The organism is Mycobacterium sp. (assembly GCF_049802695.1).
Taxonomy (GTDB): Bacteria; Actinomycetota; Actinomycetes; order Mycobacteriales; family Mycobacteriaceae; genus Mycobacterium.
The window spans coordinates 1-44,703 of record NZ_JBARMY010000049.1 but is presented as its reverse complement, the minus strand read 5'-3'; the positions used below and the strand labels follow the sequence as shown (position 1 = coordinate 44,703).

Annotated in this window: 39 protein-coding genes; 19 read left to right on the top strand and 20 right to left on the bottom strand. The window is 65.4% G+C overall.

Features of this window, described 5'->3' with window-relative positions; genetic code table 11:
* From WA317_RS02035 to WA317_RS02020, 4 genes are all read right to left on the bottom strand, one after another.
* A partial coding sequence (locus WA317_RS02035; protein WP_425171448.1) for a DUF222 domain-containing protein occupies positions 1-300 on the bottom strand: 300 nt, incomplete at its 3' end.
* A 90-nt stretch (positions 301-390) separates the two neighbouring features.
* The gene (locus WA317_RS02030) at positions 391-1,134 is read right to left on the bottom strand and encodes an alpha/beta fold hydrolase (protein ID WP_425171453.1); all 744 of its coding nucleotides are present in this window, start codon (positions 1,132-1,134) and stop codon (positions 391-393) included.
* Complete coding sequence (locus WA317_RS02025; protein WP_425171447.1) at positions 1,118-2,275, bottom strand: Zn-dependent alcohol dehydrogenase; 1,158 nt, start codon at positions 2,273-2,275, stop codon at positions 1,118-1,120. Before WA317_RS02025 ends, WA317_RS02030 begins: the two co-directional genes overlap by 17 nt.
* Before the next feature lie 10 nt (positions 2,276-2,285).
* Entirely contained in the window at positions 2,286-3,506 is a 1,221-nt protein-coding gene (locus tag WA317_RS02020; RefSeq protein WP_425171446.1) for a cytochrome P450, read from the bottom strand.
* 173 nt (positions 3,507-3,679) lie between these two features.
* Between WA317_RS02020 and WA317_RS02015 the strand changes: the two genes are divergently transcribed.
* From WA317_RS02015 to WA317_RS01995, 5 genes are read left to right on the top strand one after another with little or no spacing between them, the layout of a single operon-like run.
* Entirely contained in the window at positions 3,680-4,039 is a 360-nt protein-coding gene (locus tag WA317_RS02015) for a Rieske (2Fe-2S) protein (protein WP_425171445.1), read from the top strand.
* Positions 4,036-5,130, top strand: coding sequence for an amidohydrolase family protein (locus WA317_RS02010; protein WP_425171444.1), 1,095 nt, complete (start codon positions 4,036-4,038; stop codon positions 5,128-5,130). Before WA317_RS02015 ends, WA317_RS02010 begins: the two co-directional genes overlap by 4 nt.
* Positions 5,127-6,302, top strand: a complete 1,176-nt coding sequence (locus WA317_RS02005) for an amidohydrolase family protein (protein WP_425171443.1) — start codon at positions 5,127-5,129, stop codon at positions 6,300-6,302. Before WA317_RS02010 ends, WA317_RS02005 begins: the two co-directional genes overlap by 4 nt.
* 16 nt (positions 6,303-6,318) lie before the next feature.
* Positions 6,319-7,452 (top strand): acyl-CoA dehydrogenase family protein, encoded by a 1,134-nt coding sequence (locus tag WA317_RS02000; protein ID WP_425171442.1) that lies wholly within the window; start codon positions 6,319-6,321, stop codon positions 7,450-7,452.
* Complete coding sequence (locus WA317_RS01995) at positions 7,449-8,690, top strand: acyl-CoA dehydrogenase family protein (RefSeq protein WP_425171441.1); 1,242 nt, start codon at positions 7,449-7,451, stop codon at positions 8,688-8,690. The genes WA317_RS02000 and WA317_RS01995 overlap by 4 nt, the downstream gene beginning before the upstream one ends.
* Position 8,691: 1 nt before the next feature.
* On the opposite strand, the gene WA317_RS01990 is transcribed toward WA317_RS01995, so the two are convergent.
* The 3 genes from WA317_RS01990 to WA317_RS01980 are packed head-to-tail and all read right to left on the bottom strand — an operon-like array spanning position 8,692 to position 12,228.
* Positions 8,692-9,912 carry a CaiB/BaiF CoA transferase family protein gene (locus tag WA317_RS01990; protein WP_425171440.1) on the bottom strand — a complete coding sequence of 407 codons (1,221 nt, stop codon included), beginning with the start codon at positions 9,910-9,912 and terminating at the stop codon, positions 8,692-8,694.
* A gap of 25 nt (positions 9,913-9,937) precedes the next feature.
* Positions 9,938-11,074 carry an acyl-CoA dehydrogenase family protein gene (locus WA317_RS01985; protein WP_425171439.1) on the bottom strand — a complete coding sequence of 379 codons (1,137 nt, stop codon included), beginning with the start codon at positions 11,072-11,074 and terminating at the stop codon, positions 9,938-9,940.
* Positions 11,071-12,228 (bottom strand): acyl-CoA dehydrogenase family protein, encoded by a 1,158-nt coding sequence (locus WA317_RS01980; protein ID WP_425171438.1) that lies wholly within the window; start codon positions 12,226-12,228, stop codon positions 11,071-11,073. Before WA317_RS01980 ends, WA317_RS01985 begins: the two co-directional genes overlap by 4 nt.
* Before the next feature lie 286 nt (positions 12,229-12,514).
* Here WA317_RS01980 and WA317_RS01975 point away from each other — a divergent pair, with 286 nt between their 5' ends.
* From WA317_RS01975 to WA317_RS01965, 3 genes are all read left to right on the top strand, one after another.
* Positions 12,515-13,378, top strand: a complete 864-nt coding sequence (locus WA317_RS01975) for a mycofactocin-coupled SDR family oxidoreductase (protein WP_425171437.1) — start codon at positions 12,515-12,517, stop codon at positions 13,376-13,378.
* A gap of 69 nt (positions 13,379-13,447) precedes the next feature.
* The gene (locus WA317_RS01970) at positions 13,448-14,323 is read left to right on the top strand and encodes an enoyl-CoA hydratase-related protein (protein ID WP_425171436.1); all 876 of its coding nucleotides are present in this window, start codon (positions 13,448-13,450) and stop codon (positions 14,321-14,323) included.
* Positions 14,324-14,331: 8 nt separating this feature from the next.
* Positions 14,332-15,876 carry an acyl-CoA synthetase gene (locus tag WA317_RS01965; RefSeq protein ID WP_425171435.1) on the top strand — a complete coding sequence of 515 codons (1,545 nt, stop codon included), beginning with the start codon at positions 14,332-14,334 and terminating at the stop codon, positions 15,874-15,876.
* Here WA317_RS01965 and WA317_RS01960 read toward each other — a convergent pair.
* The 8 genes from WA317_RS01960 to WA317_RS01925 all read right to left on the bottom strand — a co-directional run bounded on the left by WA317_RS01960 (position 15,862) and on the right by WA317_RS01925 (position 25,029).
* Positions 15,862-16,713 carry an enoyl-CoA hydratase/isomerase family protein gene (locus WA317_RS01960; RefSeq protein ID WP_425171434.1) on the bottom strand — a complete coding sequence of 284 codons (852 nt, stop codon included), beginning with the start codon at positions 16,711-16,713 and terminating at the stop codon, positions 15,862-15,864. The two genes, WA317_RS01965 and WA317_RS01960, sit on opposite strands and share 15 nt — an antisense overlap.
* A 5-nt stretch (positions 16,714-16,718) precedes the next feature.
* Positions 16,719-17,912, bottom strand: a complete 1,194-nt coding sequence (locus WA317_RS01955; protein WP_425171433.1) for an amidohydrolase family protein — start codon at positions 17,910-17,912, stop codon at positions 16,719-16,721.
* 85 nt (positions 17,913-17,997) lie between these two features.
* On the bottom strand, positions 17,998-19,020 hold the full coding sequence (locus WA317_RS01950) for a hotdog fold thioesterase (protein WP_425171432.1): 1,023 nt from the start codon (positions 19,018-19,020) through the stop codon (positions 17,998-18,000).
* 208 nt (positions 19,021-19,228) lie between these two features.
* A complete protein-coding gene (locus tag WA317_RS01945; protein WP_425171431.1) occupies positions 19,229-20,731 on the bottom strand; it encodes a class I adenylate-forming enzyme family protein in 1,503 nt (500 codons plus the stop codon).
* Entirely contained in the window at positions 20,728-21,669 is a 942-nt protein-coding gene (locus WA317_RS01940; RefSeq protein ID WP_425171430.1) for an acyl-CoA dehydrogenase family protein, read from the bottom strand. Before WA317_RS01940 ends, WA317_RS01945 begins: the two co-directional genes overlap by 4 nt.
* Positions 21,666-22,826 (bottom strand): acyl-CoA dehydrogenase family protein, encoded by a 1,161-nt coding sequence (locus tag WA317_RS01935; RefSeq protein WP_425171429.1) that lies wholly within the window; start codon positions 22,824-22,826, stop codon positions 21,666-21,668. The genes WA317_RS01940 and WA317_RS01935 overlap by 4 nt, the downstream gene beginning before the upstream one ends.
* Positions 22,823-23,923 (bottom strand): acyl-CoA dehydrogenase family protein, encoded by a 1,101-nt coding sequence (locus WA317_RS01930; protein ID WP_425171452.1) that lies wholly within the window; start codon positions 23,921-23,923, stop codon positions 22,823-22,825. The genes WA317_RS01935 and WA317_RS01930 overlap by 4 nt, the downstream gene beginning before the upstream one ends.
* 23 nt (positions 23,924-23,946) lie before the next feature.
* Entirely contained in the window at positions 23,947-25,029 is a 1,083-nt protein-coding gene (locus WA317_RS01925) for an acyl-CoA dehydrogenase family protein (RefSeq protein ID WP_425171428.1), read from the bottom strand.
* Between the two features lie 89 nt (positions 25,030-25,118).
* On the opposite strand from WA317_RS01925, the gene WA317_RS01920 reads away from it, so the two are divergent.
* Positions 25,119-25,979 (top strand): LLM class flavin-dependent oxidoreductase, encoded by an 861-nt coding sequence (locus WA317_RS01920; protein WP_425171427.1) that lies wholly within the window; start codon positions 25,119-25,121, stop codon positions 25,977-25,979.
* On the opposite strand, the gene WA317_RS01915 is transcribed toward WA317_RS01920, so the two are convergent.
* Both WA317_RS01915 and WA317_RS01910 read right to left on the bottom strand, forming a co-directional pair.
* Positions 25,976-26,692, bottom strand: a complete 717-nt coding sequence (locus WA317_RS01915) for an SDR family oxidoreductase (RefSeq protein WP_425171426.1) — start codon at positions 26,690-26,692, stop codon at positions 25,976-25,978. The two genes, WA317_RS01920 and WA317_RS01915, sit on opposite strands and share 4 nt — an antisense overlap.
* A gap of 46 nt (positions 26,693-26,738) precedes the next feature.
* Entirely contained in the window at positions 26,739-27,560 is an 822-nt protein-coding gene (locus WA317_RS01910) for a FadR/GntR family transcriptional regulator (protein WP_425171425.1), read from the bottom strand.
* A gap of 104 nt (positions 27,561-27,664) precedes the next feature.
* On the opposite strand from WA317_RS01910, the gene WA317_RS01905 reads away from it, so the two are divergent.
* The gene (locus WA317_RS01905; protein WP_425171424.1) at positions 27,665-30,052 is read left to right on the top strand and encodes a CoA transferase; all 2,388 of its coding nucleotides are present in this window, start codon (positions 27,665-27,667) and stop codon (positions 30,050-30,052) included.
* Between the two features lie 22 nt (positions 30,053-30,074).
* Positions 30,075-30,266 carry a ferredoxin gene (locus WA317_RS01900; RefSeq protein WP_425171423.1) on the top strand — a complete coding sequence of 64 codons (192 nt, stop codon included), beginning with the start codon at positions 30,075-30,077 and terminating at the stop codon, positions 30,264-30,266.
* Positions 30,267-30,277: 11 nt separating this feature from the next.
* On the opposite strand, the gene WA317_RS01895 is transcribed toward WA317_RS01900, so the two are convergent.
* Positions 30,278-31,513, bottom strand: a complete 1,236-nt coding sequence (locus tag WA317_RS01895; protein WP_425171422.1) for a cytochrome P450 — start codon at positions 31,511-31,513, stop codon at positions 30,278-30,280.
* A gap of 166 nt (positions 31,514-31,679) precedes the next feature.
* Between WA317_RS01895 and WA317_RS01890 the strand changes: the two genes are divergently transcribed.
* From WA317_RS01890 to WA317_RS01870, 5 genes are all read left to right on the top strand, one after another.
* Complete coding sequence (locus WA317_RS01890; RefSeq protein WP_425171421.1) at positions 31,680-32,795, top strand: aromatic ring-hydroxylating oxygenase subunit alpha; 1,116 nt, start codon at positions 31,680-31,682, stop codon at positions 32,793-32,795.
* Positions 32,796-32,816: 21 nt separating this feature from the next.
* Positions 32,817-34,442 (top strand): AMP-binding protein, encoded by a 1,626-nt coding sequence (locus WA317_RS01885; protein ID WP_425171420.1) that lies wholly within the window; start codon positions 32,817-32,819, stop codon positions 34,440-34,442.
* A gap of 18 nt (positions 34,443-34,460) precedes the next feature.
* Positions 34,461-34,886: a nuclear transport factor 2 family protein gene (locus WA317_RS01880; protein WP_425171419.1), complete on the top strand. Its 426-nt coding sequence runs from the start codon at positions 34,461-34,463 to the stop codon at positions 34,884-34,886.
* Positions 34,887-34,952: 66 nt separating this feature from the next.
* Positions 34,953-35,423 (top strand): FAS1-like dehydratase domain-containing protein, encoded by a 471-nt coding sequence (locus tag WA317_RS01875; protein WP_425171451.1) that lies wholly within the window; start codon positions 34,953-34,955, stop codon positions 35,421-35,423.
* Positions 35,420-35,863 (top strand): hypothetical protein, encoded by a 444-nt coding sequence (locus WA317_RS01870; RefSeq protein ID WP_425171418.1) that lies wholly within the window; start codon positions 35,420-35,422, stop codon positions 35,861-35,863. The genes WA317_RS01875 and WA317_RS01870 overlap by 4 nt, the downstream gene beginning before the upstream one ends.
* Positions 35,864-35,921: 58 nt before the next feature.
* Here the strand turns inward: WA317_RS01870 and WA317_RS01865 are convergent, their stop codons facing one another.
* The gene (locus WA317_RS01865) at positions 35,922-37,394 is read right to left on the bottom strand and encodes an aldehyde dehydrogenase (protein ID WP_425171417.1); all 1,473 of its coding nucleotides are present in this window, start codon (positions 37,392-37,394) and stop codon (positions 35,922-35,924) included.
* 193 nt (positions 37,395-37,587) lie between these two features.
* Here WA317_RS01865 and WA317_RS01860 point away from each other — a divergent pair, with 193 nt between their 5' ends.
* On the top strand, positions 37,588-38,880 hold the full coding sequence (locus WA317_RS01860) for a lipocalin-like domain-containing protein (protein ID WP_425171450.1): 1,293 nt from the start codon (positions 37,588-37,590) through the stop codon (positions 38,878-38,880).
* 53 nt (positions 38,881-38,933) lie between these two features.
* Here the strand turns inward: WA317_RS01860 and WA317_RS01855 are convergent, their stop codons facing one another.
* Positions 38,934-40,082 (bottom strand): aromatic ring-hydroxylating oxygenase subunit alpha, encoded by a 1,149-nt coding sequence (locus WA317_RS01855; RefSeq protein WP_425171416.1) that lies wholly within the window; start codon positions 40,080-40,082, stop codon positions 38,934-38,936.
* A gap of 212 nt (positions 40,083-40,294) precedes the next feature.
* On the opposite strand from WA317_RS01855, the gene WA317_RS01850 reads away from it, so the two are divergent.
* Both WA317_RS01850 and WA317_RS01845 read left to right on the top strand, forming a co-directional pair.
* Complete coding sequence (locus tag WA317_RS01850) at positions 40,295-41,017, top strand: DUF1906 domain-containing protein (RefSeq protein ID WP_425171415.1); 723 nt, start codon at positions 40,295-40,297, stop codon at positions 41,015-41,017.
* A gap of 597 nt (positions 41,018-41,614) precedes the next feature.
* The coding region (locus tag WA317_RS01845; RefSeq protein WP_425171449.1) for a fatty acid synthase subunit beta domain-containing protein at positions 41,615-44,703 on the top strand (3,089 nt) is incomplete at its 3' end.

Genomic DNA, 44,703 nt, shown 5'->3' with positions numbered 1-44,703 from the left:
ACCGAGATCGGCGGCGTCCTCGATGCGCCGGTGCGCTTCGCTGCGCGCAATACCCAACCGGTCGGCCAACACGTGGGAGAGCTTGCCGCCGATCTCCGCCGCGCTGGCCTGCTCGCGCACGCCGTTGATCAACGCGTGCCGCACCACCGGCAGCCGCCGGCAGTCGTGCTCGAGGCGCTCCAACAACGCCAATCGTTCCGGTGTGGTCAGCGCCTCGAACGACAAATCAGCCAAGCCCGACACCGCGTCGCCAAACGCGTCGAACGCGGCGACGACCTCCTCACGACTGCTGACTGCCATACCCGAAATGTTATCGGCGACCACCGACAAAAAACCCCTGAAACCGATGTGACACAAGTGATTCGAGCGAGAGCGGCGGTCTGCGGTCAGTCAACGGCAACGTTCGATGAGCAACTCGGCAAGCAGGCGAGGTTCGCTGATCATCAGATCGTGGCAGGTGTCGATCGGTATCAACGTCTGCACACCACCAAGCGCTGCAATGCTGCGGTACTGGACGCGCTGGAACAGCGCGTGGTCGCGCAGCGTCAAGATCCACGTTCGCGGAACATCTTGCGGAAGGCCACTGCGATCGACCGGCTCGGTGATGATGGTAGCGGCCTCCGCATGCATCCTCGACAGCGTGAGTCGGCGTTGCTCGCGCGACATCCCGTTGCAAAACAGCAAGGCGCTCAGCCAATCCGGCGTTGTCTTGGGTGGCTTGTTGAGTCGGACCGCTCGGCGCACATACCAGGCCAGCGGCCCGATCAGCGCATCGACGACCGCCTCGCCCTGCGTCGGCAAACAGGACGCCGCCAAGATCATCTCGCGAACCCGGCCGGAGCCCAGCGCGGTCACCACGCCAGGCACCGTCAAGCCCGCCAGGGAGTGACCGACAATGACCACGTCCCTGAGGCCGGCCGCCTCGATTTGGTCCGTCGCCGATTGCACGCAGTCGGCGATGGTTACCGCAGTCAGGTCACCGCGGGTGACACCGTGACCGGGCATGTCCACGGCCAGCACGCGCAATTGCGGCGCCTGTCGCTGTAATTCGACAACGGTCGGTTCCCAACAGTCCGCCGAGTGCTCACCGCCGTGAACGAGAACCAGAGCCGGACAGTCAGCTGATGGCGAAATCGATGACTCCTCGGACGATCTCACCGTTGAGAAGGTCGGCGTACGCATCGTTGATGTCCTCGAGTTGATACCGCCGAGTGATCATCTCGTCGAGCAGTAGCTGGCCGGTTTGGTAGAGCTTGGCGAGTCGGGTGATATCGGCCTTGGGGTTGCACGAGCCGAAGACGGTACCGGCTAGAGTCTTATTCATCAGAATGAAATCCTGCAGATCGAATTTTATCGATCGGGTTGTCTGCGCGGTCATGCCGGTCAGCACACAGGTGCCGCCTTTACGGGTCAGGCGCAGCGCGGCGCGGACGTCTTCGGAGCCGATCAGTGACGGCGAGACGACGACGGCATCGGCCATCACGCCGTAGGTCAGGTCTCGGACCAAATTTAATGCGTCGGCCACGGACGCGCTGGCGTGCGTGGCGCCGAACCGCAAGGCCGACTTCTGCTTGAATTCCACTGGATCGACGGCCACGATCTGCGCCGCACCGTTGATCCGGGCGCCCTGAATCGCGCCGGTGCCGATCCCTCCCGCTCCGACGACGACAACGGTGTCGCCGCCCCGGACGCCGGCCCGAATAGCCGTCGAACCGTAGCCGGTAGGTATCGCGCAGGACAGCAGCGCACTCGGCACCAGCGGCAGGTGCGGATCGATTTTGACCAGCGAATTGACCGACACCACGGTGTGTTCGGCGAATGCGCCGATCTTCGAGATATGTCCGAGCGGCTCGCCGCCGGCGGTGTGGTGGCGGAAGGTGCCGTCGGTCGGCATCCCCGGAGTCATGGTGCCGATACCGGCGTCACAAAGGTACTCCATCCCCGTTGCGCACCAACGGCATTGGCCGCATACGGCCACGAAGGACATCACCACATGGTCACCCGGCACGAACTCGGTGACACCGTCACCGACTTCACGGACGATGCCGGCACCTTCGTGCCCACCGATGGTCGGGAACATCGTGGGCAGGCCCATCGACCGCAGCACCTCGTTCGGTGCCGATATGTCGCCCTTGAGGATGTGGTCGTCGCTGTGGCATAACCCGGCGGCCGCCAATTCGACCAGAACTTCGCCGGCACGCGGTGGGTCGAGCTCGAATTCCTCTACCGACCACGGGCCGCCGACGTCGTGCAGGATCGCGCCCCGGCTCTTCATGACCGGCTCCTCACTCGGCCGGTGTGAAGGTCACCGGTAGTTTATTGGGCGACCGGAAGGTCACCCCGACGATCCGTGCATCTTCGTCCGGGACCAGCGCCAGATTAGCGGCGCGGTCGAGCAGACTGTTCAGCATGACCCGGGTTTCCAGACGGGCCAGATGCATGCCCAGGCACATGTGAATGCCGCCGGCGAAAGCGATGTGCGCCTGACGTGGCCGGCGGAGGTCGAAGGCGTTGGGGTTGGCCCAACGGCTTTCGTCACGGTTGGCGGATCCGATGCACAAGTCGACCTGAGCGCCGGCGGGAATGGTGCGATCCCCGACTTCGACGTCTTCGGTGGTGCTGCGCATCACCATGGTGAGCGGCGATTCGAAGCGGATACCTTCTTCGATGGCGGCGGGGATGAGTGTCCGGTCCGCCAAAACCATCGCCAACTGCTCGGGGTGAGTCAGCAGAAGGTACAGCAGATTGCCCGACGAGCGATAAGTGGTTTCCAACCCGGCCGGCAGAAGCAGCCGCAGGAACGCGATGATGGCGTCGTCGGTCAGCTTCTGTCCGTCAATTTCGGCAGCGACGAGATCGCCGATGATGTCGTTGGTGCGTTCCCGGCGCCGCTGCTCGACCTGATTGAGGAAGTAGCCGTGCAGCTCCGCAGCGGCGTTGAGACCCGCCACGATGTCAGTGGGAATCGAGATCAGGTCGAGCGACAGCCGTCGGAACAAGTCCAGATCCTCCCGGGGGAGTCCCAGCAGGGTGGCGATGATCCGGGTCGGAAACTCGAACGTCAGCGCCTTCACCAGGTCCGCGTGCCCGTCGTTTTTGAACTCGTCGACGAGTTGGTCGCAAATGGGGCCGATGACCGACGGTTCCCAGCGTTGCAGCGCGCTCGCGCGGAAAGCCTTGGCCACCAGGCCGCGATGGTCATGATGTTCTTTACCGCCCATCGCCAAGATGGTGTGCCCCATGACCAAACCGATCGTTTTGTCATAAGCGGCCGAGGTGAAGACCCGGTCGTCGCGGAAGGCCTGACAAACTCCGTCGTAGCCGAACAAAACCCATTCGTCGTCCGGCTTCAGCGCCGGGGGCAACAGTTCGTTGTCCATCAGGGGCCCGTGGAAGACCGGTTCGGTGCGCCGCTTGTATTCGAAGAAGGGGTAGGGGCTGGTTTCACCAGTCGCGTCGAGGGTGATGGATTGGTTGTGCGGGTCGGCGCCGATCGTCACCAGCATCCCTCCTGATCAACTGAGAGACACCCGCGCCGGCTTGGCCAGCATGCCCCTCAGCAGAGTTCCGGAATTGAACTTTGTAATCATAATATAAATAGCAAGTAAGCCCAATCGCAGTAGCCGCGCGGCCGAAAGCCCGCGACAATGGACCCGTAGACCGGTGGCAGGAGGTAGCGATGCCGGAGCGCAGATTCGTGTGCCTTCTCGATGACCTGCCGCCGGGCGAAATGAAGCTCGTGGACGCGGGGCAGTTCGGTATCGGTGTGTACAACATCGGTGGCTCGCTGCACGCCATTGTCAACTACTGCTCGCATGAGGGGGCGCCGTTGTGTCTGGGCCACGTCGGCGGAACCACCGAACCCGACTCGGGCCAGCCCGGCGGGGTGCGCCGTACACGTGAGGGTCAGGTCGTTCGGTGCCCTTGGCACAATTGGGAATTCGACATCACTACCGGACAGAATGTCGCCGATCCGCGACGGCGCGTCCGTACCTACCAAGTCGACGTTGCCGATGGGGAGGTTTACCTGAGCGCATGAGCGACACAGCTGTGGCCGGCCCGGTCATCGACACGTGCGTGCAACCGCATTTCCGCAACAACGCCGAGATCCGGAAATACCTCCCTGCCGCGTATCAGCTGCGGTCCATCCCCGACGTCGAGCGGCAGTGGTACCAGGCGCCCGGCGGCGACTACCACGAGGACCTCTACGGCGACCACTATCCCGGCTCTGACCGCGAGACCGTCACCCGCCACCTATTCGACGACGCCGGCGTGGCTTTCGCCATCCTCAATCCGTTGACTCGAGGCAACATCGCCGACTACTTACTCAACAGTAGAATCTGCGCTGCGGTGAACGACTGGCAGCTCGACCAGTGGTTGGAGCCCGATGCCACCGACCGATTCCGCGGCACCATTCGCATCAACCCGGAAGATCCCAGAGGTGCGGTCGCGGAGATCGAGCGGCTCGCCGCACATCCGAAGCTGGTTCAGGTCGGTGTTCCGATGCAATCCCGCGAGCCGTACGGCAAACCGCTGTTCGAGCCCATCTGGGAGGCGGCGGCCGCGCACCGGTTGCCGGTGGCGGTGCACATCAATGGCGGCAACGGCGTCGACTATCCACCGACATTCGCCGGGCACGCGCACACCTATCCCGGGTATGCGGCCTTCATGCCGCTGAATTACTTCGTGCATCTCGCCACGCTGATCGTCGAAGGCGTCTTCGGCCGGCATCCCGATCTGAGGTTCGTCTTCGCCGACGGTGGATATGACATCCTCACCCCACTGATGTGGCGGTTGGACACGTTCTGGTTGTCGATGCGCGACCAAACCCCCTGGGTGAACCGGTATCCCAGCGAGTACCTGCGCCGGCATGTACGGTTCTGCTCGTCGGCGCTCGATGGGCCGACCGACCCTGTCCAGATGCGACGCTGGATGGACTTCACGTCGTCGCCCGGAACCACGAAGGCCGACCTGCTGATGTTCGGTTCGAGCTATCCGCACTGGTCCATGTCGTCGCCAGAGGTGATGGCTACCGGCCTTGACGGCGGCCAACGCGAAAAAGTGTTGTGGCGCAATGCCAGTGCACTCTACGGACTGACGGTACCGGCGACAGAAAGCAGCGTGTCATGACCACGATCGAACGGACTCACAGTCATCCCGTGCTCGATGACGGCCGAAACCAGGTGGCGGTGAGCATCGTCGACACCGACGTCCACCCGATGCCCGTCTCGGCCGACGTGCTGAAGTCGTATGCACCCGCAGCGTGGGTGGACAAGATCTGGCCCAACCACAACGCGGTGACACCGATCCCGCATTTCTACGACACACCGGATTCATACCAGACGATGTCATTGCGTGTCGACGCGACGCCACCGGGCGGCGGATTCGCCGGAACCGACCCGGACTTCGCCGCGAAACAGTTACTGGTCGACGCCGGTGTCGGCATTGCGACGCTGGAGCCGATGTGCGATGCGCAGTTGCCCGACGCCGAGCATGTGCTGAAGTCGACCTACAACGACTGGCTGGCTGACGTCTGGCTCGACAAGTTCAACGCGCACGGTCGCTGGCGCGGGTCGATCAGCGTGAGCGCCCAGACGCCCGAGCAGGCTGCGCGCGAAGTCGACCGCTGGGCAGGGCATCCGGACATGGTTCAGGTGCTGATGACCCCGCAGACCCGTGGAATCCCGTTCGGCAGCCCGCATTTCGATCCTCTTTACGCGGCCGCGTCGCGCAGCGGCTTCCCGGTCGCCACGCATCTGATGGGGCAGACACCGTTCGAGCTGATTCCGCTCTACCCGGTGGGCAATCCGGCACACTGGCACGACTTCTTCGCCTCGTGGCCACTGCTGTATGTGTCGCACTTGATGAGCCTGGTGTTCGACGGCGCGTTCGACCGGCACCCCGACCTGCGGGTGGTTTTCATCGAGGGCGGTTTCACCTGGGCGATGCCGGTGATGTCGCGGATGGACCGGATCTGGGAGGCGCGTCGCAGCGACTTGCCGCTGGTGCGTCGACGTCCGTCCGATTACGTCCGCGAACACGTCCGCTTCACCACCCAGCCGCTCGAGGACGTCGACGTCGGCGTATTCCGCGAGTACCTGGAAATGATGGATCTCGGCGACAACTTGATGTTTTCAACGGACTATCCGCACTGGAGCTACGATTCGCCGGAGTACGCGCTCAAGCGGTTTCCCCGCGATCAACGGGAGCGGATCATGCGCGGCAATGCCACCGCGTTGTACGCGCTGCCGACGACCGTCACGGCGCTACCCGGCGAACGTCCCGCCATAGATCTCGACTGACCATCGGGCCAGCATCATGACTGCCGTCGAGTCCCCCGAAAAGATCCTCTTCGCTTCCACCAGCGATGCGTTTCTGCAAAAAGAGACACCCCTGCGCAAGGTTCGGGAGCTGCACGCGTCGGGCGTGTCTTTCGACTCCGCCTGGTGGCAACGCGCCGCCGACCTCGGCTGGACCGGACTGCTGGTGCCCGGGGAGCTGGGCGGCGGCAGCGTGTCCGAGGACGGACTGGCCGATCTGGCATCGGTCGCCGAACAGATCGGCAAGACGGTGGCACCCGGACCGCTGTACCCGGTCAGCGTTGTGCTGGCCGGACTGGTCGACTCTGCCGAGCGCGCTCAGCACGCCGGCACCATCGAATCGCTGATGTCCGGTGTGACGGTGGCGTCCTGGGCGGTCTATGAGCCTGGCCGGGGCTGGGCACCGATGCAACCGTCGGTGACCGCCACACCGACAGGCTCCGGCTATCGCATCGACGGAGTCAAGGATCGGGTGGAAGCCGGCGCCCAGAGCGACGTCCTGCTGGTGGTCGCCCGCGTCGACGAGCAGGTCGCCCAATTCCTGGTGCCGACGAACGCACCCGGAGTTCGGGTCGAGCCGCAGGACTCGGTCGACTTCGTCAAGCATTACGCGCGGGTTCACTTCGACGGGGTGGTGGTTGAACAGACCGCCACCGTCGGGGGCGCGGGGCAGGCCGGTGCGCTCATCGACCGGCAAAGCCAAATCGCTCAGGTGCTGCAGTGCGCTGAGGTGGTCGGCATCATGCAGACCGTGTTCGACTTCACCGTCCGTTGGGCGTTCGACCGGCACACATTCGGGCGACCGCTGGTCTCTTACCAGGCGCTTAAACACCGCTTCGCCGACATGTTGATGTGGCTCGAGGCCTGCCGCGCAACGACAGCTGCCGCGGTGGCCGACGTCGGGGCCCGCTCGCCGCAGGCGGGCTTGTCGGCCAGCATCGCCAAGTCCTATGTGGGGGAAAAATCCGGCGAACTGCTGCAGGACTGTGTGCAGCTGCACGGCGGCATCGGTGTCACCTGGGAACACGACCTGCACCTGTACCTGCGCCGGGTCGCGCTCTACCGGTCGATGTTCGGGACTCCTGACGAGCACAACCTGCGGGTGTACGCCTGGAAGGAAGCGCCGCAATGACGAACCGCGAAAGCGAATCGGTCGAAGAGTTTCGTGCCCGGGTGAAGGAGTGGCTGGCCGACAATCTGCCGCAGATCGACCCCGCCGCACCACCGGCTGCTCCCCGAGACGACGAACGCAGCTGGCAGCGCGCCCGCGAATTGCAGAAGCGGCTGTACGAAGGCGGGTTCGCCGGCATCTGCTTCCCGCGCGAATACGGCGGTCTCGGCTTGGATTACGAATACCAGCGGGCATTCGACCAAGAGAGTCTCAGCTATGAGATGCCGCTGATCCTGAACACTCCGACGTTCACGATCTGCTGCGCCACGTTGCTCGACACCGGCAGCGAGGAACAGAAGAAACAGCACATCGCCGCTGCTCTGCGTGGTGACGAGGTGTTGGTGCAGCTGTTGTCGGAGCCGAGCGGAGGATCAGATCTGGCCGGTGTGCTGACCCGTGCCGAGCGCGCGGGCGACCGCTGGATCATCAACGGCGCAAAGACCTGGACTACCAGTGCTTTCGCCGCCGACTACGGACTGTGTCTGGCCCGCACCAACTGGGACGTGCCCAAGCATGAGGGGCTGACGATGTTCCTGGTGCCGATCGCCGATCGGGGAATCACCTTGCGGCGCATCACCCAGGTCAACGGCTCCAGCGAATTCTGCGAGGAGTTCCTCGACGGCGTCGAGGTCGGTGACGACGCCGTCGTCGACGAGGTCGACAACGGCTGGGCGGTGGCGTCCAGGCAGCTGTACCACGAGCGCCGCGCGGTCGGCCAGGGGTCCGAATTCGCCAGCGGGAGCGGCAGCGAAGGCGGCCGCGCAACGCCGGTCGACTACGTCGCGCTGGCCCAGCGCACCGGTCAGGCCGACAACGAACGGGTGCGGGAGTTGGCCGGCCGCGCGCTGGTACACCGCGCCGTGAGCGACCAGTTGGCCGGGTCGGTGTACCGCCGGGTCCGCGATGGTGCTCTGCCGCCGGCGGGCGGAACGCTGATACGCCTATTTCACTCTGACACCGTCACGTTGGACGTCGACACCGCGCTGGCGATCACGGGGACGGCCGGGGTGGTGGGTGCCGAAGGTGAGGGTCTGGAAACCGGATTGCGGTACTTGTCGCGGCAGACGGTGGCCATGGGTGGCGGCACTACGGAGATGGCCCGCAACGTCATCGCAGAACGAGTGCTGAACTTCCCGCGCGAATACGCCGCCGACCGCGGGGTGCCGTTCAAGCAGGTGCGGCACGGCAAGTCGACCTGATTCAGAGGATCGCGCCGGTGTCCTTCGCCGCGGCTATTTCATCCCAGTCCAGCCCGAGTTCGAGCAAGATCTCTTCGGTGTGCTGGCCATGTTCCGGGGCGCGCGCCGGTGACGGCGGTGTCTCGTCGTACTGCACCGGCGCGGCGACCATCACGTATTCGGTGCCCTGATCGTCGACGTGTCGCACCAGGTATCCGTTGGGTTCGCTTTGCGGATCGTTGAGTGTCTCTTTCGGCGTCGCCAACGGTGCCCACACCCCCGGCTCATCGGCAAGCGCCTGACGCCAATGCGACAAGTCGTGCTCGGCGAATTTCGCGGCGATCAGGGCGGTCGCCTCGGCGGCGTTGGCCACCAGATTCGACGACGGTACGAAGCGCTCGTCGGTGGCCAGCTCGGGCAAGCCGATCCGTCCGCAGAAGCCGGCCCAGAACTTGTCGGGTTGCAGGAACACCAGTTGGATCCAACGGCTGTCTTTGGTCCGGTATCTGGCGACGAGGGGGTTGATCGCCAGTCCCGGTGGCGCTCCTGGGATTCCGTCGATTCCGAAGAGGTCGGCGACCGAGATGGATGGCGCGATGCTCCACATGGCCTGCGCCAGCAATGACGAGTCGACGACCGTCGGTTTTCCGGTCCGCTCCCGGTGAAACAAGGCCCCGCACACCCCGCCCGCCAGGGTGACGCCGGCCTGTAGGTCGCCGAATGCGGGACCCTGCACAGCCGGGTCGGGGGTGCCGAACGGGGTCAGGGTGTAGGCCACGCCGCCACGGGCCAGATAGGTTGCGGCGTCGAAGCCGCCGTGGTCGCGGTCCGGTCCTCGCATACCCAGCCCGGTTCCGCGGGCGATGATGATATTCGGGTTGAACGCGCGAATGTCCTCGACCGTCAGGTGGGCCCGTTCCAGCGCCGCCGGCAGCCAGTTGGTGAGCAGCACGTCAGCTCGGGCCAGCAGCCGGCCGAACAGCTGGCGTCCGGTCTCGCTTTTGAGATCGATTGCGATGCTCCGCTTCCCGCGGTTTCCCATCTCGAGTAGGAAGTCCACGTTAGCCCGGGCGGCCTGCCGGGTGAAGCCACCGACCACGAGCGCCCGTTGTGGGTCACCGCTGCTGACACTTTCGACCTTGATGACGTCGGCACCCCACTCCGCCAGCGCGACGCCGGCCGCCGGCACATACATCCACGTTGCCAGCTCGACGACCCGGACCCCCGTCAGCACGCCTGCCATCTGCCTACCTTCCGCTGTTTATTTATCAGTGACGCGCCCGGGTGACCGATTGCGCAAGTCGCGCACCGACTTCGGTGAGGTACACGTCGGAGCTGCCGAGAAAGGCGCTCCAGCTCAATAGACGCCGCAGGTAGAGGTGGGCATCGTGCTCCCAGGTGTAGCCGACGCCGCCCAGCACCTGAATGGCGGTGTCACCAACGGTGGCCAGCCTGGCCGCGAACGCTTTCGTCCGGACCGCGGCCAGGTGCCTTTCATCGGGCGCGGCGACATCGGCGGCCCACAGCGCGTGGATGACGCCGCCGCGAGCCAACTCGACCGTTTCATACATGTCGACGCACAGATGTTGAACCGCCTGGAAACTGCCGATCGGCTGGCCGAATTGGTGGCGTACCTTGGCGTGCTCGACGGCCAGCTGCAGCACTGCTCGGGCAGCACCCAAGGCGTCGGCGGCGCGCGCGACCAGTACGTCGTCGGTCACGGCTTGGATAGCCTCCGGCGAGGCCGGTGCGATCCGCTGCGCCGGCACCGCATCGAGCGTGATATTGAACAGTTGACGCGTCGGGTCGACGTCGTGCTGCGGAGTGATTTCCAGGCCGTGGGAAGACGTCTCGACAGCGCAAAGAGCGATGCCGTCAGAACCGTCGGCCAGCACCAGTGCGACGTCGGCGACTGCGAAGTCGGGCACCGACGCGACGGCACCGCTCAGCACCCACCCGTCAACGCCTTGAGTGACAGTCGGGCGGTGTCCGGAGGGAAGGCCGAGGGTCGCGATGGTGGAACCGTCGCTGATGCCAGTCAGCAGCGTCGCGGCGTTGTCGCTGGGGCCCGTTCGTGTCAGGGCCCGGGTGGCCGCGACCGCGCACGACAACCACGGCCCGGGGTACAGCGCAGCACCGAGCTCCTCGGCGACGATGCCGGCTTCGAGCATGGCCATGCCGGCGCCGTCGTACTCCGGCGGCACAAGGACGGCTGTCCCTCCGAGATCGGCGAGACCGCGCCACACTTCGTCTTTTGCGCGACCCTTTGCGCCCTCCCGATCCCGGGCATCGATCGGCGTGTCGAGTGCTTTGCGCACATAGGTTGCGATGTCGGCTTTTGCGGCCACGAAGCGGCGCACGGTATCCCGCAGTGCCTGCTGCTCAGCGGTGAGCTCGAGGTTCATCGGCGCGGCAGGCCCAGGACGCGCTGAGCGGTGATGTTTTTGTTGACCTGGGTCGTGCCGCCGGCGATGGTCAGTGACCGTGACGACAGTCGATAGTCTGCCCAACGGCCGCGTGCTGCTGCCGGCCCGAGGGTGTCGAATGCCAGGGCGGCGAGGTCTTGGCCAACTTCACCCCACACCGTCTTGGCCAGGCCGGCCGAATCGAACGAATCGCGACCATGCAATGCCGCTGAGATCGACCGTTGGCACAGCACCTCCAGGTACTTGATGCGCACAGCGATCTCGCCCAGTCGCCGAAGCGTTACCGGATCCTCGAGCGCTGCGTCACTGCAGGACAGGTCGGCAGTCAGCTCCTCCAGCCGCGCCTGCAGCTCGGCGTAAAGCTTTGCCGCTCCCGCACGTTCGTAGCTGAGTGTGGTGGTGGCGACCTGCCAGCCCTTGTTCAGCGGACCCAGCAGCGAGCCGGCCGGTACCCGCACGTCGGTGAAGAACACCTCGGCGAAGTCATCCGACCCGGTCAACGTGACGAGTGGGCGCACTTGGATCCCTGCCAAGTTCATGTTCACGATCAGGCATGAGATGCCTTTGTGTTTGGGCGCCTCGGGGTCAGTGCGCACGTACAGTTGGCACCAGTCGGCGCGGTGGCCCAGCGACGTCCAGATCTTTTGCCCGTTGACGATGAAGTCGGCTCGGTCGTCATCGCCGTCCCGAACCGCGCGGGTACGCAGCGAGGCGAGATCAGATCCGGCTTCGGGTTCCGACATGCCCTGGCACCAGATGTCGTCGGCCCGCAGCATTCGCGGAAGCAGCGTGCGCTTCTGTGACTCGGTCCCGTAATGCATGACCGCCGGCGCGATGTTGTTGATCCCGATGACGTTGAGCGGCACGGGTGCCCGCGCCCGCGTCATCTCCTCGGCATGCACCAGCTGCTCGAGCAGGGTAGCGCCCCGGCCGCCGTACTCGACGGGCCACGACACGGCTGCCCAGCCTGCGTCCGCGGTGATGCGGTTCCACCCGCGTAGCGTTTCGAACCGGCGCGGATCGGAGCTGCGGCTTCGGCCGGCGGCCACGATGTCTTCGGTGAGATTTGCCATCAGCCACGCCCGCAGCTCGTCGCGGAAATGTTCCAGCTCCGTCGGGTAAGAGAAGTCCACGTCGTCCCATTCGCGTTCATGCGTTGGCTGCGGCCCACGCCGGACTCTACGGTTGAACGGATTCTTGGTCAACGACAACGACGTCGGATCAACGATGCTGGCGCCTTGCTGGCCGGCCGAGCCGAACCGCGCCCTTTCTTCTCTATTTTTAGTATTCTAGATACCATTGAGTCCTTGGTGCTGTGCCTGCCGTTATGCAGCTTCGCGGAAGAGATGCGATGAACTCCGCCGCCAATCGAGTTGAGCAGCAACGTGGATCGGCGTTGATTTACGGAAAGGATCGGCCATGGGCAGAGTGACGGGCAAGGTCGCGGTGATCAGTGGAGCCGCGCGCGGACAGGGGCGTTCGCATGCTCGAATGCTCGCCGCGGAGGGCGCTGACATCATCGCGGTGGATCTGTGTGAAGACATTGAAACCAACGAATACCCGCTGGCCCGCCCGGAGGACCTCGATGAGACGGCGCGACTGGTGGAGAAGGAGGGCCAGCGCGCATTCACCCAGATCGCCGACGTCCGCGACCGCAAGGCCCTGTCCGCCGCTATCGATCAGGGCGTCGCGGAATTCGGTGGTCTCGACATCGTGGTGGCGAACGCGGGTATCGCACCGCTGACCGCGGGCCTGCCACCTGTCGCGTTCGCCGACGCCGTCGACGTCGATCTGGTCGGAGTCATCAACCTCGTGCACGCGAGTCTGAAACACCTGCAGGCCGGCGCGTCGATCGTCGTCACCGGCTCGGTTGCGGCGTTCATGGCCTCGATGAACACCAGCGGTATCGATGGCGGACCCGGGGGCGCCGGGTATGCGTTCTCCAAACTGGTTGTCGCTCACTACGTCAACGATTTCGCGCTGCAGCTGGCGCCCAAGTCCATCCGGATGAATGCGATCCACCCGACGAACTGCAACACGGACATGCTGCACAGCCCGCCGATGTACCGTGCTTTCCGGCCCGATTTGCAGAACCCGGGCAGAGAAGATGCTGAACTCGTGTTTCCGGTGATCCAGGCGATGCCGATTCCCTATGTGGAGCCCGAAGACATCAGCGAGGCGGTGGTGTTTCTCGCCAGCGACGCCGCCCGATACATCACCGGCCAGCAATTGCGTGTCGACGCCGGCGGTTTCCTCAAGGTCAAGCCCTGGTCGGGAGTGTAAGTCCGGTGTGTGACTTGGTGGCGCCGGAGCTCGTCACGTCGTAGCGGAGTCAGCGAAAGGGAGCAGCGGATGGATGTCAGCGAGACGCGCGAGCGAATCATCTACGAAAAAGAAGGACCGATCGCACGCATCACGCTCAACTGGCCCGAGAAAGCCAACGCCCAGGATCAGAAGCTGGCCGAGGAGGTGGACGCGGCCCTGCTGGACGCCGATCGGGACTACGACATCAAAGTTCTGGTCCTGAAGGCGAACGGCAAGGGCTTCTGCTCGGGACACGCGATCGGCAACAACGCCGTCGACTATCCGGCGTTCGTCGAAGGTGCCATGAGAATGGGGCATCCGTGGAAACCGCAAACGGATTTGTTCGTCAAGCCGACGCTGAACCTGTGGGAGTTCTCCAAGCCCACCATCGCCCAAGTGCACGGCTACTGCGTGGGCGGCGGCACGCACATGGGTTTGACCACCGACATCGTCATCGCGTCGGAAGACGCCTACTTCTCCTACCCCCCGCTGCAGGGGTTCGGTATGCCGTCGGGTGAGTGTTCGATCGAGCCTTGGGTTTTCATGAACTGGCGCCGGGCGGCCTATTACCTGTTTCTGGCCGAAGTGATCGACGCCAAGAAGGCGCTGGAAGTCGGTCTGGTCAACGAAGTCGTTCCGCGTGACGAACTCGACGCCCGTGTCGAAGCCATCGCCCGCCATATCGCGCAGGCGCCGATGACAACCCTGCTGGCCACCAAGGCAAACCTCAAGCGGGCGTGGGAGCTGATGGGGATGCGGGTGCACTGGCAGAGCTCCAACGACCTGGTGGCGCTCGCGTCGGTCAGCAAGGATGTGCAGGAGTTGATCCAGCAGGTGTTCAAGGACAAGGTGCTGCCTTCGGAGCAAGCCCGGCGCCAGGCCGCAGCGGCCGCCTCATCGACCGACGGCGCCACCGCCAAGTAGGTTCGCCGGTGCACATCGCCGACCACGCGGCGAAGGCCGCACAGTCGCCGGCATTGATACTGCCCGGCGACGGCTGCATCACGTACGGCGAGTTGTGCGCCCGCAGCCAACGAGTTGCCTCGCTGCTTCACCAGGCCGGGCTGCGACGCGGCGACGGTGTGGCACTGGTCTTGCCGAACCGGCCCGAGTTCTTCGAGATCAGTTGGGGATGCCAACTTTTCGGGCTGTACTACACCGCCGTCAACACCCACTTCACTGCCGACGAAGTCGCCTACGTCATTGACGATTCGGGCGCCACGGCGGTGTTCGTCGACGTATCGATGGCCGACCTGGCCGCACACATCCGAAAGGTCAACGCGGGCGTCGACGTACACATCGCAGTCGGTGGCAGCCTGCCCGGTTGGCGGGCCTACCCGGAGACAGTGGCCTGCGCGGGTGAAGCGCCGCCTTCATCAGCCCTGTCGGACGGATCGGAAATGCTGTACTCGTCGGGCACCACTGGACGGCCCAAGGCGGTCCGCCGGCCGCTGCCCGCGGACGGCAACGGATCCTGGGCGCAGAAGGTTTTGGAGTACACCCTTTCTGTGCGGTATGGCATGTCCGACAAGAGCGTTTATCTGTCGCCGGCCCCGCTCTACCATGCGGCGGGCATCAACTACACCATGGCCGTGCACCGGGTGGGTGCCGCCGCGATCCTGATGCACAAATTCGACGCCGAAGACGTCTTGCGGCTGATCGAACGCTATCGGGTGACGCACGCACAGTTCGTGCCGACCATGTTCGTGCGCATGCTCAAGCTTCCCGACGCGATTCGCGAACGCTACGACGTATCCAGCTCGCAATGTGTGCTGCACGCGGCCGCCCCGTGTCCGGTGGACGTGAAGCACCGGATGATGAAGTGGTTCGGGCCCATCATCTACGAGTATTACGGCGGCACCGAGGGATTCGCAGGTACGACGATCGACCCGCAGGAGTGGCTCGCGCACCCCGGCTCCGTCGGCAAGCCCTTGAGCCCGGTTCATGTGCTCGGTGACGACGGCGCTGAGCTGACGGCTGGAGAGTCCGGTGAGTTGTTCTTCGAAGGCGGGCCGGAGTTCGAATACTTCAACGACCCGGAGAAGACCGCTTCGGTGTCCAACGACCGCGGCTGGCGCACATTGGGCGATATGGGTTATGTCGACAACGACGGTTACCTGTACCTGACCGATCGGTCGACGTTCACCATTGTCTCGGGTGGTGTGAACATCTACCCGCAGGAAGCGGAGAACCTGCTGATCATGCATCCCAAGCTTGTCGACGCCGCGGTGTTCGGTGTGCCCAACGAGGAATTCGGCGAAGAGGTCAAGGCCGTCGTGCAGCCCGCTACCGGCGCCACGCCCGGGCCGGACCTGGCCGCAGAACTCATCGCGTATTGCCGAGACCACTTGGCTGCCTACAAGTGCCCTCGCACCGTCGATTTCGACGCACAGCTGCCTCGGGACCCCAATGGCAAGCTCTACAAACGCCGCATCCGTGAGCGCTATTGGCAGGGACGCACTTCACGTATCTTGTGACGGGCCGGCGTCCTCACGGCCGACGAAAGTGCGGGGATTTAAACCGGATTGCGTGAGCTCGGCGCGCCGGGCCTGGACGTCGGATGCCGCGCCGACCATGTTCGTCAAAATGTGGCTGACTTGAAGGTGAACCCGCATGCCCATCAGCTCCCAGGCGCGTTTGACGTTGTTCTTCACCGCCATCAAGGTGGTGAGCGGGATTTGGCCGATGGTGCGGGCCATCTGCTCGACGGTCTCTTCCAAGTCCTCGCGTGCCACCACCTTGTTCAGCAGCCCCCACTCGAGGGCTTGCTGCGCCGACAGGGTGGGTGCCAGCAACAGCCAGTCCATCGTGCGATGCCAGTTCATCAGCAACCACGGTTCGATCATCGTGTGCCCGCCCGGTTCGCCGAGGCTTTTGGCAAGGGGCATCTGAAAATACGCGTCCTCGGATGCGACACAGAAGTCCGTCAACAGTCCGAGATAGATGCCGCCGCCCACGCAGTAGCCGTGAATCTGCGAAATCGTCGGCTTGGGAAACTCCCACAGGTAAAGCGTCGGCCACAAGAACAAGTCGGCGGTGCCTTTGTACAACTCCTCGAACGTGTCACCGAAGTCCGGGTAGGGGTTCTCGTCGGCGCTCCAGCGGGCGACGTGCCCACCGCAGAAGCCGTTGCCGTTGGCTTTGATGATGACGACTCTGATCTCGCTGTCGCGATCGGCCTCGTGCAGACAGTCGTCGACTTCCCGGACCAGTTGCGCATCCTTGGTGTTGGCTTTATCGACGCGGTTCAAGATGATCCGCGCAATTGGCGGATCTCGTTGATAGATTACCGCTTCGAGGGTGCGCTCCTGCATGTCGGTCAGGCGTTGACTGGTTTGGCGACCTTCATCAGCTTCATCAGGTTGCCGCCCATGATCTTGGCGACGTCTTCTTCCTCGAATTCTTTGAGGTCGTCGACGAAGGTGATCGGGTCCTTCAGTCCCTCGGGGTGCGGCCAGTCAGAGCCGAACAGCACCCGGTCGGTACCCACCATATTGACGATCTCGCTGAACCGATCCTCCCAGAACGGCGTGATGTACACGCACCGCTTGAACGCCTCGATCGGATCTTCGTTGAACGCCTGCGGCATCTTCTTGTAGACGCCCCTGAGGCCCTTGAACAAATCCGGCACCCAGTCGGCGCCGTTCTCGATCGACAAGACGCGCAAATCCGGGTTACGGGACAGCGCGCCGTGGCACACCAGTGCGCCCATCGCGTCCTCGATCGGCCGATGGCCCATGGCCAGACTCCGGAAGGCGGTCGGCTTGAACGGCAGGAATTCGTCGCCCGGCTCCCACACGTTCGCGAATTCGGAGTAACCACTGTCGGAGGCGTGCATCGACACCGGGATCTCGGCGCGAACGCACGCCTGCCAGAACGGGTCGAATTCCTCGAGGCCGAATGACCGGCTGCCGCGGTAGCCGGGAACGGGCGCGGGCCGCACCAGCACCGTGCGGGCGCCGCGCTCCAGGCACCATTCGAGTTCTTCCAGCGCGCGGTCGACGATGGGCAGGGTAATCACCGGCGTGGCGAAGATGCGGTCCTGGTAGTTGAACGTCCAGGTCTCGTACATCCACTGGTTGAGCGCATGGATGACGTCGTGAGTCATCTCCGGGTCATCCTTCATGCGCTCTTCGACCAGGCTGGCCAGCGTCGGGAACATCAGGGCATAGTCGATGCCGAGTTCGTCCATGACTTCAAGCCGCGGAGCCGGTTCGCGGAAGGCGGGAATCGCCTTCATCGGCTCGCCCAGGATCTCGCGGTAGCTCTTGCCTTGAGAGCCGTGGCGGAAGTACTCCTCCTGGGCGCCCGGACGGGCCACCACCTCAAACGTCGGGTTGGGGATGTAATCGCTGATGTGCCCGCGCACAACGATTTTGGTCCGTCCGCGGACCTGCACGTAGTCGATCACGTGTTTGCGCTTGTCAGGCAGGAACTTGGTCAGCGCCTCCTGCGGCTCATACATGTGGTTGTCGGCGTCGAACACCGGGAAGGACAGCTTGCGAGACGGCATGGCGACCTCCTAACAATTCTCGGATCAGCCTGTAGCAGGCGAGTGGTAATGACGTTACCACCTTCGCCCGGCGCGCGGTAAGGGGTCAGCGCCGGCCGTCGCGGTTCACGACCGCGAAGTTGACGGTGGCGGTGGCGGCGAGTTCGTCGTCGCTGCCGCGGAAGATGTCCACCTGAGCGACGACGGTACGCCGTCCGGCCCGCAGGATTCGGGCGACCGCGCGCGCCGAGCCCTCGGTGACCGGCCGCAGATAGCGGATGAACAGGTCGGTGGTTGTCAGGCCAGTGCCCGGCGCCAGATACCGAAGGCTTAGCGAGCCGGCCGCCACGTCGGCGAGCGTGGCGATCAGCCCGCCCTGCAGGGCGCCTGCGGTGTTGACCGTCTGCGGGCGGACCGGCATCTCCATGGTGTACGCGTCGTCATCCTGGGCGGTCTCCCGCAACCCTATTCGGGTGAACAGATCAGCCAGCGACGACGGCGACGACACCTGCGCCCCGGCAGTGGAGTCGTCGGTAGCGCCGAGGGCGCGGACGCAGAATTCGCACAGCTGCGCGGCGTCGACCGGTGTGCCAGTCAATTCAGCGCCCAGCCAATGCAATCGGAGCGCGCCGAGCAGCGTCTGCATGACGATGGCCGCCGCCGCACCGACGTCGAGCCGGGGCCGGAACACGCCCTCGGTGACGCCGCGCTCGACGACGTCGCTGATCAGCTGATGCAGCGGCGACAGCACCCGCGCGTAGTCGCGGGGCCGAGTTTCGGCCAGATGCTGGTTGTAGAGGCTCAGCGCGCGATTGAGACTGTCCTGGGTGCTCGATTCCGGTCGGGCGCTGAGGCGGTCGATGACCAGCTTGAGCGCCGCGTGCGCGTCGAGTCCGACGGTTTCGGCGCGCCAGGACTGAGCCGAGGAAACCATCGTGCGTTCGAACAGCGCCAGCAGCAATTCGTCCTTGCTGTTGAAGTGCTGGTAGAAGGCGCGCAGCGAAGTCTTGGAGCGCGCGACGACCTCTTGCACGGTGAAATCGGTGCGGCCGGTCTCACCCAGAATCGCAACCGCGGTCTTGATGAAGCGGTCACCGCGCGTCGTGAGTTCGTCGTCGCGGGTATCCATGCGCGCTTCCCTTCGTTCGCGGCCTGCTGAGAATGAGGTTACCGCGCGAGAACCAGGCGGCGGCCGAACGCTTCAAAATCACACTTGTCACAGGCGTCTCCGTCTGCCAAGCCATGCGGGGCAGGTCGCCAACCGCTCCACCTTGTAACGCGTGCGGCAGTGCAGCGTCCGCCTCTTTCAGCATGCTGCTGCGGTGGCGACCGGCGGATCAGCCGCCGCGAGCCTGAACCATCGCCGAGCGGTTGACTTTTGTTGCCGCGGTGCGGGGGAGTTCGTCGACGAACTCGACCGTCTTGGGGACCTTGTAGGCGGCGAGCCGGCTTTTGGCGTAGGCGATCACATCCTGCGCGGTCAATGGTGCCGCGGAGTCGGCAGGCTGCACCACAGCGTGCACCCGCCGGCCCCATTCCGGGTCGGCGAGTCCGATGACGACGACGTCGGCGATGCCGGCGTGTTCAGCCAGCGCGCACTCGACCTCTGCCGGAAAGACATTGGCTCCACCGCTGATGATCATGTCGGCACGCCGGTCTGCGATGTAGAGGTATCCGTCCTCATCGAGATGACCGATGTCGCCGCCGGACCGGAAGCCGTCCGCCGTCGACGGCAAGGGCGGCGCGCCGCCCAGGTAGCGGTATCCCGCGCTCATCGGTGCCCGCAAATAGACTTCACCGAGTTTTCCGGGCCCAAGCGCTCTACCGGCCGGATCGAGGATCCGGATTTCGGTGCCCCGGAAGCCGCGGCCGACGCTGCCCGGATGAGCCAGCCACTCGTCACCGCGCAACGCGGTCAGGCCGAGGTTCTCCGTCATCCCATAAGCCATCACCACCTGCTCGGGGCTCAGCAAGTCGAACCAGTTGTGCAGCAGCGCATGCGGCATGACCGCGGCGCCCTGCAGAATCCAGGCCACACTGGACAAGTCCCGGTGTCGGATATCGGGCAGCGCCGCGATACGGGCCAGCATGGTGGGCGTGGCAGTGAAATTCGTCACGCGATGACGTTCGATCGCATCGACCACCAGTGTTGCGTGAAATTTCTCCAGCACCACCAGCCGGTCACCGCCCAGGAGGTTGGTCAGCGGAGCGAAACCGTTGGTGTGATACATCGGCCCGGGCACCAGGATCGTCTGAGGCTGGGCGACCGGTGCCCACACTGCCAGAAAAGGAATGCTCATGTCCGGTGTCCACACTGACTGGGCCAGATTCAGGATCACTTTGGGAACACCGGTCGAGCCGCTACTGCAAATCCCGTTGACGGTCGGCGACACCGCGGTCGGCAGCGGGTCGCCGGACTGGCGGCAGGCAAGCGACGCCAGTACACCGGCGCGCTCCTCGTCAACGAGAACGGCGGGGTTGACGACGTCGAGCACCCGGGACCGTTCCCAGTCCGGCAGATCCCAGCGCATCGGGACGGGGACGGCTCCAATCTTCCAGCAGCCCAGAGCCGCCAACACCAAACTCTCCGAGTTCGGAATCGCCAGCGCCACCAGCGAACCGGTGCATGCGCCAAAGTTCGCCAGCGCGCGGCCCCACTGAGTGGCTTGGGTGTCGAGTTCGGCAAAGCTCAGGGTCGACTCACTGCCGTCGGCCGCCACGCTGACGACTGCAAGGTCGTGGCCGCGTTCTCGGGCCAACTCGTGCAGCCGAATGCCGAAGGGAATTCCGCCGTCCGCCTGACCGAGCGTCTGACCGACTGTCACCGGGCCGGTGCTCATCCTGTCTCCGGGGCTGTCGGAGCGAACAAGGTTTCCAAGTGGGCGTCGCGCACGTCGGGTATCAACCGCAATGCGAGCTCTTCGGCGCCCAGGGGCAGTCGCATCAGCGGTTGGGTGTGCCTGTCCAGGACGCTGACGTCGGACTCGTCGCAAAATCCGAGTGCGCCGAGTAGCTGGTGCGAGGTGCGCAGTACCTGCCGTGCGGTGTCGACGGCTTTGAGCCGAAGCACCAGCGCGTCTGCGGAAAGCGTCTGTCGGGGAGTCGATTCCGGACGGGAAATGGTGAACTTGGCGAGTTCGTAGAGTCCGTGCACCGCGACCCACGCGTCGGCCACGGCGAATTGCACAGCCTGAAATTGCGCCAGCGGTTTGCCGAACTGAACGCGGGACCGCACATGCTCGCAGGCGATGTTCAGCGATTGCTGTACGGCGCCCAGGATCCGCCATGAGCCCAACATCAGATGAAGGTTGACGTCGGCGGCGGGCACCGTGCCCTCCGCTTCGCCGAGAGTAGCCGGCACCAGAAACGGCCCCAGTTTGGCACTGGTTCGCGACGACAACCGCACAGCGTATCGATTGCAGTCGAGATCGGCGGCGACCCACTCACCCGGCAGATCGCCGTGGTCGATACGCGGCCCTGCGGCGTTGACCAGAGCCAGCCGGGCGCCGTCGACGGCCAGCAGTTCCTCGACGAGCGGATATGGCAACGCCGCCGCACCGGCAGTTTGACACAGCACAGCGGCCGCCAGCGCGTCGTCGCCGGCCGACCGGACGTCGAGATCGAAGGCGCCGAGCTCGTCCAGCGCGTGCCGCGCCTGTCGGCGGACCTCGTCGTCAGTCTCGGCCCGCAGGGCGGCTTGCGGGCCGCCCAGCAACGCGAACCGCTTTGCCACGACTCTGGCGAAATCGGAGATATCCGGCGGCAGAGTAGTTTTCACCGCCGACTACCCAGTACTTGACGTGCCACCAGCATCCGCTGCACCTCGATGGTTCCGGACGCGACGGTGGCCGCTTGCGCGTAACGCCAGTGGTCCTCGATGGCACCCAACAGCGGTGCCGAGGGACCGCTGTCCAGCGCGGACGGCCCCAGCACTTCGAACAGCAGCTCGGCCACCTGCTGATCGCAGGTGGTGGCTGCGATGCGGGCGGCACTGGCTGCCGGACCCGCCGACGGGTCGTCCTGCAGCGACACGGCTCGATACGCTAGCAACCTGGCGACCCGCAGGTCGACGAGTGCGCGTACCCAACGAACGCGTAGCGACTCCGGCAGCCGGTCCCAGTCGTCGCCGAGGTCGGCGCGCATCCGGTCCAGCAGCGACTCGCACCGCGCGTACCGGGCTATACCGACGCGCTCGAAAGCCAGCGCCTCGCGCATGATCCGCCAGCCGTCGCCCACCGTGCCGAGGACATCGTCGGGCGCGGCAGGCATGCCGTCGAGGAACACCTCGTTGAGGTGATGCGGACCCAGCATCGATCGGATCGGTCGCACGGTGATGCCGGCCCGGTCCATCGGAATGAGGAAGAGCGTGAGCCGCTGCGGCTTGGGGGCGTCGGGGTCGGTGCACGCCGCCAGCACACACCACGACGCCATCTGCGCGTACGACGTCCACACCTTCTGGCCGGTGATGCGCCAACCGTCGCCGTCCGGCACGGCGCGGGTGCGCAGTGACGCGAGATCGCTTCCGGCTTCGGGCTCGGAGAACCCTTGACACCAGATGACTTCGCCGGCCGCGATGGCCGACAGGTGACGGGCCTTCTGCTCGGGTGTGCCGTAGCGCATCAACGCCGGGCCAACCCAGTTGACGCCCATGTACTGCGGGCCGCGCGGTTCGTGATGCGCCCACATCTCCTCGCGCAGCACGGTCTGCTGCCAGATCGAACCGCCGCCGCCGCCGCCGTGCTCTTCGGGCCAGGCCAGCGCGAGCAGGCCTTCGGAAGCCAGGAGCTTACAGAACGATTCGGTGGTCGCCAGATCTTGCGGGTCGTCGGTGCAGGCACCCAGGAAGCCGTGCGGTATGTGTGCGGTGATCAGCTGTCGCAGCCGGTCTCTCAACTCGACGGCGTCGGCGCCGAGGTCATAATCCATCGTTGTCATTCCTTCGGCAGTCCGAGCACCCGCTCGGCGATGATGTTGCGCTGGATCTCCGATGTTCCGCCGTAGATGGTCGCGGCCAGTGCGTCTTGGCGTTCGAACAGCAGATCCGGGTCTTCGCTGCAACGCGGCCCTGCTGTTGCGGCGCTTAGTTCCCAGACCCGTTGCAGCGTAACCGAACCGAGTAGCTTGAGGATATCCGCCTCCGGGCTCTGCCGTCCGTCGAGCTCATTGCTCAATGCCCGGTATCCGGTGGCGCGCAGCGCCTCGGCGTCGGCGAGCAGCGACCCTAATTCGGTGTAGACGTCCTCGGCTTCCTGACTTTGCGAGGCGGTCCGTATCGAGTTGAGCCCGCGCTGGATTTCTACCCAGTTCATGATCCAGATCATCTGGCGCTCGTGTTGCAGTGATGACAGTGCGACCTGCCAGCCGCCGTCGCAGGGACCGAGCAGGTTGGCCGCAGGCACTTCGACGTCGTCGAGGAACATCTCGCAGAACGTCTCGTCGGAAACCGACGCCATCCTGATGGGTCTGATCGTTACGCCAGGTGATGCGAGATCCAGCAGCAGGCAGGAAATGCCGCGGTGCTTGGGTGCCGCCGGGTCGGTGCGGGCGTACAGCGTGCACCAACGTGACAGGTGTGCCTGCGTTGTCCAGATCTTGTGACCGTTGACCCGGAACACGTCGTCGATGCGCTCCGCGCGGGTGCGCAGGCCGGCGAAGTCCGATCCGGCTTCCGGCTCGGACATGCCCAGTGCCCACCACTCGTCGCCGCGCAGCAGCGGTACCAACAGGCGGTCGACCTGTTCGGGTGTGCCGAATTGGCGGATCGCCGGCGCGACGACGTTGGGTCCGGCGATGTTCGGCAGTTTGGGCGCCGAGCGCATCGCCGCCTCGATGCGGATTTCCATCGCCTCGCGCAGTCCCAGCGAGCGGCCGCCGTGCTCGGCGGGCCACGTCGGCTGCAGCCAGCCGGACTCGAACGCCGCCCGCTGGTATTCCCGCCGTAGGCCGAGATCCCACCGATAGTCGCGGTAACGCTCGCCGTAGTAGTCAGGTGGCAGAAAGTCGGAGAGCCACGCGCTGAACTCGGCGACCACTTCGGCGGTCGTGTCGGTGGCCGTCACGCCGCGCCCCGGGTGAAGCGACGACCCAGGTCGTAGTAGAGCGCCCGACTGTCTCCCAGCGTCGCGGCACCCTGCCAGGCGCACCGCAGATACAGGTGGATGTCATGCTCCCAGGTCTGCGCGATAGCGCCGTGCACCTGCACCGCGGTGCGTGCGGAGCTGACCGCCGCCTCGCCCGCGGTGGCCTTGGCTTGCGCCGCCGCCGTCCATGCCGCAGCGGGTGCGGTGGTGGGATCGTCAAGCCGGGCCGCCGCGGCGTAGGTCAGGCTGCGGGCGCGTTCCAGCAACACGTAGTTGTCGGCCAACGCGTGTTTGACGCCCTGGAAGGCGCCGATCGGCTTGCCGAACTGGCGCCTCGATTTTGCGTGCTCGACTGATCGGGCCAGCACCGCACCGGCCACACCGACCAGGTCGGCGGCCGCGGCGAGCAGTGGCGTTGCCAGCGCAGCGTCGAGGTCGACGGGAGCAACCGCCTCCGGTACGGTGTCGACTTCGATATCTGCAAGCGGTTGAGCCGGATTGGTGGACTCGGCCGCCGGTGCGCTGGTGATGTCCGCACCGTTGTGGGCGATTACGGCCACCACTCCGTCGTCCGATGCGGCGAGTGCGACGATCAGTTCCGCGCGGGAGAGGTCGGGGACTGCGACTGCGCTGCCGCGTAACCGTCCTTGTTGCAGCGTCATGGTCACGCCGGGCAACCGGCGCCCGAGCGGGTGGACTGCCGCGGTGGCGACCACACCACCGGCGATGGCGTCACGGAACTTGTCGGTCACCGGGCCGGCCGCGCGCAATACACCGGCGGCCAGGCCGACGCTGCTGAGCAGTGGGATCGGCGCGATGGCGGCGCCGGACTCCTCGAGCAGCAGCACCAGATCGGTTGCGCCGTAGGCGGTGCCGCCGCCCGCCGCGAAGGCCGCGACCTCCGTCCAGCCGAGCTCGACCGCGATTTCCCAGAGGTTTCGCCAGCGTTTCGGATCCGTCATCACCTGGCGCGCGACATCGGGCGGGCTCTCAGCACGCAGCACCGCGCGCACGCTGTCGCGCAGTGCCAGTTGCTCGGGGCCCGGTCCCACGCTCATAAGGCGTTAACATAGCAAAAATAACAAACTAGCGCGTCTGGTGTCGGCGCCGACGGAGGCGCGAACCTCGGTCCGTATTGTGGTCACCCATGGCCGAGTGGTTTCTGTTCCTGCCGCAGGTGCGGTTAGCGATCACCGACATCGTCGAGCGGGCGCGGCGGGCGGAGGCCAGCGGCTTCGACGGCATCGCATTCATCGATCACCTCGAGGCGCCAGGGCAGCCCGACGAATGCATTTGGGAGGCAATGAGCGTCGCCGGGTGGGTCGCTGCCAAGACGGAACGGCTACGGATCGGCCACCTGGTCCTTTGCGACGCGTTCCGGCACCCCGCGCTGCTGGCCAAACAGGCCGTCACGCTCTCAGCAGCCTCTGACGGCAGATTCGAACTCGGCCTGGGCTCCGGCTCGTGGCCAACCGAGTTCACCCGGTTCGACATCGGCCTGCACGATCCGACCGCGCGCGTCGAACAGCTCGACCGCCACCTGTCGTTACTCAAGCAGTACTGGGGGCGCAGCGATGGCTCCGATCGACCGCAGGCCCCGCTGCCGGAACATCCGATCCCGCTGATTCTCGGTGGCACGGGGCCCCGGATGATGAAACTGGTACGGAAACACGCCGATTGGTGGAACCTGCCGGTGAACCGCATCGATCGGTTGCCCCGCCTGGTGCCAGCAGCAGGAACGGCGCGGGTGTCGGTTCAGCAGATGGTGGGTTTCGTGCGCAGCGGCGCCGATCCGGAGGCAGTGCGCGCGTTGAGCACCCGGCGGTTCGGCTATCTGGACTCCGGACTGGTCTGCGGCGATGCCGCGGAACTCAAACAGCATTTCGCTCTGCTGGCCGGACACGGTGTCGAGCGGTTCTACGTGTGGTTCGCCGACTTCGCCGCGCCGGAAACCCTCGACGAGTTCGGCGAGTCGGTGATCGGGACCTTTCCAGGCTTCGACCGTTAACGCTGCCGGGCGCGGCGGCGGGCTTCCGTCGGCACAATCGGATCGCGGGCGAACGGGCCACGCTTCACCGCGTCCAGCCGGATCTCCGGAAGATCCACCGAGGAGTCCACGGTATCCAGCCAGGCAACCGTCTCGGCGACGTCGGCCACCTGGATGGCGTGCATCTCGAACGGAACGTCCTGCAGCATCTCGGTTTCCACCGGTCCGGGTGTGACGACATGCACGCTGATGCCGTCGCGGTCGACTTCAAGCGCCAGCGCGCGGGCGAAGGCATTCATGCCGGCCTTCGACGCCGAGTAGGCGGTCCGTCCGGGCATCGGCTCATGCGCCGCCGATGAGGAGATGAACACCAGCCGCGAACCGGCCCGCATCCGTGGCAGGACGGCGGACGTCACGACGAAGCAGGAGTCCAGATTGGCCGACATGATCGCTTGCCACTGCTCGAATGTCTGCTTGCGCGCGTAGGTCCCGCCCAGCGTTCCAGCGGCGTGAACGAGCAAGTCCACGGTCGGCAAAGATGCTACGGCGCTGGCGAATCCGGCGGAATCGGAGGCATCGGCAACAACGTAGCGGGCTCCGATCTCCTCAGCGGCCGCGCGCAGCGGATCTTCCCGGCGCGCCGAGAGCACTACGTCATACCCGGATTCGCAAAGCTTACGTGCGCAAGCTTTACCGATTCCGCCGCTACCGCCGGTGACCAGTGCGGTTCTCACCCGGTCCCTCGTTTCAGGCTCGATGGGTTGCGCTGTCACTCGAAGTTCAGAGACGACGGCCTTCCCGTGGCCGTGTCAAGGCTTGCGGCGACAATGCGTAGATGCGTTCGTCGGGTCGACCCGCCAGCACGTGGGTCTGGGTGTCGGCGAGATGACGGGCGGCGATGCGCCGCGCCCGATCGACGTCACCGGCTTCAATCATCTCGGCCAGCTTGACGTGACTGTTGAGCACCGCCCGGCGCTTGCTCATCGACGGATAGGTGCCGCTGGCCGCGCTTTCGTCGGCCCACTGCTGCTCGTGACTCGTCCACAGCGTCTCCAAGGTGCCCACCACCGCAATGATGGTCCGATTGCCGCAACCGCTGACGACGAGATCGTGGAACTGGCGACCTATTTCGGTGAACTGGGCGCCATCGCTGAGGTGCGTCGCCATAGCATCGTTGACCTGCTTGAGCTCAGGCACCAACGTGTCGGCCCGATCGGTCCGCCCCGCAGCCAGCGCCGCACAGGTGGGTTCGAGTTCAAGCAACGCCGTGCCCAGATCGGCGATGCCCACGTATTCGCTCTGCAACAGCAGCCCGAGCATGTAGGCGGCACTGGTCTTCGCCGGCGCGTGCACGACCGCCCCGCCCCGGTTTCCGCGGCGCACGGACACCAAGCCCTCAGTCTCCAGAATTCGCAGCGCTTCCCGCAGCGACACCAGGCTCACATTGAACTGCTCGACCAGCACTTCTTGGCGGGGCAGCAGATCGCCGTCGGCCAGCTCACCGTCGATGATCTGCCGGCGCAGCTCGTCAGCGACGATTTCGGCGATCCGCGGTGCGGACAACCGGCGTCTGGCCTCGGGGCCAACTCCCAGCGTGGTCATAGATCCTCAACGATCGCGGACGAAGCGCGCGATCTACGGCGTGCGCGCGGTAAATGCGTATCTTAGCAGTAATGGCACAATAGCCGAATGAACGAGAGAGCCGGGTGACTAGCGAGCCGGACGGCCGACCGACACCGCTGGACGACCTGCGCGTCGTCGAGATCAGTGACCGCATCGCCGGCAGTTATTGTGGCAAGTTGCTGGTCGATGCAGGCGCCGAGGTACGCAAAATCGAGCCGCCGCAAGGAGATCCGTTACGGCGGTTTACCGCCGGCGGTTCGGCCGTGCCGGATGCGGCCGATGCACCGCTGTTCAGTTACCTCAACGCCGGCAAGCGGAGTATCACCAGCCCGGTCGACGGTGAACGCTGCACCGCCGAGCTTGTCGCCGCCGACGTCATCATTCTGACCACCACGAGGTCGCAAGCAGCAACCCTCGGCATCGTTCCCGAGCAGTTATTGGCGGCCTCGCCGCGGGCGGTGATCGTGACCATCTCCGACTTCGGCTGGCGCGGACCGTATGCCGAGCGGGCGGCCACTGAATTCACCTTGCAGGCATGGTCCGGCTTGACCGGGTTCCGCGGTGATCCCGCAGGACCACCGATTTCGATCGGCGGCCAGCTCGGGGAGTACATGGGTGGCGTGTTCGCCGCCTTCGGCGCGTTGGCGCTGTGCCACCGCGTCCGGCAGGGCGGTCCCGGTGAACACCTCGACATGTCGATGCTGGAAGCCATCACCTTGATGCAGAGCGGTGAATGGCTGCACTCTCAACTTCTGCAGGCACCGCCGGTGACCCGAACAGTCGAGGTGCCCTCGATCGAGCCGGCCAAGGACGGATTCGTCGGTATCACGATGGTCACCGGTCAGCAGTGGCTCGACTTCGCGGCGATGGTCGACTGCCCGAAACTCACCGAGATCCCCCGACTGCGTTTCCAGATCGGCCGCTGGGAGTACCGCGATTTCATCCGTGAGCTGATCGGCCCGTGGATGGCCGAACGCACCGTCGACGAGATCGTCGAATCGGGCCAACTGTTCCGGTTGCCGATCGCGCCGCTGGGCAACGGCTCGACCATCCGCGACACGGCCTACGTGCGCGAACGCGGCGTGTTCGTACCCAATCCGGCCGGCTTTCGGCAACCCCGCACTCCCTGGCTCATGTCACGATGCCGGCCCGCGCCGCTGCGCGCCGCGCCATCACTTGGTGAAGCGAACAACGAAGGGAGCTGGCGGAGCAGGGCATTCGCCCAGGAGCCGGTGCAGCGCGGACTTCCGCTTGAGGGGTTGCGCATCGTCGACCTCACGGCCTTCTGGGCGGGGCCCGCCGCAACGCATGCGCTCGCGGCGCTGGGTGCCGACGTCATCAAGGTGGAGTCGATTCAGCGTCCCGACGGCATCCGGTTCTCCGGCGCCATGCGCACCGATGTGGACGACTGGTGGGAGTACGGCTGGGTCTTCCACGCCATGAACACCAACAAGCGTTCGGTCACACTGGATCTCGCGTCCGATGAGGGCCGCCGACTGTTTCTGGCCCTGGTGGCCGGAGCCGACGCGGTGATCGAGAATTTCTCACCCCGGGTGATGGACAATTTCCGGCTGACTGCCGACGTCCTGCTCGAAATCAACCCCAGGCTCGTCGTCGCGCGGATGCCTGCATTCGGCTTGACCGGACCGTGGCGCGACCGGGTGGGGTTTGCGCCGACCATGGAACAGATCGCCGGCCTGGCCTGGGTCACCGGATCACCGGAGGCGCCACCCGTAACCCCCAGAGGCGCTTGCGATCCGCTGGCCGGCATCCACGCGGCGTTCGCACTCTTGGCGGCGGTGCACTTCACCGAGCGGACCGGTCAGGGCCAACTGGTCGAGTTGCCGATGATCGAATCGGTGTTGAACGTCACCGCCGGACAACCCATCGAGTTCGAGGTGTTCGGGACTACGTTGAGCCGCCGGGGCAATCGGGGGCATAGTCCGGCGATTCAGAACCTGTACCGGTGTGCGGGCGACGACGACTGGATTGCGGTGACCGTATGCAGCGACGACCAGTGGCGTGCACTGATGGGCTTGATGGGCCAGCCCTGCTGGGGCCACGACGAAGCGCTTGCCACCGTCACGGGCCGGCGACAGCGCGCCGACGACATCGATCACCGGCTGCAGGACTGGTTCGCGGCCCAGCGGTTGGAAGCCGCGGTCGAGCTGTTGGCCGCCGCGGGAATTCCCGCCGCGCCGGTGGTGTCGCCGTCGTTGGTGACGGACAACCCGCAACTGCGTCACCGCGGATTCTTCGAGCCGCTGGAGCATCCGCGTACCGGAAAAGGCTGGTACCCGCGACCGCCGTTCGCGCCGCTTGCCGGCCAGACCCGCTGGCTCAAACGCACCCCGCCGACCCTGGGCGAGCACAATGAACAAATACTGCGCGGTCTGTGTGGATTGACCGAGTCAGAGGTCGCGGGATTGGCGGCAAGCGAAGTGATCGGAACCCGGCCCAAGGGCGTCTGAGTCAGAGGAAAAGGAGCGGCCCGTGCGTGTGATCGTCGACGAGAGTTTGTGCGAAGGCAACGGATTCTGCGAATCGCTTGCGCCGCAGGTGTTCGAGATGGGCGACGCCGACGTGGTACAGATCGCCGACGGCCCGGTGCCGGAGGATCTGGAGATCGACGTTCGCGCCGCAGTCGACCAGTGCCCGAAGGCGGCGCTGCGGCTCAGCGAGTGACCTTGGGTGGGTTAACGCGCGGCCAGCGAGATGGGCATTTCGTCATAGATCGACATGTTGGTGACCAGGTTCGGGTAGGCCGCGGTGGCCGGGCCGAGGTTGATCTCAGCGCACCGCAGCAGCAGTTCGTCGAACACCGCGCGCAGCTCCGCACGCGCCAGCATGGCGCCGAGGCAGTGGTGTGGCCCGCCGCCCCCGAACGCCACGTGCGGATTGGGCCGGCGGGCGATGTCGAAGGTGAACGGCGCGTCGAAAACCTCTTCGTCGCGGTTGGCCGAACGAAGCATCGAGACCACCCGGGCGCCTTCGGGAATGTGCTGACCGTCCATCTCGACGTCGACTTTGGCGGTGCGCGTCCAGTACGCCACCGGTGATGCCCAGCGCAACACCTCCTCGACCGCGCCGCTCCGTAGCGTTTCGTCCTCGCGATAGCGGTCGATCTGCTCCGGGTTTGCGACGAACGCCTGCAGCCCGGTGGCCAGCGCATTCTTGGTGGTGTCGCTGCCGGCGAAGGTCAATACGAAGAAGAAGAACTCGAGTTCGTTCGCGGGAAGGCTGAATTCGTCACCGTCCTCCCCGGTGATGACGGCAGAGGCGAGTGTGCTCCAGATGTCGTCGGTCGGATTACGGCGCTTCTCGGCAGTCAACTCCATCGCGTACCCGAAAATCGTTGCATATAGGTCTAGTTCGTCTTGTTGACCCAGCCGCGCGCCTGGCGATCGAGCCTTGAGGATGCGGTCCAGGGAATCGAAGATGCGCGGCCGATCGGCGTCGGGTATGCCGATGATGTCGCCGATGACCGTCATCGGCAACGCATCGGCGACGTCTCCGATCCAGTCACCACCGCCCTCGGCGAGCAGATGGTCGATCATGCCCGCCGCGCGCGCTCGGATGCCGTCCTCGAGCTTGGCGATCGCACGGGGATTGAAGGCACTGGAGATGAGCTTGCGGCGTTTGTTCAAACCCGGGGGGTCCATGTTGATGATGGTGGGGTAGGACGTGAACATGTCGACCGGCTGGATCAGCGGGCCGTCGACCGCGGTGAAGGATTCTGCATCGCGGTGCAGCCGGACCGCGTGCCGGTGTTTGGTTGCCACCCAGAAGTCCCGCTGAACGGTTTTGGCGACCCCCGGTGTGATGCCGTGCCGAAACAGCGGCCTGGCACGACGCAGCTCTGCGAAAACCTCGTCGGGAAACCCGTTGCGCCACAGCGCGAAATCCGACAGGTCAACTGCGGCGGCCGTCATGGCAACCTCCACCGGGACACGTGAGGCGCGAAAGGGCGCCTTTGCTGTCGATCAAACACTACAGCCGACAGCTGCCGCCGTTGACGTGCAATGCCTAAAATAGTAAAAATAGGCGGGAGTCTTGCGCACCGACAGATGCGTTTCGGCTGCCTGGGACGGAGAGGTAGTGACGCAGACGGTTTCCGACGCGACGGTGGACCCGTCGGAACGCGAGTTCGGGCCGAGCGGCATCGGCTTGTCGCCGTACCGGTTCCCGACCGGCTGGTTCATCGTCGGCTTCGCATCGGATCTCGCGGCCGGCGAGGTCAGGCGGGCGCACTATTTCGGTGAGGAACTGGTCTTGTTCCGCACCGAGTCCGGCGCGGTGCACGTGCTCGACGCCTACTGTCAGCACCTCGGCGCGAACATGGCCGTCGGCGGCACCGTCGAAGGTGACAACATCGTCTGCCCCTGGCACGGTTGGCGGTGGCGCGGCGACGGCACCAACGCGCTGATCCCCTACAGCAAGATCGGCTGCAAGCAGAACGTGCGGATCCGCACTTACCCCAGCGTCGAGTGGTATGGCTTCATCCTGGTCTGGCATGAGCGCCATGGCCGGGCGCCGTACTGGCAACCGCCCGTCCTGCCGGAGTTGGAAACCGACGAGTACTACCCGTTGCACCCGTACAGCCGGATGGTCAATCGGGTCAAGGTGCACGCGCAGATGATCATCGAGAACGCCGCCGATCCCTACCACGTGCAGTATGTGCACAAGGCGGCCAACCCGGCCAACACCGCGTCGTTCGAGGTATCGGGTTATCACCTGCATGCGACGGTCAACGCCCACTTCGGGGGCGGCCGGGCCCAAACCTGGCTTACCCCGAACGGGCCGGTCGACGCCAAGATCATCTATGACAACTACTCATTGGGCCTCGGCGTCGTCCGCTTCCCCAGCGACTTGGTGGCCACCATTCAAGTAACCGGTCAGACTCCGGTCGACGAGGACTACACCGACTACTTCTACACGCAGGCTTCGATCCGCGAGCAGGACCACTCCGGGCAGGAGCCCGACGGTCGCGCCGCGAGGTTCCTTGCGCTGCAACAGGAAGTGATCAAACAGGACTTCTTCACCTGGGAGAACATGAAATATCTGGAGAAGCCGAACCTAGCGCCCGAGGAGGCGCGCGACTATGCGGCGCTTCGTCGGTGGGCGCATCGTTTCTACCCGGGCGAACAGCCCTCGGCCACCGACTTCGGCTACACGCCGGACGGTGAGCCCGACCCGGCGGCCGCAGAACGTTGACCGAAAGTCGGTGAAACACTGATGCGGCCCGGCCGAGATCAGGTGGCAACCCGTCGGGGACCAGTCAGCCCTGCTGATTTCGGTGTCGAGCAGTTCACCGTCCCGGCTGTGCTGGATCGCCGTGCCCGGCAGTTCCCCGACCGTGTGCTCGTCCGGGTCGCCGGCACTCCGGTGACCTTCGAGCAGATGCGGCAGAAGTCCTGCGCGGCGGCCGGCGCTCTGGCCGACCTGGGGATAGCCCGCGGTGACTGCGTGGCGTTGTTCACGGCGACCTGTCCGGAGTGGATCTACTTCTGGCTGGGCGCCGCACGCCTCGGCGCGGTGACGGCCGCGGTGAACGCGGCGAACAAAGGCGACTTTCTGTTGCACGCGCTGGAGTTGTCCCGGGCCAAGGCGATCATCACCGATGCCGAGAGGCGTCCGCGGGTCGAAGAAGTTGCCGTTCGATTGGATCCGGCGATCGGCGTTGTCGTTGCGGGTGAAGCGCTCGACCACGCGCTCGAGCACGGCGTGACCCGATCCGTCGCCGAACGTGCGACCGGTGAAGTTGACATCGGGTCGCTGTTCTTCACCTCCGGTACCACTGGGGCTTCGAAAGCGGTTGCCACAACCTGGCATTACCTCTTCACCGCCGCCGCACGCGTGGCGTCGGCGTGGAATTTCGAATCCGGCGAGGTGCTGTGGACCGCGATGCCGCTGTTTCACCTCAGCGCGGCGCCGACTGTCCTGGCTCCCATGCTGGTCGGCGGGACAACCGTGCTGGCGTCCGGATTTCGTCCGACCAAGGTGTGGGACGAGGTGCGCGCCTGCGGGGCGGCGGGCTTCGCCGGTGCCGGAGCGATGGTGTCGATGCTGGCGAACCAGCCCGCAGACGCCGGTGACGCCCAGTTGCCTCTGCGGTTCATCTCCGCCGCGCCCATCGACGCCGCCCTGCACCGCGTCCTGGAAGAGCGGTACCACTGTCGTGTCGTCACCATGTACGGCTTGACCGAAGCCTTCCCGGTGACCGTGGCAGGGGTGGCCGACCGGGGCGTGCCCGGGACGTCAGGTCAACCCAACCCGGACTTCGAGGTGCGCATACTCGACGCGGACGGTATCCCGTTGCCTCCCGACCGAGCCGGCGAGATCGTCTGCCGCGCAAAGCATCCACACGTCATGAGCGAAGGCTATGTCACAGCAGGGGATGCCGGAGCGGGATCAAATCTGCCGGTCGAGCGACACCCGCAATGGTTCCGCACCGGTGATCTGGGCATGCTCGACACCGAGGGCAATCTGACTTATCTGGACCGCGTCAAGGACTCGCTGCGCCGGCGTGGGGAAAACGTCTCCTCCGTCGAGGTGGAACGCGTCGTCCTGCAACATCCGGCGGTGCTGGAAGCCGCGGTGGTCGGGGTGCCCAGCGATTTGGGTGAGGACGACATCCTGCTCACGGTGACGCTAGAGCCCTACTCGACACTGAATCATGCGGAGCTGCTGGACTTCTGCGGCGCCCGCATGCCGTACTTCTGCGTGCCGCGCTACGTCGACATCGTCGACGATATCCCCAAGACCATCATCGGGCGGGTTCGCAAAGACCAGCTGCGCGCGCGCGGCGTGAGCCCGAACGCGTGGGACCGCGAGACGCACGGATATAAAGTCAGCCGCTGAGACGGGAAGAGAACAACGATGAGCATGACTTACCAGCAGCAGAGCCTGTTGCACGGTGTGGTGGGGCGTGACGCGATCCTGGACCTCACCGCGCGGCACAACCGCTGCTATTCCGACGGCGACCGTAACGGCTGGATCGCGACGTTCCGGCACTCCGGCGCTACGTTCGTTCGCGACGGCGAGGTATTCAGCGAGCTGCGCGCTGCGTTCGACGGCGGCCCCGGGCAACGGCTGGTCACCATGGACCATGAGATAGCGGTCGATGGTGTCAACGCGACCCAGCGCTGCATCGCCGTGCTGTTCACCGTCAACGATCGGCGTGCGACAACCCTGCGCGCGACCGGCGCGTACCGGGACAAGCTCATCTATGAGCGCGGCGGGTGGTACTTCGCTTCCCGTGACCTGCAGTGGGATTCGGTACCCACCCGCTCGGTCACGGTGTGAGTTCGGACGGCACCATTGGACGTCGGTAGCAGTCTGGCTTTCGGTACCTACCAGGACGCACTGCGCATGGTCGGTGTGGCCACCGAACCGCGGACCGCGAGAGCTTCCGTCAGCGCTGCGCGCATCCAATTGTTCGCGGCGCTGGTTCGCGACGCCAACGCGTCCTATTGGGACGTTGACTTCGCCGCGGCGGCCTGGAGAGGACTGTTGGCGCCGCCCGCGCTGCTGATGGGATGGTTGATACCACCGCCCTGGGACCCGGCGAGTGCACCGCGGACCGGCTCGCTTGCGCTGCGGGTGCCGTTGCCCGGCACCACCTTCATCAACGCGGCCAACGACGCAGAGTATCCGCTGCCGATCCTCGAGGGCGATCGGCTGACCGTCGTCGAGGAGGTGCTCTCGGTGTCGCCGGAGAAGCAGACCCGGCTCGGCGCCGGCCACTTCGTCGAGACTCGCGACACCTACCGCCGGGAAGACGGCGCATTAGTGGCGCGTAATCGCAACACCTTGTTCCGTTTCACTCCCTTACCGTCATGAGCGGTCCGGTGAACTGGGAGCAGATCTGCGTCCCGACGGAACTGCCACAGGTGGTCGATGAGATCAGCTACCAACGTGTGGTGATGAATGCCGGTGCGACGTGGGATTATTTTCCCGGCCAGTACGACCCGGCTTACGCCGAAAGCCAGGGTCACCCAACTATTTTCGTCAACACCATGCATTTGGCGGGATTCGCCGACCGCATCGCGACGGACTGGGCCGGCCCGCAGAGCCGGGTGATACGCCGCAAGATGACGCTGGCCGGGTCGATTTATGCCGGCGACACCATGGTGGGCCGTGGACGCGTCGTCGCCAAGCGGTGTGACACGTCGGTGAATCCGCCTCGCTACCTGGTGGACTTGCAGGTGGAAGTCGCCAACCAGCGCGGTGAACTCTGCTGTCCGGTCGAGCTGACACTGGAACTACGCGAGACCGATTGAGGGCAGTGCTGCGAGAAGGCGCAGCCCGACAATCACAGCGCCAGCCGGCTCGAGGACGTCATTCGGCCAGCGGCGGCAGCTTCCCTTTACTCACCACTGACTGCAACTCGACGTATTGGTTCAAGCCCTCCGGCCCGAACTCCCGGCCGATACCGGATTGCTTGAAACCGCCGAAGGGAGTGGCGATGTCGAGCATGTACATGTTGATGCCGTAGGTGCCGGTGCGGACACCGGCGGCGATTTCGATCCCGTGGGCGACATCGGCAGTCCACACTGATCCGGCCAGCCCGTAGTCACTGTCATTGGCGATGCGCAGCGCGTCGTCTTCATCGGTGTAAGTCAGCACGCTGAGGACCGGGCCGAAAATCTCTTCGCGGGCGATGCGCATGTCGTTGGTGGCGTCGGCGAACAGGGTGGGCCGCACATACCAGCCACGGTCGGCCGGCACGTCCGCACCGCCAACGACGATGCGGGCGCCCTCTTTCACACCGGAGCGGATGTAGTCCTGTACGCGGTGTTGTTGGCGTTCTGCGACAAGAGGTCCGATGTCGGTCACCTCGTCGGCGGGATCCCCGACATGTAAGCCCGACATCATCTCGGCCAACGCGTCGACCACTTCGTCGTGGCGCCGTTCGCTGACCAGAATGCGTGTTTGCGCGACGCAGGCTTGTCCGTTGTTCATCAGACCGGCCGTCTTCAACCCGGTCACGGTCTGCGCGACGTCGGCGTCATCGAGAATGATCGCCGCGGACTTGCCGCCCAACTCCAGGCTGACCCGTTTCAGACTCTCGCCGCAGATCGCCCCGATTTGCCGGCCGGTGGCGCTGGAACCGGTGAAGGCGATCTTGTCCACGCCGGGATGGCGCACCAGCGCCTCGCCGACATCACCTCCGCCGGGCAGGATCGAGACCACTCCGTCCGGCAGACCGACCTGTTCGATCATTTCGGCCAGCCACAACGCGTCCAGCGGCGTCTCGGGCGCCGGTTTCACGACGACGGTGCAACCGGCGATCAAAGCCGGAATCAGCTTGGGCATGATCAGGAACTGCGGCACGTTCCAGGGCACGATCGCCCCCACCACGCCCACCGGAGCCCTGCGCAGATGCACTTCGCCGAGCACACCCTGGCGGCGTTCCGTCCAGGAGAACTCACGAGCAACCGACAGCGCCAGGTGCATCATGGACACCGCGCCGGCAGCCTGGCCCAATCGGCTGAAGCTGCGCGGCGAACCCATCTCAGCGGTGATCAGATCCGCCATGGCATCGAGGTGCCCGGCGTAAATTGCGGCAAGCTCCTCGACCTTCTGCATACGCTCGGCGGGATGCAATCGGGGCCACGGGCCGCTGTCGAACGCGCGCCGGGCGGCCGTCACAGCGATGTCGACGTCGGCCGCAGTGGCCAGCGGGGCTTCGCCGACCGGCTCTTCGGAGTGCGGAGAGATGACGGTAACCCGCTGCGACGTGGTGGGTTTGCACCATCGGCCACCGATGAACAGTGCTTCATACGAGCAGTGATCGCGGAAATCCGGCATCGGGCACCACCTCGTCAGCGGCGAAGGCAACTTCGCTATTGCTGCTAACATAGCAAAAAAGGCAGTCTGCTTCTGTCCGGCAACCCTGAGAAGGCCGAGTGAGCGAGACGAACTTTTGCTGAACGCCGATGCTCACGGGCGAACCGTCGACTGGCGGCATTACCCGTTCCAGCTGGTGCCGGGCGACGCGGCGATGGAATTCCCGGCCGCCGAAGGGCAGCACGTCGATCACGAGTCCGACACCTGGTTCATCGCTGGTGAATTGAGCGCCGCGACGGGGCGGTCGTTCGCCTTTCTGACGATATTCAACAGGAACCGCCCCGGCGGAACGGTGGTCGCTGACTTCTACACGATGGCGCTCTTCGACCTCGACACCGGTGCCTACGGCACCTATACCGACTACGACATGCCGCCGGCCAACCTGAAACCGGGGGCTGAGCCTAAATTAACGACGGCCGCAGGGCATCTCGACATTCGCTTTGACAGTGACGCCGGACCGGCGACATGGACGGCTTGCCGCGACGACGACGGTGAACTGCTGCCCTGCACTTACCGTGTCAGCCTGGCCGGCAGAGATCAGGCGGGCGAGACGATGGGCCTGGAGCTGGACGTATGGTCAACGCGCGCACCAATTCCGGTGGGCGCAGCCCGCTACAACGGCCGGATCGCGTGCTTCGGTCAGCCCGACACCTATTCATACTTCCAGCCCGGGATGGCGATGACCGGAACGCTGCGCTGGGGTTCGGTGACCGAGCAGGTCAGTGGGTCCGCGGGCCACATCGACCGGCAGTGGTTCCCCAGGTATGCCGGCGGCGGCGGAACCGGAGGTGACCCTCGGGCCCGGTCGCACGAGTGGCGCACGATTCATCTGAACAATGGCCTGGATTTGAGCATCTGGAGACAGTTCGACCGTGCCAACGGCAATGTTTTGCAACCATTTTCCGGCGCCACGATCGGCTCGCCGGACGGCGCCGCGGCGCCCGGGTGCGCCGAAGACGTCGAGGTCGTGGTCACCAGTTATGTCCGCTGGCCGGATTCGGTGCGGCCGCTGCTGCCGCCACTGTCGCCTGCCCGCTTCCTGCCCGACCGCCACCGGCTCGCCTCCGCTGAACTGCAGCTCGTGCTCACCGGAGAGCCGCTGGTAGCGGTGCCGGCGCACGCGCTGCCGATCGAGTACATGGAGGGCCCGTACCGCTATCAGGGGACGATGCAGGGCAAGCCGGTCAGCGGCTTCGGCATCTACGAGCGCTCCCTGGCGCTGTACCGCGACTGGGAATTGATCGACGTGCTGGCCGCCGTTACCGCCGGCCTGCCAGCGGCCGAGCCCGAGCTCACCGGGTTGGCGGAACGGTTGCGGCCGCTGGTGGCGGCGGGTCGTCGCAGCCCAGCGCGCGAGCTGATTCAGGCGGTGCTACCGACGACCGCGAGTGCTATGGTCCGGGAGGTGCTGGAAGGGCTGCTGCACGCGCTGTCAGTCGAGGATTGATTACCGAGCGGCTGTTACGCGGTTGTGCGGCTGATTATTTGACGAGTACAGCGCTAGCTGCCGGCGAGAGCCTCAGCCCAGGTTAAGTGCCGATGCTGCAGTCCGGGCTCATTGCGCCCGAAGAGCAGATGATCGCGCGCGCCGGTCTGCAGGTTGGCCTGCAACGCCGCGGCCAGCCGGTAGTCCTCGTCACGCACGGTGGCGTGGGCGTATTCGAAGACAGCTTGGGCGCCGGCGGCCACGGATTCTTCAGACAGGTCCAATGGAGTCGAATTCTGGTGCACGGTGATCGACCGGCCCGGCCTGTCCGCCGGATAGATGCGGAACAGTTCGCCGTTGGCGATCGTCACCGACAGCACGATGTTGGGAAACAGCGCGTAGATGACGACGAGGTTGTGCAGGGGATTCCATTGCTCTTCGGGAACGCCGTCCAGTTCCAGGATTGAGTTGAGCGGGAAGATGAGTCGGTGGTGCGGCCCGAAGGAGTCGAAGACGGTGCAGTTGCTGCGGGCGATCTGGGCGAACGTCTGTCGGTGGACCGTTGCGAAGTGATAGTTCTCCGAAAAGGTGTCGACCGCCAGCTTCCAGTTGATCGGCGTATCGAGGACCTTCTCGCCTAACGGAGACCACCGCCCGATGCCCCACGAGTCGAGCTCGTCGGCGAGCGGGCCCAGATGGGTGGCTACGTCCAGAGTGGCTCCGTTTTCCAGGGGATCTAATGCCACCCAGAGGAAGCCGGCGAGTGCCGCAGCCGGAAGTTCGGTCAAACCATCGGAGCGCGGCGTCACACTGGGGAAGCCGTCGGCGCCGGGCATGGCGATCAGCCGTCCGGTGTTGTCGTAGGTCCATGCGTGGTACGGGCAGCTGAACCGTTTGGCGGTGCCGCATCCAGTGGCCACCTGTGACTGCCGGTGCAGGCAGACGTTGTTGAAGGCTCGGACGGAGCCGTCGGCGGCTCTGGTCAGCAAAATCGAACGGCCCATCACCGTCTTGGTGCAGTAGGTGCCGGGGCTTGCCAGCTCGGAGACGTAGCCAACCAACTGCGGGCTGGCCATCAGCAGGGCGGTGTCATGCTCGTGGCGCTCCACCGAGGTGTAGTCCAGCGCACCGACGGTGTGTTCCCCGGTGGCGAGATCCGTGGTCTTGTCGCGAGCCAGTTTCAGCGCGCGCCGGGTCAAGTCGATGAGCTGGTCGCGGTCCATCAGGTCCTCCCGGGCCCCGGACGTCCAGTCTGCGCCCCAGAGTCGTGCCGCTTCGGCGGGATGGGCTCTACCGATGTTGGCGCAGCGGGCGCCATCCGGGGTGAAATAGGCCCGCGGAAGGTGAGTCTGTCACGCGTCGGTGTGAAGTTTGTTTCAGACGTGGCCGATGGAGTAAACGTGGCAGATGATGCATGTATCGTATTCTCTGGTTCGTGCCGCTTTCGCGCCGTGACCTGCTCAGAGTCGCCGCTGTCAGCCCGGCGCTGGTGGGTCTCGGCGTGACAGCGGCGTCGCTGACTTCGCCGTCGGCTTCGGGTGCACCGTTGGGTGTCCTGCTGGATTATGCGGCCGGGGTCATCCCGGCCAGTGACATCAAGGCCGCCGGGGCGGCCGGCGCGATCCGTTACGTATCGGACCGCAGGCCCGGTGGTTCCTGGATGCTCGGCAAGCCGATTCAGTTGCCGGAGGCCCGCGATTTGTACGGCGGCGGGCTCAAGATCGTGTCGTGTTACCAGTACGGCAAGGAAAGCACCGCCGACTGGCTGGGCGGACAAAGTGCCGGCGTCCAGCACGCCAAGCGAGGCTTGCAGTTGCACCAGGCTGCCGGCGGCCCGGCGAATGCGCCGATCTATGCGTCGATCGACGACGACCCCTCCTACGACCAGTACAAACAGCAGGTAGCGCCCTACCTTCGCGGTTGGGAGGAGGTGATCGGGCGTCAGCGGACGGGCGTCTACGGCAACTCGAAGACGATCGACTGGGCACTGCAGGACGGCCTAGGCTCGTGGTTCTGGCAGCACAATTGGGGCTCGCCGCACGGTTACACGCACCCGGCCGCGCATCTGCACCAGATCGAGATCGACAAGCGCAGCGTCGGCGGTGTCGGCGTCGACATCAACAACATCATGAAGCCGCAATTCGGCCAGTGGGCCTGACTCGGCAGTGGACTCCGCCTGACACCGGCCCAGCAAACTCTCCTCGGCGACTTTTAGCGAACACTTGTTACGCGGCTGGCGCATGGCCGGAAAAAGGCGGCGCGCCACCCGCGGGTGAAAGACTCAAAAAAACCGAACATAACGATTGCATAACAATACAGCCTTGATCTGCACCGTTGTGGCTACTCGACCGTAACCACTGCCATGCAGCACGTTTATCCCCGCGGTCGTGCGCAGCGGTTAAGCGGTGTGTTACCCACGGCATAGCTACCGGTGCGTAGAACTCGCCAGTAACCAGTCAGCACAGAAAACAGCACAGCTTCTTATGACACTCTTAGCGCATCCGACGTCGCCGTCGCGGCGCTCGATTCAACCGGGTCGGCCCGCTTGGAGCGCGTCGGATCAGCCGAGATCCGGCTGGGACTCGAAGGGGAATCAACCACACTGCAGCGAGGCAGCGCAGACGTTGGACGCCTGACCGAACGAGACGCGCAGCAGCACAGGGAGATACACAAGGTGACGATCTACGAGCAGGACGGTGGCCCCCCAGCGGAGCTGGGGGAGATCTCTGCTGGCCGCGACGGCAAGGCTCCGGAGATGAAACACCCTGCCCATGCGCTGGTCGACCGTCTCACCGCCGGCGAGCCGTACGCTGTCGCGTTCGGCGGGCAGGGCAGCGCCTGGTTGGAGACTTTGGAAGAACTGGTGTCGTCAGCCGGTATCGAGTCCGAATTGGCGACCTTGGTGGGCGATGTCGACCTTTTGTTGCAGCCGGTCGCCGAGGAGTTGGTGGTGGTGCGCCCCATCGGCTTCGAGCCGCTGCGCTGGGTGCGTGCGCTCGCGGCCGAAGACCCGGTCCCCTCGGCCAAGCAGCTGACGTCCGCCGCGGTGTCGGTGCCCGGGGTGTTGCTGACTCAGATCGCCGCCGTACGCGCACTGACCCGTCAGGGTCTGGACCTGACCGGCACGCCGCCGGTGGCCGCCGTCGGGCATTCGCAGGGCGTGCTGGGTGTGGAATCGTTGAAGGCCGGCGGGGCGCGCGACATTGCGCTGCTTGCGCTCGCGCAGCTGATCGGCGCGGCCGGCACACTGGTGGCGCGCCGGCGCGGAATCTCCATCCTCGGCGATCGTCCGCCGATGGTGTCGGTCACCAACGCCGACCCCGAGCAGATCTACCGGATGCTCGAGGAGTTCTCCCAAGACGTGCGCACCGTGCTGCCGCCGGTGCTCTCCATCCGCAACGGCCGGCGTTCGGTCGTGATCACCGGCACCCCCGAGCAACTGTCCCGCTTCGAGCTGTACTGCAAGCAGATTTCGGAGAAAGAGGAAGCCGACCGCAAGAACAAGGTGCGTGGTGGTGCGGTCTTCGCGCCGGTCTTCGAGCCGGTGCAGGTGGAAGTCGGATTCCACAGCCCGCGGCTCGCCGACGGGATCGAGATCGTGGCGGAATGGGCCGAGAAAACCGGACTGGATGTCGACCTGGCCCGTGAGCTGACCGAGGCGATCTTGGTGCGTCAGGTCGACTGGGTGGACGAGATCATCGGCGTGCACGAGGCCGGCGCGCGCTGGATTCTCGATCTGGGGCCGGGCGACATCCTGACCCGGCTGACCGCGCCGGTCATCCGCGGGCTCGGCGTCGGCATCGTGCCGGCGGCCACCCGTGGCGGCCAGCGCAACCTTTTCACCATCGGGGCCGTTCCCGAAGTGGGTCGGGCCTGGTCGACTTACGCCCCGTCGGTGGTCGAACTGCCCGACGGCAGAGTCAAGCTGTCCACTAAATTCACCCGGCTGACCGGACGCTCACCGATCCTGCTGGCGGGCATGACCCCGACAACCGTCGACGCCAAGATCGTCGCCGCCGCGGCCAACGCCGGGCACTGGGCCGAACTGGCCGGCGGCGGGCAGGTCACTGACGAGATCTTCGATTCCCGCATCAAAGAACTGACCGGGTTGCTCGAACCCGGTCGCACCGTTCAGTTCAACGCGCTGTTCCTCGACCCCTACCTGTGGAAGCTGCAGGTCGGCGGAAAACGTTTGGTGCAGAAGGCCCGACAGTCCGGGGCGCCCATCGACGGACTGGTGATCAGCGCCGGCATTCCCGAGCTGGAAGAGGCCGTCGAGCTGATCGATGAACTCAACGACATCGGCATCAGTCACGTCGTCTTCAAGCCGGGCACCGTCGAGCAGATCCGCTCGGTCATCCGCATCGCGACCGAGGTGCCCACCAGAGCGGTCATCATGCACATCGAGGGCGGCCGCGCCGGCGGACACCACTCCTGGGAGGACATCGACGACCTGCTGCTCGCCACCTACTCCGAACTGCGGTCACGCGCCAACATCACCGTCTGCGTCGGCGGTGGCATCGGCACCCCGGAGCGCGCAGCCGAATACCTCTCCGGCCGTTGGTCGGAAGCCTACGGCTTTCCCGCCATGCCGATCGACGGCATTCTGGTCGGCACCGCCGCGATGGCGGCCAAGGAATCCACCACCTCGCCGTCGGTCAAGCAGATGCTGGTCGACACACAGGGCACCGATCGGTGGATCAGCGCCGGAAAAGCGCAGGGCGGGATGGCTTCCAGCCGCAGCCAACTCGGCGCCGACATTCACGAGATCGACAACGCCGCCTCGCGTTGCGGCCGGTTACTCGACGAGGTCGCCGGCGATGCCGAGGCAGTGACCAAACGCCGCGACGAGTTGATCGAGGCAATGGCCCGCACGGCCAAGCCGTATTTCGGCGACGTCGGCGACATGACGTATCAGCAGTGGCTGCACCGCTATGTCGAACTGGCCATCGGTGACGGCGACAGCACCGCCGACACCGCCACTCCGGGCAGCCCGTGGCTGGCCGACACCTGGCGGGACCGCTTCGAGAAGATGCTGCAACGCGCCGAGTCGCGGTTGCACCCGCAGGAGTTCGGCCCGATCGAGACGCTGTTCGCCGGCCTGAACGGCGAAGTCGACAATGGCGCGCAACTGCTGGAAAACCCGCACGAGGCCATCGCCGCGCTCGCCCGGCGCTATCCCGATGCCGCGACCGTCCAACTCCACCCCGCTGACGTGTCCTTCTTCGTCACGCTGTGCAAGTTGGCGGGCAAGCCGGTCAATTTCGTGCCGGTCATCGACAAAGACGTGCGTCGCTGGTGGCGCAGTGACTCGCTGTGGCAGGCGCACGACGCCCGGTACGACGCCGACCAGGTGTGCATCATCCCCGGCACCGCAGCAGTGGCCGGCATCACCCGTATCGACGAACCCGTGAGCGAACTGCTGGACCGCTTCGAGCAGGCCGCCATAGACGAGGCGCTGCGAGTGCTGGGCACCGGAGCCCGACCGCAGGCCGTGACCTCCCGCCGGCTGGGCCGCGCCGACGTGAGCGGACCGCTGGCCACAGTGCTGGACGCTCCAGACGTGCTGTGGGCCGGCCGTATCGCGATCAACCCCGTACACCGCATCGCCCATCCCCGGGACTGGCAGGTGCACGACGGAGCCGAAATCCCGCGCGCCACCCACTCGTCGACCGGAGCCCGCCTGCAGGCCGGCGCCGAGCACGAGGTAGTGCTGAGCGTGCCCATCTCGGGCATCTGGATCGACATCCGTTTCACGTTGCCCGCCAACACCGCTGACGGCGGTGCGCCAGTGGTGCGCACCAAAGACGCCACCGCTGCCATGCGCGCGGTGCTGGCGATCGC

Bases quoted from the DNA above. Each gene is read 5' to 3' on its own strand.
- WA317_RS01895 (WP_425171422.1), bottom strand. From the start codon at position 31,513: ATGACGGCCGCCGCAGTTGACCTGTCGGATTTCGCGCTGTGGCGCAAC.
- WA317_RS01945 (WP_425171431.1), bottom strand. From the start codon at position 20,731: ATGAGCACCGGCCCGGTGACAGTCGGTCAGACGCTCGGTCAGGCGGAC.
- WA317_RS01935 (WP_425171429.1), bottom strand. From the start codon at position 22,826: ATGACAACGATGGATTATGACCTCGGCGCCGACGCCGTCGAGTTGAGA.
- WA317_RS01960 (WP_425171434.1), bottom strand. From the start codon at position 16,713: ATGCAGGAGCGCACCCTCGAAGCGGTAATCTATCAACGAGATCCGCCA.
- WA317_RS01865 (WP_425171417.1), bottom strand. From the start codon at position 37,394: ATGCCGGATTTCCGCGATCACTGCTCGTATGAAGCACTGTTCATCGGT.
- WA317_RS01970 (WP_425171436.1), top strand. From the start codon at position 13,448: ATGGATGTCAGCGAGACGCGCGAGCGAATCATCTACGAAAAAGAAGGA.
- WA317_RS01995 (WP_425171441.1), top strand. From the start codon at position 7,449: ATGACGAACCGCGAAAGCGAATCGGTCGAAGAGTTTCGTGCCCGGGTG.
- WA317_RS01885 (WP_425171420.1), top strand. From the start codon at position 32,817: ATGCGGCCCGGCCGAGATCAGGTGGCAACCCGTCGGGGACCAGTCAGC.
- WA317_RS01875 (WP_425171451.1), top strand. From the start codon at position 34,953: ATGGTCGGTGTGGCCACCGAACCGCGGACCGCGAGAGCTTCCGTCAGC.
- WA317_RS01925 (WP_425171428.1), bottom strand. From the start codon at position 25,029: ATGAGCGTGGGACCGGGCCCCGAGCAACTGGCACTGCGCGACAGCGTG.
- WA317_RS01860 (WP_425171450.1), top strand. From the start codon at position 37,588: ATGGAATTCCCGGCCGCCGAAGGGCAGCACGTCGATCACGAGTCCGAC.
- WA317_RS01975 (WP_425171437.1), top strand. From the start codon at position 12,515: ATGGGCAGAGTGACGGGCAAGGTCGCGGTGATCAGTGGAGCCGCGCGC.
- WA317_RS02010 (WP_425171444.1), top strand. From the start codon at position 4,036: ATGAGCGACACAGCTGTGGCCGGCCCGGTCATCGACACGTGCGTGCAA.
- WA317_RS01910 (WP_425171425.1), bottom strand. From the start codon at position 27,560: ATGACCACGCTGGGAGTTGGCCCCGAGGCCAGACGCCGGTTGTCCGCA.
- WA317_RS01950 (WP_425171432.1), bottom strand. From the start codon at position 19,020: ATGGATACCCGCGACGACGAACTCACGACGCGCGGTGACCGCTTCATC.
- WA317_RS02020 (WP_425171446.1), bottom strand. From the start codon at position 3,506: ATGCTGGTGACGATCGGCGCCGACCCGCACAACCAATCCATCACCCTC.
- WA317_RS01880 (WP_425171419.1), top strand. From the start codon at position 34,461: ATGAGCATGACTTACCAGCAGCAGAGCCTGTTGCACGGTGTGGTGGGG.
- WA317_RS01870 (WP_425171418.1), top strand. From the start codon at position 35,420: ATGAGCGGTCCGGTGAACTGGGAGCAGATCTGCGTCCCGACGGAACTG.
- WA317_RS01855 (WP_425171416.1), bottom strand. From the start codon at position 40,082: ATGGACCGCGACCAGCTCATCGACTTGACCCGGCGCGCGCTGAAACTG.
- WA317_RS02025 (WP_425171447.1), bottom strand. From the start codon at position 2,275: ATGAAGAGCCGGGGCGCGATCCTGCACGACGTCGGCGGCCCGTGGTCG.
- WA317_RS01920 (WP_425171427.1), top strand. From the start codon at position 25,119: ATGGCCGAGTGGTTTCTGTTCCTGCCGCAGGTGCGGTTAGCGATCACC.
- WA317_RS02000 (WP_425171442.1), top strand. From the start codon at position 6,319: ATGACTGCCGTCGAGTCCCCCGAAAAGATCCTCTTCGCTTCCACCAGC.
- WA317_RS01985 (WP_425171439.1), bottom strand. From the start codon at position 11,074: ATGAACCTCGAGCTCACCGCTGAGCAGCAGGCACTGCGGGATACCGTG.
- WA317_RS02005 (WP_425171443.1), top strand. From the start codon at position 5,127: ATGACCACGATCGAACGGACTCACAGTCATCCCGTGCTCGATGACGGC.
- WA317_RS01955 (WP_425171433.1), bottom strand. From the start codon at position 17,912: ATGCCGTCTCGCAAGCTGTCCTTCCCGGTGTTCGACGCCGACAACCAC.
- WA317_RS02015 (WP_425171445.1), top strand. From the start codon at position 3,680: ATGCCGGAGCGCAGATTCGTGTGCCTTCTCGATGACCTGCCGCCGGGC.
- WA317_RS01990 (WP_425171440.1), bottom strand. From the start codon at position 9,912: ATGGCAGGCGTGCTGACGGGGGTCCGGGTCGTCGAGCTGGCAACGTGG.